General features: G+C 71.8%; 54 protein-coding genes, 2 pseudogenes and 1 riboswitch (2 of these 57 running past the window's edge). Of the genes and pseudogenes, 26 read left to right on the forward strand and 30 right to left on the reverse strand.

All coding sequences use genetic code 11. The features are described from left to right. The 6 genes from ACZ3I3_RS28655 to ACZ3I3_RS28680 form a co-directional block, all read right to left on the reverse strand. Nucleotides 1-886, reverse strand: partial view of a putative cobaltochelatase gene (locus ACZ3I3_RS28655; RefSeq protein WP_467369801.1) — the start only. It extends 1,139 nt beyond the left edge of the window; only the first 886 of its 2,025 coding nucleotides appear in the window; the start codon lies at nt 884-886; the stop codon falls past the left edge of the window. Further along, nucleotides 883-4,539, reverse strand: a complete 3,657-nt coding sequence (gene cobN, locus ACZ3I3_RS28660; RefSeq protein WP_467369803.1) for a cobaltochelatase subunit CobN — start codon at nt 4,537-4,539, stop codon at nt 883-885. Before cobN ends, ACZ3I3_RS28655 begins: the two co-directional genes overlap by 4 nt. After that, a complete protein-coding gene (locus ACZ3I3_RS28665; protein WP_467369804.1) occupies nt 4,536-6,047 on the reverse strand; it encodes a cobyric acid synthase in 1,512 nt (503 codons plus the stop codon). The genes cobN and ACZ3I3_RS28665 overlap by 4 nt, the downstream gene beginning before the upstream one ends. Further along, on the reverse strand, nt 6,044-6,985 hold the full coding sequence (locus tag ACZ3I3_RS28670) for a cobalamin biosynthesis protein (RefSeq protein WP_467369806.1): 942 nt from the start codon (nt 6,983-6,985) through the stop codon (nt 6,044-6,046). The genes ACZ3I3_RS28665 and ACZ3I3_RS28670 overlap by 4 nt, the downstream gene beginning before the upstream one ends. Before the next feature lie 101 nt (nt 6,986-7,086). Beyond that, nucleotides 7,087-7,226: riboswitch (cobalamin riboswitch) on the reverse strand. 141 nt (nt 7,227-7,367) lie between these two features. After that, nucleotides 7,368-7,589, reverse strand: a complete 222-nt coding sequence (locus ACZ3I3_RS28675; protein WP_033310903.1) for a hypothetical protein — start codon at nt 7,587-7,589, stop codon at nt 7,368-7,370. A 34-nt stretch (nt 7,590-7,623) separates the two neighbouring features. Then, complete coding sequence (locus ACZ3I3_RS28680) at nt 7,624-8,868, reverse strand: inorganic phosphate transporter (protein ID WP_467369808.1); 1,245 nt, start codon at nt 8,866-8,868, stop codon at nt 7,624-7,626. Between the two features lie 213 nt (nt 8,869-9,081). Here ACZ3I3_RS28680 and ACZ3I3_RS28685 point away from each other — a divergent pair, with 213 nt between their 5' ends. The 3 genes from ACZ3I3_RS28685 to ACZ3I3_RS28695 all read left to right on the forward strand — a co-directional run bounded on the left by ACZ3I3_RS28685 (nt 9,082) and on the right by ACZ3I3_RS28695 (nt 12,715). After that, nucleotides 9,082-9,792: a class II aldolase/adducin family protein gene (locus ACZ3I3_RS28685; RefSeq protein WP_467369810.1), complete on the forward strand. Its 711-nt coding sequence runs from the start codon at nt 9,082-9,084 to the stop codon at nt 9,790-9,792. A 148-nt stretch (nt 9,793-9,940) separates the two neighbouring features. Then, on the forward strand, nt 9,941-11,068 hold the full coding sequence (locus ACZ3I3_RS28690; protein WP_467369812.1) for an alpha/beta hydrolase: 1,128 nt from the start codon (nt 9,941-9,943) through the stop codon (nt 11,066-11,068). A gap of 246 nt (nt 11,069-11,314) precedes the next feature. After that, nucleotides 11,315-12,715, forward strand: a complete 1,401-nt coding sequence (locus tag ACZ3I3_RS28695) for a hypothetical protein (RefSeq protein WP_467369814.1) — start codon at nt 11,315-11,317, stop codon at nt 12,713-12,715. 22 nt (nt 12,716-12,737) lie between these two features. On the opposite strand, the gene ACZ3I3_RS28700 is transcribed toward ACZ3I3_RS28695, so the two are convergent. Next, nucleotides 12,738-13,151, reverse strand: coding sequence for a VOC family protein (locus ACZ3I3_RS28700; RefSeq protein ID WP_467369816.1), 414 nt, complete (start codon nt 13,149-13,151; stop codon nt 12,738-12,740). Nucleotides 13,152-13,398: 247 nt separating this feature from the next. Between ACZ3I3_RS28700 and ACZ3I3_RS28705 the strand changes: the two genes are divergently transcribed. From ACZ3I3_RS28705 to ACZ3I3_RS28715, 3 genes are all read left to right on the forward strand, one after another. Continuing rightward, on the forward strand, nt 13,399-14,997 hold the full coding sequence (locus tag ACZ3I3_RS28705) for an ABC-F family ATP-binding cassette domain-containing protein (RefSeq protein WP_467369818.1): 1,599 nt from the start codon (nt 13,399-13,401) through the stop codon (nt 14,995-14,997). Nucleotides 14,998-15,349: 352 nt separating this feature from the next. Next, nucleotides 15,350-15,568: a helix-turn-helix domain-containing protein gene (locus ACZ3I3_RS28710; RefSeq protein WP_010037790.1), complete on the forward strand. Its 219-nt coding sequence runs from the start codon at nt 15,350-15,352 to the stop codon at nt 15,566-15,568. A gap of 107 nt (nt 15,569-15,675) precedes the next feature. Next, nucleotides 15,676-16,479 (forward strand): enoyl-CoA hydratase/isomerase family protein, encoded by an 804-nt coding sequence (locus tag ACZ3I3_RS28715; protein ID WP_467369820.1) that lies wholly within the window; start codon nt 15,676-15,678, stop codon nt 16,477-16,479. Nucleotides 16,480-16,542: 63 nt separating this feature from the next. Here ACZ3I3_RS28715 and ACZ3I3_RS28720 read toward each other — a convergent pair whose 3' ends face one another. After that, complete coding sequence (locus ACZ3I3_RS28720; RefSeq protein ID WP_467369821.1) at nt 16,543-17,259, reverse strand: nucleopolyhedrovirus P10 family protein; 717 nt, start codon at nt 17,257-17,259, stop codon at nt 16,543-16,545. Nucleotides 17,260-17,346: 87 nt separating this feature from the next. Here ACZ3I3_RS28720 and ACZ3I3_RS28725 point away from each other — a divergent pair, with 87 nt between their 5' ends. Genes ACZ3I3_RS28725 through amaP form a run of 5 tightly spaced genes read left to right on the forward strand, consistent with a single transcriptional unit; the run spans nt 17,347 to nt 19,713 of the window. After that, nucleotides 17,347-17,820, forward strand: a complete 474-nt coding sequence (locus ACZ3I3_RS28725) for an Asp23/Gls24 family envelope stress response protein (RefSeq protein ID WP_467369823.1) — start codon at nt 17,347-17,349, stop codon at nt 17,818-17,820. Between the two features lie 48 nt (nt 17,821-17,868). Further along, entirely contained in the window at nt 17,869-18,051 is a 183-nt protein-coding gene (locus tag ACZ3I3_RS28730; RefSeq protein ID WP_467369825.1) for a hypothetical protein, read from the forward strand. Beyond that, nucleotides 18,048-18,431, forward strand: coding sequence for a hypothetical protein (locus ACZ3I3_RS28735; RefSeq protein WP_467369827.1), 384 nt, complete (start codon nt 18,048-18,050; stop codon nt 18,429-18,431). The genes ACZ3I3_RS28730 and ACZ3I3_RS28735 overlap by 4 nt, the downstream gene beginning before the upstream one ends. After that, on the forward strand, nt 18,428-19,129 hold the full coding sequence (locus ACZ3I3_RS28740; protein WP_467369829.1) for a DUF6286 domain-containing protein: 702 nt from the start codon (nt 18,428-18,430) through the stop codon (nt 19,127-19,129). Before ACZ3I3_RS28735 ends, ACZ3I3_RS28740 begins: the two co-directional genes overlap by 4 nt. Nucleotides 19,130-19,134: 5 nt before the next feature. Further along, nucleotides 19,135-19,713, forward strand: coding sequence for an alkaline shock response membrane anchor protein AmaP (gene amaP, locus ACZ3I3_RS28745; RefSeq protein WP_467369831.1), 579 nt, complete (start codon nt 19,135-19,137; stop codon nt 19,711-19,713). Between the two features lie 63 nt (nt 19,714-19,776). Here amaP and ACZ3I3_RS28750 read toward each other — a convergent pair whose 3' ends face one another. The 4 genes and pseudogenes from ACZ3I3_RS28750 to ACZ3I3_RS28765 form a co-directional block, all read right to left on the reverse strand. Next, a complete protein-coding gene (locus ACZ3I3_RS28750) occupies nt 19,777-20,532 on the reverse strand; it encodes an SDR family oxidoreductase (protein ID WP_467369833.1) in 756 nt (251 codons plus the stop codon). 5 nt (nt 20,533-20,537) lie between these two features. After that, entirely contained in the window at nt 20,538-22,331 is a 1,794-nt protein-coding gene (locus ACZ3I3_RS28755; RefSeq protein ID WP_467369835.1) for a glycoside hydrolase family 15 protein, read from the reverse strand. 33 nt (nt 22,332-22,364) lie between these two features. Then, nucleotides 22,365-22,600, reverse strand: a pseudogene (locus ACZ3I3_RS28760) (hypothetical protein). A gap of 28 nt (nt 22,601-22,628) precedes the next feature. Next, a pseudogene (locus ACZ3I3_RS28765) lies at nt 22,629-22,760 on the reverse strand (sigma factor-like helix-turn-helix DNA-binding protein); the annotation flags it as partial. 66 nt (nt 22,761-22,826) lie between these two features. Here ACZ3I3_RS28765 and ACZ3I3_RS28770 point away from each other — a divergent pair. Next, entirely contained in the window at nt 22,827-22,952 is a 126-nt protein-coding gene (locus ACZ3I3_RS28770; RefSeq protein WP_467369913.1) for a hypothetical protein, read from the forward strand. A 25-nt stretch (nt 22,953-22,977) separates the two neighbouring features. On the opposite strand, the gene ACZ3I3_RS28775 is transcribed toward ACZ3I3_RS28770, so the two are convergent. From ACZ3I3_RS28775 to ACZ3I3_RS28785, 3 genes are all read right to left on the reverse strand, one after another. Next, on the reverse strand, nt 22,978-23,775 hold the full coding sequence (locus ACZ3I3_RS28775; protein WP_467369837.1) for an SURF1 family cytochrome oxidase biogenesis protein: 798 nt from the start codon (nt 23,773-23,775) through the stop codon (nt 22,978-22,980). 49 nt (nt 23,776-23,824) lie between these two features. Next, entirely contained in the window at nt 23,825-24,058 is a 234-nt protein-coding gene (locus ACZ3I3_RS28780; RefSeq protein WP_082319948.1) for a hypothetical protein, read from the reverse strand. A 136-nt stretch (nt 24,059-24,194) separates the two neighbouring features. After that, the gene (locus tag ACZ3I3_RS28785; protein WP_467369839.1) at nt 24,195-25,193 is read right to left on the reverse strand and encodes a DEDDh family exonuclease; all 999 of its coding nucleotides are present in this window, start codon (nt 25,191-25,193) and stop codon (nt 24,195-24,197) included. A 246-nt stretch (nt 25,194-25,439) separates the two neighbouring features. On the opposite strand from ACZ3I3_RS28785, the gene ACZ3I3_RS28790 reads away from it, so the two are divergent. Both ACZ3I3_RS28790 and ACZ3I3_RS28795 read left to right on the forward strand, forming a co-directional pair. Beyond that, nucleotides 25,440-26,339: a sterol desaturase family protein gene (locus tag ACZ3I3_RS28790; RefSeq protein WP_467369841.1), complete on the forward strand. Its 900-nt coding sequence runs from the start codon at nt 25,440-25,442 to the stop codon at nt 26,337-26,339. Then, a complete protein-coding gene (locus ACZ3I3_RS28795) occupies nt 26,336-27,016 on the forward strand; it encodes a lysoplasmalogenase (RefSeq protein WP_467369843.1) in 681 nt (226 codons plus the stop codon). The genes ACZ3I3_RS28790 and ACZ3I3_RS28795 overlap by 4 nt, the downstream gene beginning before the upstream one ends. Before the next feature lie 23 nt (nt 27,017-27,039). On the opposite strand, the gene ACZ3I3_RS28800 is transcribed toward ACZ3I3_RS28795, so the two are convergent. The 4 genes from ACZ3I3_RS28800 to ACZ3I3_RS28815 form a co-directional block, all read right to left on the reverse strand. Beyond that, entirely contained in the window at nt 27,040-28,086 is a 1,047-nt protein-coding gene (locus ACZ3I3_RS28800) for a CopD family protein (RefSeq protein WP_467369845.1), read from the reverse strand. Between the two features lie 52 nt (nt 28,087-28,138). After that, complete coding sequence (locus tag ACZ3I3_RS28805) at nt 28,139-28,669, reverse strand: hypothetical protein (RefSeq protein ID WP_467369847.1); 531 nt, start codon at nt 28,667-28,669, stop codon at nt 28,139-28,141. 77 nt (nt 28,670-28,746) lie between these two features. Beyond that, complete coding sequence (locus ACZ3I3_RS28810; RefSeq protein WP_467369849.1) at nt 28,747-30,267, reverse strand: S8 family peptidase; 1,521 nt, start codon at nt 30,265-30,267, stop codon at nt 28,747-28,749. Nucleotides 30,268-30,325: 58 nt separating this feature from the next. Then, the gene (locus ACZ3I3_RS28815; RefSeq protein ID WP_467369851.1) at nt 30,326-31,855 is read right to left on the reverse strand and encodes a S8 family serine peptidase; all 1,530 of its coding nucleotides are present in this window, start codon (nt 31,853-31,855) and stop codon (nt 30,326-30,328) included. Nucleotides 31,856-32,111: 256 nt separating this feature from the next. On the opposite strand from ACZ3I3_RS28815, the gene ACZ3I3_RS28820 reads away from it, so the two are divergent. The 3 genes from ACZ3I3_RS28820 (at nt 32,112) to moaA (ending at nt 35,251) form a co-directional block, all read left to right on the forward strand. Continuing rightward, the gene (locus ACZ3I3_RS28820) at nt 32,112-32,468 is read left to right on the forward strand and encodes a DUF485 domain-containing protein (protein ID WP_467369853.1); all 357 of its coding nucleotides are present in this window, start codon (nt 32,112-32,114) and stop codon (nt 32,466-32,468) included. Continuing rightward, the gene (locus tag ACZ3I3_RS28825) at nt 32,465-34,090 is read left to right on the forward strand and encodes a solute symporter family protein (RefSeq protein WP_467369855.1); all 1,626 of its coding nucleotides are present in this window, start codon (nt 32,465-32,467) and stop codon (nt 34,088-34,090) included. The genes ACZ3I3_RS28820 and ACZ3I3_RS28825 overlap by 4 nt, the downstream gene beginning before the upstream one ends. Before the next feature lie 171 nt (nt 34,091-34,261). Beyond that, complete coding sequence (gene moaA / locus ACZ3I3_RS28830) at nt 34,262-35,251, forward strand: GTP 3',8-cyclase MoaA (RefSeq protein ID WP_467369857.1); 990 nt, start codon at nt 34,262-34,264, stop codon at nt 35,249-35,251. Nucleotides 35,252-35,263: 12 nt separating this feature from the next. On the opposite strand, the gene ACZ3I3_RS28835 is transcribed toward moaA, so the two are convergent. Further along, a complete protein-coding gene (locus tag ACZ3I3_RS28835) occupies nt 35,264-35,482 on the reverse strand; it encodes a hypothetical protein (RefSeq protein WP_467369859.1) in 219 nt (72 codons plus the stop codon). A gap of 226 nt (nt 35,483-35,708) precedes the next feature. Then, nucleotides 35,709-36,104: a DUF3099 domain-containing protein gene (locus ACZ3I3_RS28840; RefSeq protein ID WP_467369861.1), complete on the reverse strand. Its 396-nt coding sequence runs from the start codon at nt 36,102-36,104 to the stop codon at nt 35,709-35,711. Between the two features lie 243 nt (nt 36,105-36,347). Here ACZ3I3_RS28840 and ACZ3I3_RS28845 point away from each other — a divergent pair, with 243 nt between their 5' ends. After that, nucleotides 36,348-36,623: a GlsB/YeaQ/YmgE family stress response membrane protein gene (locus ACZ3I3_RS28845; RefSeq protein WP_388056424.1), complete on the forward strand. Its 276-nt coding sequence runs from the start codon at nt 36,348-36,350 to the stop codon at nt 36,621-36,623. 96 nt (nt 36,624-36,719) lie between these two features. Here ACZ3I3_RS28845 and tyrS read toward each other — a convergent pair whose 3' ends face one another. From tyrS to ACZ3I3_RS28860, 3 genes are read right to left on the reverse strand one after another with little or no spacing between them, the layout of a single operon-like run. After that, a complete protein-coding gene (tyrS, locus tag ACZ3I3_RS28850; RefSeq protein WP_467369863.1) occupies nt 36,720-37,988 on the reverse strand; it encodes a tyrosine--tRNA ligase in 1,269 nt (422 codons plus the stop codon). 56 nt (nt 37,989-38,044) lie between these two features. After that, complete coding sequence (locus ACZ3I3_RS28855) at nt 38,045-39,439, reverse strand: metallopeptidase TldD-related protein (protein WP_467369865.1); 1,395 nt, start codon at nt 39,437-39,439, stop codon at nt 38,045-38,047. Continuing rightward, nucleotides 39,436-40,959: a TldD/PmbA family protein gene (locus tag ACZ3I3_RS28860; RefSeq protein WP_467369867.1), complete on the reverse strand. Its 1,524-nt coding sequence runs from the start codon at nt 40,957-40,959 to the stop codon at nt 39,436-39,438. Before ACZ3I3_RS28860 ends, ACZ3I3_RS28855 begins: the two co-directional genes overlap by 4 nt. A 272-nt stretch (nt 40,960-41,231) precedes the next feature. Between ACZ3I3_RS28860 and fabG the strand changes: the two genes are divergently transcribed. From fabG to ACZ3I3_RS28875, 3 genes are all read left to right on the forward strand, one after another. Further along, nucleotides 41,232-41,936, forward strand: coding sequence for a 3-oxoacyl-[acyl-carrier-protein] reductase (gene fabG / locus ACZ3I3_RS28865; RefSeq protein WP_467369869.1), 705 nt, complete (start codon nt 41,232-41,234; stop codon nt 41,934-41,936). A 5-nt stretch (nt 41,937-41,941) separates the two neighbouring features. Continuing rightward, nucleotides 41,942-42,709 (forward strand): enoyl-ACP reductase FabI, encoded by a 768-nt coding sequence (gene fabI / locus ACZ3I3_RS28870; protein WP_403846481.1) that lies wholly within the window; start codon nt 41,942-41,944, stop codon nt 42,707-42,709. Between the two features lie 199 nt (nt 42,710-42,908). Further along, a complete protein-coding gene (locus ACZ3I3_RS28875; RefSeq protein ID WP_399410523.1) occupies nt 42,909-43,259 on the forward strand; it encodes a hypothetical protein in 351 nt (116 codons plus the stop codon). Here the strand turns inward: ACZ3I3_RS28875 and ACZ3I3_RS28880 are convergent. Then, complete coding sequence (locus ACZ3I3_RS28880; RefSeq protein WP_467369872.1) at nt 43,237-43,929, reverse strand: FadR/GntR family transcriptional regulator; 693 nt, start codon at nt 43,927-43,929, stop codon at nt 43,237-43,239. The genes ACZ3I3_RS28875 and ACZ3I3_RS28880 overlap by 23 nt on opposite strands. Nucleotides 43,930-44,008: 79 nt before the next feature. On the opposite strand from ACZ3I3_RS28880, the gene ACZ3I3_RS28885 reads away from it, so the two are divergent. The 4 genes from ACZ3I3_RS28885 (at nt 44,009) to ACZ3I3_RS28900 (ending at nt 46,652) form a co-directional block, all read left to right on the forward strand. Then, complete coding sequence (locus tag ACZ3I3_RS28885) at nt 44,009-45,508, forward strand: MFS transporter (RefSeq protein ID WP_467369874.1); 1,500 nt, start codon at nt 44,009-44,011, stop codon at nt 45,506-45,508. Between the two features lie 69 nt (nt 45,509-45,577). Continuing rightward, nucleotides 45,578-45,694: an SGM_5486 family transporter-associated protein gene (locus ACZ3I3_RS28890; protein ID WP_086012488.1), complete on the forward strand. Its 117-nt coding sequence runs from the start codon at nt 45,578-45,580 to the stop codon at nt 45,692-45,694. Between the two features lie 167 nt (nt 45,695-45,861). Then, on the forward strand, nt 45,862-46,068 hold the full coding sequence (locus ACZ3I3_RS28895) for a hypothetical protein (RefSeq protein ID WP_467369876.1): 207 nt from the start codon (nt 45,862-45,864) through the stop codon (nt 46,066-46,068). Nucleotides 46,069-46,133: 65 nt separating this feature from the next. Next, nucleotides 46,134-46,652, forward strand: coding sequence for a SixA phosphatase family protein (locus ACZ3I3_RS28900; RefSeq protein ID WP_467369878.1), 519 nt, complete (start codon nt 46,134-46,136; stop codon nt 46,650-46,652). 91 nt (nt 46,653-46,743) lie between these two features. On the opposite strand, the gene serB is transcribed toward ACZ3I3_RS28900, so the two are convergent. Further along, the gene (gene serB, locus ACZ3I3_RS28905) at nt 46,744-47,958 is read right to left on the reverse strand and encodes a phosphoserine phosphatase SerB (RefSeq protein ID WP_356923302.1); all 1,215 of its coding nucleotides are present in this window, start codon (nt 47,956-47,958) and stop codon (nt 46,744-46,746) included. A gap of 129 nt (nt 47,959-48,087) precedes the next feature. After that, nucleotides 48,088-50,175 carry a streptophobe family protein gene (locus tag ACZ3I3_RS28910; protein ID WP_467369880.1) on the reverse strand — a complete coding sequence of 696 codons (2,088 nt, stop codon included), beginning with the start codon at nt 50,173-50,175 and terminating at the stop codon, nt 48,088-48,090. A gap of 241 nt (nt 50,176-50,416) precedes the next feature. Between ACZ3I3_RS28910 and ACZ3I3_RS28915 the strand changes: the two genes are divergently transcribed. Then, the gene (locus ACZ3I3_RS28915; protein ID WP_467369882.1) at nt 50,417-52,978 is read left to right on the forward strand and encodes an ABC transporter ATP-binding protein/permease; all 2,562 of its coding nucleotides are present in this window, start codon (nt 50,417-50,419) and stop codon (nt 52,976-52,978) included. A 93-nt stretch (nt 52,979-53,071) separates the two neighbouring features. Here the strand turns inward: ACZ3I3_RS28915 and ACZ3I3_RS28920 are convergent, their stop codons facing one another. The 3 genes from ACZ3I3_RS28920 to ACZ3I3_RS28930 all read right to left on the reverse strand — a co-directional run. Beyond that, entirely contained in the window at nt 53,072-53,800 is a 729-nt protein-coding gene (locus ACZ3I3_RS28920; RefSeq protein ID WP_467369884.1) for a transglycosylase SLT domain-containing protein, read from the reverse strand. Nucleotides 53,801-54,177: 377 nt separating this feature from the next. After that, nucleotides 54,178-55,221, reverse strand: coding sequence for an S-adenosylmethionine:tRNA ribosyltransferase-isomerase (locus ACZ3I3_RS28925; protein WP_467369886.1), 1,044 nt, complete (start codon nt 55,219-55,221; stop codon nt 54,178-54,180). Next, nucleotides 55,218-55,248, reverse strand: partial view of an SDR family NAD(P)-dependent oxidoreductase gene (locus ACZ3I3_RS28930; protein ID WP_467369888.1) — the end only. Its footprint extends 668 nt past the window's final position; 31 of the gene's 699 nt are visible here — the last part of the coding sequence; the start codon falls outside the window, past its right edge — the gene reads right to left on this strand; its stop codon occupies nt 55,218-55,220. Before ACZ3I3_RS28930 ends, ACZ3I3_RS28925 begins: the two co-directional genes overlap by 4 nt.

Raw genomic sequence — 55,248 nt, forward strand, 5'->3', positions numbered from 1 at the left:
CCGTACGCCCCGCCCAGGCGGCCAGCGCCGTCGCCGTGCGCGCCATCACGATGTCGGCGCGCATGCCGTCGACCTCGAAGGCCGCGCAGGTCGCCGCGATCTGCCGCAGCGCCCCGTCGCCCAGCCGCACGGACGGCAGCAGCTCCCGTGCCGCGATGATCCGCGCCCGTACGTCGGCCTCTTCGTCCGCCCACCGGGCCGCGAAGCCGTCCGGATCGGCGTCGTAGGCGAGCCGCCGCCGGACGACCTCGACCCGCTGGTCGGGCTCCCGCGAGGCCGCGACCTCGACGGTCAGCCCGAACCGGTCGAGCAACTGCGGCCGCAGCTCTCCCTCCTCGGGATTCATGGTGCCGACGAGCAGGAAGCGGGCCGCGTGCCGTACGGAGACGCCCTCGCGCTCCACGTACGAGGCGCCCATCGCGGCCGCGTCCAGCAGCAGGTCGACCAAGTGGTCGTGGAGGAGGTTGACCTCGTCGACGTAGAGGATGCCGCGGTGCGCGGCGGCGAGCAGGCCCGGTTCGAAGGCCTTCACACCCTCCGACAGCGCCCGCTCGATGTCCAGCGCGCCCACCAGCCGGTCCTCCGAGGCGCCGACGGGCAGTTCGACCATCCGGGCCGGACGGGCCTGGCCGGCGGTGCCCGGCGCGTGCGGCCCGTCGGGGCAGGCGGGGTCGGGGGAGGCGGGGTCGCAGGAGAAGCGGCAGCCGGGGACGACGGCGACCTCCGGCATGAGCGCGGACAGCGCCCGCACGGCCGTCGACTTGGCGGTGCCCTTCTCACCGCGCACCAGCACACCGCCGACCGCCGGCGACACGGCGTTCAGCAGCAGCGCTAGCCGCAGGTCGTCCTGGCCCACCACGGCCGTGAACGGGAACGGGGTGCTCACTTGTCGTCACCTTCCAAGTCGCCTTCGAGCTCCAGGTACGTGGCACGCAGCCGCTCCAGCGTCTGAGCGTCCGGCTCCGCCCACAGTCCGCGGTCGGCGGCCTCCAGCAGCCGCTCGGTGATGCCGCGCAGCGCCCACGGGTTGGACGTCTTCATGAACTCCCGGTTCTCCGGGTCGAAGACGTACTCGGCGCTGAGTTTCTCGTACATCCAGTCGTCCACGACCCCGGCCGTGGCGTCGTACCCGAACAGGTAGTCCACGGTCGCGGCCATCTCGAAGGCGCCCTTGTAGCCGTGCCGCCGCATGGCCGCCATCCAGCGCGGGTTGACCACCCGGGCCCGGAACACCCGGTGCGTCTCCTCGCCCAGCGTGCGGGTCTTCACCTGGTCCGGGGTGGCCGAGTCGCCGACGTACGCCTCGGGGCTGGCGCCCGTCAGATGGCGGACCATGGCGACCATGCCGCCGTGGTACTGGAAGTAGTCGTCGGCGTCGACGAGGTCGTGCTCACGCGTGTCGACGTTCTTCGCGGCGACCGCGATCCGCCGGAACGCCGTCTCCATGTCCCCGCGCGCGGCCCGCCCGTTCAGCCCCCGCCCGTAGGCGTAGCCGCCCCACACCGCGTACACCTCGGCGAGGTCCGCGTCGGAGCGCCAGTTGCGGGCGTCGATCAGCGGCAGCAGACCGGCCCCGTACGCCCCCGGCTTGGAGCCGAAGATCCGGGCGGTCGCCCGGCGCCGGTCGCCGTGCTCGGCGGTGTCCTCGTCGGCGTGCGCCCGGACGTAGTTCTGCTCGGCGGGCTCGTCCAGCTCGGCGACCTTGCGGACGGCGTCGTCGATCAGCCCCACCACGTGCGGGAACGCGTCCCTGAAGAAGCCCGAGATACGGACCGTCACGTCGATGCGGGGCCGGCCGAGCTCCTCCGGGGGGATCACCTCGAACCCGGTCACCCGGCGCGAGGCGTCGTCCCACACCGGCCGGCAGCCCAGCAGCGCCAGGATCTCGGCGATGTCGTCGCCCTGGGTGCGCATCGCCGAGGTGCCCCACACCGTCAGGCCGACGGACTTCGGGTACTCACCGGTGTCGGTCAGATACCGCTGCACCAGCGAGTCCGCGAGCGACTGCCCGACCTCCCAGCTCAGCCGGGACGGAATCGCCTTGGGGTCGACGGAGTAGAAGTTGCGCCCCGTCGGCAGGACGTTGACCAGACCGCGGGTCGGCGAACCGGAGGGACCGGCAGGGACGTAACCGCCGTCCAGCGCCCGCAGGATGTGCCCGATCTCGTCCGTGGTCCTCGCCAGGCGCGGCACGACCTCCGTGCAGGCGAACTCCAGCACCGCCACCGCGTCGGGGACTTCCCCGCCGAGCACCTCCCGGACCTGCGCCGGGACCTCGGCGACCGCCCAGCCGCGCTCCTCCATGCCCTCCGCGATCCGCCGGCACAGCTGCTCCAGCAGGTCGATCGCGTCGGCGGCGGTGCGTGCAGGCCCCGCCACCAGGCCCGTCAGCTCCGCCGGCACCTTCACGGCGGCGCCGGGCTCGGCCAGCAGCTCCTTCTCCACCAGCCCGAAGTGCTCCGCCAGCGCCGCCCTGAGCCCGGGCAGCGCGTCCGCCTGACCGCCCCACACCTGCGAGGCGCGCAGCACCGCCAGCACGAGGTTGACGCGCGGCTCGCCGACCGGGCCGCCGCCCAGGATGTGCAGGCCGTCGCGGATCTGCACGTCCTTGATCTCGCACAGATAGCCGTCGATGTGCATGACGAACTCGTCGAACGCCTCGTCGTCCGGCTGCTCGTCGACATGCAGGTCGTGGTGCAGCTCGGCGGCCTTGACCAGGGTCCAGATCTGCGCGCGCACGGCCGGGGCCTTCGCCGGGTCCAGGTCGGAGACGAGCGCGTACTCGTCCAGGAGCTGCTCCAGCTTGGCCAGGTCGCCGTAGGTGTCGGCACGGGCCATCGGCGGCACCAGGTGGTCGACGACCGTGGCGTGCCCGCGCCGCTTGGCCTGGGTGCCCTCGCCCGGGTCGTTGACGATGAACGGGTAGATCAGGGGCAGCTCGCCGAGCACGGCGTCCGGAGCGCAGCCGGCGCTGAGTCCGAGGCCCTTGCCGGGCAGCCACTCCAGCGTGCCGTGCTTGCCCATGTGCACGATCGCGTCGGCGCCGAAACTGTTCTCCAGCCAGCGGTAGGCCGCCAGGTAGTGGTGGGACGGCGGCATGTCCGGGTCGTGGTAGATCGCGATCGGGTTCTCGCCGAAGCCGCGCGGCGGCTGGATCATCACCACGACGTTCCCGAACTGGAGCGACGCCAGCACGATGTCGTCCCCGTCGACGTAGAGGCTGCCCGGCGGCTCGCCCCACGCCTCGGTCATGGCGTCCCTCAGCTCCGGGTCGAGCTGGTCGAACCAGGCCCGGTAGTCCGCCAGCGGCACCCGCGTGGGCGCGGCGGCCAACTGCTCGTCCGTCAGCCACTCCACGTCGTGCCCGCCGGCCGCGATGAGCCGGTGGATCAGCTCGTCACCGCCCGCGGGGTACTCGGTGAGGCCGTACCCGGCGTCCCGGAGGGCGTCCAGCACCCGCACCGCCGAGGCCGGGGTGTCCAGCCCGACGGCGTTGCCGACCCGAGAGTGCTTGGTCGGATACGCGGTGAAGACGAGCGCGAGCTTCTTCTCGGCGTTCGCCTTGTGCTTCAACCGCGCGTGCCGTACGGCGATCCCGGCGACCCGCGCGGCCCGCTCCGGGTCGGCGACGTACACGGGCACGTCGTCCGCGCCCTGCTCCTTGAAGGAGAACGGCACGGTGATCAGCCGCCCGTCGAACTCCGGGATCGCCACCTGCATCGCGGCGTCCATGGGGGACAGGGCGGCGTCGGACGCCTCCCAGGCGCTCCGCGAGGACGTCAGGCACAGCCCTTGCAGCACGGGGATGTTCAGCTCGGCGAGGGCGCCGATGTCCCAGGCCTCCTCGTCACCGCCCGCCGAGGCCTGCGAGGCGTGGGCGCCGCCGGCGGCGAGGACGGTGGCGACGAGGGCGTCCGCCCGCCCGAGGATCTCGTACAGCCCCGCGTCGGCCCCGCGCAGCGAACCGCAGTACACGGGGAGCGCGTTGGCGCCCCGCGCCTCGATCGCGTCGCACAGGGTGTCCACGAAGGCGGTGTTGCCGCTCAGCTCGTGCGCCCGGTAGAAGAGCACGCCGACGGTCGGCCGGCCCTCGACCTGTGCGCGCTCGCCCCGGACGCCGTACTCCGGCATCCGCTGCGGCGCGGCGAACCCCTCGCCCGTGAGCAGCACGGTGTCGGACAGGAACCGCGCCAGCTCGGTGAGGTTGGCCGGCCCGCCCTCCACGAGGTACTTGAGCGCCTCCGCCACGACACCGGCCGGCACCGACGACTCGGCCATCAGCTCCGCGTCGGGAACGGCCTCGCCACCCAGCAGCACGGTCGGGACGCCGGACGCCTTCAGCGCGGCGAGCCCGTCCTCCCAGGCCCGCTTGCCGCCGAGCAGCCGCACGACGGCGATGTCCGCGCCGTCGAGCAGGGCCGGAAGCTCCTCCCCGACGTCCACGCGAGTCGGGTTGCCGATCCGGTACGAGGCTCCGGCGGCGGCCCGGGCCGCCAGCAGGTCCGTGTCGGCGGTCGACAACAACAACACAGTGCTCATGCGGGCGCTCCCGGTGGAATGAAGGGCAGTCCTCGCGGCGCGCCCGACTCGATGAGCCGCCACAGCGCGTCCGTGTCCGCGTGCTGTTCGATCAGGTCGCCGAGCCGGTCGAGCTGCTCCTCGCGCAGCGCGGCGAACGAGGTGTCCGGCGCCGGTACGAAGCGGCGCCCCGCGGCGGCCGCCACCTCGCGCAGGAAGGCCCGCCGGAACCCGTCCGACTCCAGCGAGCCGTGCCAGTGCGTGCCCCAGGTCTGGCCGACCCGGCAGCCGTCGAGGAAGGCCGCGCCCCCTTGGACGTCGGCGACCCCGTGATGGATCTCGTAGCCCTCCACGCGCTCCCCGAGGGCCTCGCTAGCCGGCCGCGTGAGGGTCTTCTCGCGGGCGAACCGCACCCGCACGGGCAGGACCCCGAGCCCCTCGACATGCCCCCGGCGGCTCTCGACGTCGTCCTCGATGTGCTCGCCGAGGATCTGGAAGCCGCCGCAGATCCCGAGGACGGGCCGCTGCTCGGCTGCCCTGCGGACCAGGGCCTCGGCGAGCCCCCGCTCCCGCAGCCACTCCAGGGCGCGGACGGTCCCCCGGGTCCCGGGCACGATGACGAGGTCCGCGTCGGCGAGTTCCTCAGGCCGGTCCACGAACCGCACCACGACACCCGGTTCGGCGGCCAGCGCGTCGACGTCCGTGAAGTTGGACATGAGCGGAACGGCACAGACGGCGACGCGCAGCACGTCCTCGCCGACCGGCGGGGCGACGACGGACTCCCGGACCGTCCCGCGCAGGGAGACGCGCAGCCCGTCCTCCTCGTCGATGCCCAGTCCGTGCCGGAAGGGCAGGACGCCGTACGTATGCCGCCCGGTGAGCCCCTGGAGCATGTCGAGGCCCGGCTCCAGCAGGGAGACGTCCCCCCGGAACTTGTTGACGAGGAACCCGGCGACGCACTCCTGGTCCTCGCGCGACAGCAGCGCGACCGTCCCGAAGAACGAGGCGAAGACACCGCCCCGGTCGATGTCGCCGACGACGAGCACGGGGAGCCCGGCGTTGCGGGCGATCCCCATGTTGACGATGTCGGTCCGCCGCAGATTGATCTCGGCGGGACTGCCGGCCCCCTCACAGATCACCGCGTCATACGTGCCCCGCAACTGCTCAAGGCAGTCCAGTACGGTCCCGAGCAGCTTCTGCTGCCGTCCGCCGTGGTACCCGCGTGCGCTGAGCTCCCCGACCGGCTTGCCCAGCAGCACGACCTGGCTGCTGCTCTCGCCGCCGGGCTTGAGCAGCACCGGGTTCATCAGCGCGGTCGGCTCGACGCGGCAGGCCTGCGCCTGCATGGCCTGCGCCCGCCCGATCTCGGCCCCCTCCTTCGTTACAAACGAATTGAGGGACATGTTCTGCGCCTTGAACGGCGCGACCTTGACGCCCTGCCGCACCAGCCACCGGCAGATCCCGGCGGTCACGACGCTCTTGCCCGCGTCGGAGGTGGTACCGGCGACCAGAAGCCCACCGCCCGTCATGACGTACGCCCTTTCGCGATGCGGCGCGCGGCGACACAGACGCCGAGCGCGAGCCAGCCGACACGCCTGGACAGCCGTACGGCCCGTTCGATGTCCCGGGTGGCGACGGCGTGCCCCGCCCCGTTGAGCACCGGCCGGTGCTCGACGCGCCCGCCGTACGACAGGGTTCCGCCCAGCCGCACCCCGAGCGCCCCCGCGAACGAGGCCTCCACGGGCCCGGCGTTGGGGCTCGGATGCTTGGCGGCGTCGGCACGCCAGGCGCGCACCGCTCCTCGGGGATCGTCTCCTGCCAGGGTCGCGAGCACGGCGGTCAGCCGGGCCCCCGGCCATCCCGCGAGATCGTCCAGCCGCGCGGAGGCCCACCCGTAGCGCCGGTACCGGGCCGACTTGTGCCCGACCATGGCGTCGAGGGTGTTGACGGCGCGGAACCCGAGGAGCCCCGGCACACCGCCGACGGCCCCCCACACGAGCGCCCCCACGACCGCGTCGGAGGTGTTCTCGGCGACGGACTCGACCACGGCCCGGGCGATCCCGTCGGCGTCGAGCGCCTGCGGATCCCGCCCGCACAGATGCGGTAGCCGCGCCCGGGCGCCGTCGACGTCCCCCGCCTCCAGGGCACGCCCGATGGCCCGCGCCTCCCGGGCCAGCGAAGTCCCCCCGACCACGGCCCAGGTGGCGGCACCGGTCAGCGCGACGGAGGCGACGGCGGAGTCCCGCAGGGCACGCGCGGCGACGCCCCCGAGCGCGACGGCTCCTCCCGCGCACACCGCGGTGTGCAGCGCGCCCCACGCTCGGTGGTCCCGCCACAACACCCGTTCCACGGCGCCCGCGGCCCGCCCGAACACGGCGACCGGATGCCCCCGGCGGGGATCGCCGAGCAGCAGGTCACCGATCAGACCGGCGGCGGCGCCGTACGCGAAGACGCGACCGGCACCCATGGGCTCAGCCGGCCGCAGGGGCGGGCAGGGGTGGGGTACTGAACCTCGATCGGCAGCCGCGCATGGCGATATGTCCTCACTCAGGGTGTCCACGCCCTGGTTCGACTAGACCGGCGGTGAGAGTTCCTGGCTCCCGGGGGTTGCTACCCCGGTGACAGTGGCGGGACCGCGCCGGACTTCCACCGGCTTCCTCTCCTGCCGCCGTTAATGGCCCCGGCAGTCCACCACGGCCGGGTTCAGCCGTCAACTTGCCGTTGACCTGCGAGGGGAGAGTGTGCAGAAGCCCACACCGGCGCTCCGACGCCGGGTTGGCGCCCCCACCACACGGCAACCGGGCGGTACAGGACCGAAGTCCCGTACCGCCCGGTGGAAGTGACCGTGATCAGGCCACGATCAGATAGATCCCGTATCCCACGGCCGCCGCGCACGCCGCGAAGCACGCGTACGCGCCGGTGACCGCGAGGCCCGCGGATCCGCCCTGGGCCACCGCCCGTTCGCGGCGGGACAGGCCGGTGATGCCGAGGGTGAACAGGGCCACCAGGGCCACGGTGACCACGAGGCTGACGCCGAAGACGGAGCCGAGGGCCGCCCAGTCGATCTTCATATCGGAGACTCTTCCTTGTTACCGGTCGGCGGGGTCAGACGGTGGTGGTCGTCGAGGGCGTCCGCTCGGCGGCGGCCTGGGCCGGGAACGACGGCACCGGGTCCTCCGTCGCCGTGCCGGCCGGCGGCGGCGTCACCGCGGCCATCGCCGTGGTCACCACACCGGCCGGCTCCGCCTCGTCGGCGTCGTTGACGTTGGTGTGGTCGACGACCTCACGCCGCGAGAGCTTCCAGATCGCCGCGCTGGAGGCGACGAGGAAGACGGCCACCACCGCGGTGCCCCAGCTGCCGAAGCCGGTGACGTACTCGGCGAGCGCGGCCACCAGGGCCGCCGCCGGCAGCGTCAGGCCCCACGCGACGAACATCCGCGTCGCCGTCGACCAGCGGACGACACCGCCCTTGCGGCCGAGCCCCGCGCCCATCACCGAGCCGGAGACGGAGTGGGTGGTGGAGAGGGAGAAGCCGATGTGCGAGGAGGCCAGGATGACCGTGGCCGCGCTGGTCTGGGCGGCGAAGCCCTGCTGCGGCTGGAGGTCGGTCAGGCCCTTGCCCATGGTGCGGATGATGCGCCAGCCGCCGAGGTACGTGCCGAGCGCGATGGCGATGCCCGCCGACAGGATGACCCACATGGGCGGGTCGGAGTCGGGGGCGACGGCGCCGCCGGCGACCAGGGCGAGGGTGATGACACCCATCGTCTTCTGGGCGTCGTTGGTGCCGTGGGCCAGGGAGACCAGGCCCGCGGAGGCGATCTGGCCGGCGCGGTAGCCCTTCTCGGAGGCCTTGCCGTCGGCCTTCTTGCCGAGGGTGTACGTCAGCCGGGTCGCGATCATCGCCGCGATGCCCGCGACCAGCGGGGCGGCGATCGCCGGGATCAGGACCTTGGTGACCAGCACGTCGCCGTGGACCGCGCCGACGCCCGCCGAGGCGATCGTGGCGCCGATCAGGCCGCCCATAAGGGCGTGCGAGGAGCTCGACGGCAGGCCGACCAGCCACGTCAGCAGGTTCCAGAGGATCGCGCCGACCAGGGCGGCGAAGATGACCTCGGGACGGATGCCGGTCTCGTCGACGAGACCCTTGGAGATCGTGTTGGCGACTTCCACCGACAGGAAGGCGCCGACCAGGTTGAGGACGGCGGACATGGCGACGGCGACCTTGGGCCTCATGGCGCCCGTGGAAATGGTCGTGGCCATCGCGTTCGCGGTGTCGTGGAAACCGTTCGTGAAATCGAACGCGAGTGCGGTTACCACCACAATCGCGAGGATCAGCGAGAAGCTTTCCATTTACCCAGGCAATCGTTCGAGGTCGTTGGCTCGTCGAACGTAGGTAACCCGAGTGAACGGAAGATGAACTGAGAGGGGCGCAGGGGTGTCCGCAATCGATGCTCGGGGTTCCGCCCTGGGGTGGGACGGTAGGCACCTTTCGTATACGCGGCTTCCGGCCTGAAGAGGACCCGCCCGGCGACGCGTTGAGGGCCCGCCTGGCAGGATCGCCGCATGGCTGAGCAGCGAGGAGACGGGCGGGACACGCGAGGCGTGGGGGACTCGGGGCTGAGGGGCGTGCGCCCCGAGGAGGAGCGCGCCTGGGAGGAACTCGTCACGACCGCCCGCCGGACCGTCTCCGACGGGCTCGTCGTCGGCACCTCCGGGAACGTCTCGGTGCGCGTCGGGGACACGGTCCTGGTCACGCCCTCGGGCGTCCCCTACGACCGGCTGCAGCCGGACGACGTGACGGGCGTCGGCCTCGACGGCCGGCAGGTACTCGGCACGCTCGTCCCGACCAGCGAGCTGCCCATGCACCTCGCGGTCTACCGCACGACCGGCGCCCGTGCCGTCGTCCACACGCACGCCGTGCACGCGACGGCCGTCTCGACGCTCGTGAGCGAGCTGCCGCTGATCCACTACATGGCCGCCGCGCTCGGCGGACCCGTCCGGGTCGCCCCGTACGCCACGTACGGCACCGCCGAGCTGGCCGAGAACATGCTCCGCGCCCTCGCCGACCGCTCCGGCTGCCTCCTCCAGAACCACGGCACGGTCACCCACGGCGCGTCCCTGGACCAGGCCTACGACCGCACGGCCCAGCTGGAATGGATGTGCCGCCTGTGGCTGACCGCCACATCGGTCCCGGGCCTGTCCCCGAGCCTGTTGTCGGAGGAGCAGCTGGCGGAGGTCCAGGAACAACTGCGGGGCTACGGGCAACGCGGCTGACGTCCCGGGGCGGGCCGGCTGCCTCGGCACACCGGCCGCGGATGCCACGGATTCGCACCCTGCGCGCCGCTCTCCTGGCCCGCTTCGACCATCACCCCGCCGCTGCCGCCCACTGGTCCGTCGCCCGGTCCGCCAGGACACTGGAGCCGTGCGCACTGCCAGAGCGACGGCCGCTGCCGTCACCGCCGTGATCGGAGTCGGTGCGGCCGCCGTGGCCGCAGGACGGTTCGCCAGCGACGCCGCGCTCAAGGCGCCTCCCGGCAGGCCCCTGCCCACCGAGCCCCGGCTCACCGTGCACGGCACCGCCGCGGGGCAGATCAGCCTCACCCGGGACCTGGCCGCCCTGCGGCCCGGCCGCTACGGCCTGTCCGGCGACGGTTCCCACGCGGTCGTCGGGCCCGTCCTGGCCGGAGCCTCGGACACCGCCGACACCGTCGTGCGCCGCCTGGAGAGCGTCACGCACGGCACCCTGAAACCCGGCGACAAGGCCTGGCTCACCCCGAACGTGTACGTCGGCAACCCGGGCGCCGCCCTCGGCATCGAACACGCCGACGTCGACATCCCCGGCGAACTGGGCCCCCTGCCCGCCTGGTTCGTGCCCGGCGCCCGGGACACCTGGGTGATCGCCGTGCACGGTCTCGGCACCACCCGGGAACTCGCCATGAACGTCATGGGGTTCCTGCACCGCAACCACTTCCCCGTGCTCGCCCTCGCCTACCGCGGCGACCTGGGCGCACCCCGCCCGCCCGACGGCCTGAACCACCTCGGCGAGACCGAGTGGCGCGACCTCGACGCGGCGCTCCGCTACGCCGTGCGCTCCGGCGCCCGCCAGGTCGTCCTGCACGGCTGGTCCACCGGCGCCACCATGGCCCTGCACGCCGCAGCGCGCTCGGGGCTGAGCGACCGCGTCTCCGGACTCGTCCTGGACTCCCCGGTGCTCAGCTGGGAGGCCACCCTGCGCGCCCTCGCCGCGGCCCGCCGCACGCCGGGCGCGCTGCTGCCCCTGGCGGTCCGCGCCGCACAGGGCCGCACCGGCCAGTACGGCGACCGCGCCCTGGGCGCGTCCCCCGCCGCCGGGCTCCGGGTCCCGGCGCTCGTCCTCCACGGACCGGACGACAGGGTGGCCCCCTGGCAGCTCTCCCGCCGGCTCGCGGACGCCCGCCCCGACCTGGTCGCCTTCCGCGCGGTCGGCGACGCGCCCCACTCGGCGATGTGGAACGCCGACCCGGAAGGCTACGAGGAAGCCTTGCGACGCTTCCTGACACCTCTCATCTGACCACTGGCCCCGCACACCGGCCTCGCGCACCGGCCTCCACACCCCCCGTTCACGCCCCCTTCGCCCCGTCGCAACCACGTTCCGTCCGGCTCCCCGCAGACCGGTCGGGAAGATTCCGTTTAGCGTCGTACCACTGGCCTGTTTGCGGCCCTCGACCACTCACGGGACCCCGTGCGTTGGCCATCCCCGTCGCCCGCCGTGACATTCCGTTTGGGTTTTCGGACCGTCAACCGGAAGACTGCCCCCGTGACGTCCCGTATCCCGCGCGACTCCAGGCTTCGACTCGTCCGCCCGCGACCCCTGGCCGCCGCCCCCAGAGCGATGAACCAGCGGCGCTCGCGCCGCCCCGCACCGCGCCCCCCGGAGGGCACCCCGGCACCGGCGGAGCTGGCCGGAATGGCACGCTCAGGTCTTGCCGACGCGGCCCGCGTCGCCCGCTGGGCCGACACCGAGCTCGGCCCCGGCCGGGGCAGCGCCACCGCCGACGGCAAGGCCACTCTCTCCGCCGCGACCGCCGAACGGGCCGCCCAGGAGCTGGGTCTGACTCCGGATCAGGTCAGAGCCGACTGGGACACCGCCCGGCTCGCCGGTCTCATCGAGGTGCACGGCGACAGCGCGCGCCCCGGATGGCGGCTGCGCGCCTGGGACCGCGACGACAGTGCCGTCCTGCGGGGCTGGGTCGCCCTCTTCGACGCCTGGTCGCTGGCCTGTCCGGAACCCGAGGACCACGAGCCCGCCGCCGTCGCCGAGGTCGTCTCGGCCATGCCGCAGGTGCTCTCCTTCCTCCAGCTGTCCGCCGGGCCGGTCCCCGTGGAGCAGCTCCTCGACCTCCTGGAGCAGCGCGTCACCGAGCTGCGCACCGCACGCTGCGAGATCCCCTACGGCCCGCAGCCCGAGACGCCGGCCGAACCGGCGCCCACCGACGCCCCCCTCGACCCGCTCCTGGACTGGGCCCTGCGCGCCCTCGCCTCCGTCGGGGCCCTCACCTACGGCGACGGCCAGGCCACGCTCACCCCGCTCGGCAGCTGGGCCGTCTGGGTCAAGCTGGAGCAGATCTGCGTCGCCGCGCAGAGCCCCGCCGGGAACATCGAGCAGGCGGCCGAGGACATGCTCCGCGGCTGCGCCCAGCTGCGCCCGAACGCGGCCCGCGCCGAGTACCGGGCCTGGCTCGCCGCCCGCACCGTCGGCAGCGCCGTCACCGAGCTCCTGGCCGCGGCCCGCGGCGAGGACGCCCTGCTGCGCGGCCTCGCCTTCGAGGCGCTGCGCGTGGTCGGCGCCCCCGCCGAGCCGGACGTCCGCGCCGTGCTGGACGAGCCGACGCTCAGGCCGTACGCGCTGCTGTGGCTGGCCGAGCACGACGGGACCGACCCCGAGGACGCCCACGAGGTCCTCACCCGGGAGGAGGCGACCTGGCTGTGGGTGGACACCGCGGCCGCCGTCGCCGACCACGGTGAGGCGCCGCTGCTCGTGCGCCACCTGGAGTCCGCCGTGCAGCCGACCGTCCCGATGCTGCTGGACGAGGTGCGCGCCGTCGGGCACCCGCGGACCGTGCAGGTCCTGGTCGCCCTCGCCGCGGCACACCCCGACCCGGCCCTGGCCAAGGCCGTACGCCGGGCCGCCTTCCAGGTGCACACCGGAGGCAGTTAGCCGGACGCCCCGGAGTGGGCCGTCAGCCCGGTATCTCCGGTGCGTACGTCCCGAAACTCCACACGTTGCCCTCGAGGTCCCGGGCCATGTAGTCCCGCGAGCCGTAGTCCTGGTCCGTCGGGGGCATCAGGATCTCCGCGCCGTGATCCACGGCGCGGCGGTGGTGCGCGTCCACGTCGTCCACGACGACGTACACCCCGGTCGTGCCCGTGTCCTTCATCGCCTTGTCGAAGACGCTGCCGGTGCCCTTGCTGCCGATCATCACCGCGCCGTTGCCCTGCACCAGCTCGGCGTGCATCACCGCGCCGTCCTCGCCCTCGAACACGGACAGCTCCGTGAAACCGAAGGCCTCCGTGAGCTGCCGGACGGCCGCCTTCGCGTCGGCGTACAGCAGCGTGGGGTAGATGCTCGGACGCCCGCCGGACGTGCCTGCCATACCGATCACTCCCTTGTGCTCGGTCGCCGGAAATCCGATGATCCGGTTCTGCTGCCCAGTCTGGCACCCACCACTGACAACGACCCGGCGGGACGAGCCCGGCGAGACCAACCGAACACCCGCACGCAGAAAAAGTGGTTGCATCGCCCCGTTAGACTGTCCCCCATGGCCTTTCTCCTCGCGCATTAGACGGCGGGAACGTCCTCAGCCGCCCATCCCGCCCCCGTATCCGCCCTGGAGTCTGTCCGTGATCTCCGCCTCCGGTATCGAGCTGCGCGCCGGTGCCCGCGTCCTCATCGAAAACGCCACCTTCCGCGTCGCCAAGGGCGACCGCATCGGCCTGGTCGGCCGCAACGGCGCGGGGAAGACCACTCTCACCAAGTGCCTGGCGGGGGAAGGCGTGCCCGCCGGCGGCACCATCACCCGCTCCGGCGAGGTCGGCTACCTCCCGCAGGACCCCCGCACCGGCGACCTCGACATCCTGGCCCGCGACCGCATCCTCTCCGCGCGCGGCCTCGACGTACTGATCCGCAAGATGCGCGACAACGAACAGCGCATCGCCAACGGCCAGGGGTCCACCCGCGAGAAGGCCCTCAAGCAGTACGAGCGCCAGGAGACGGAGTTCCTCACCAAGGGCGGGTACGCCGCCGAGGCCGAGGCCGCCACCATCGCCGCCGCGCTCAACCTGCCCGACCGGGTGCTCGGCCAGCCCCTGCACACGCTCTCCGGCGGTCAGCGCCGCCGTATCGAGCTGGCCCGGATCCTGTTCTCCGACGCGGACACGCTGCTGCTCGACGAGCCCACGAACCACCTCGACGCCGACTCGATCATCTGGCTGCGCGACTACCTCAAGACCTACCGCGGCGGCTTCATCGTGATCTCCCACGACGTCGACCTGGTGGAGACGGTCGTCAACAAGGTGTTCTATCTGGACGCCAACCGCGCCCAGATCGACGTCTACAACATGGGCTGGAGGCTCTACCAGCAGCAGCGCGAGGCCGACGAGAAGCGCCGCAAGCGCGAGCGGCAGAACGCCGAGAAGAAGGCCTCCGCGCTGCATTCGCAGGCCGACAAGATGCGGGCCAAGGCCACCAAGACCGTCGCGGCGCAGAACATGGCCCGCCGGGCGGACAAGCTGCTGGCCGGGCTGGAGGCCGAGCGGAAGTCCGACAAGGTCGCCAAGCTGCGCTTCCCGGAGCCCGCGCCCTGCGGCAAGACCCCGCTGATGGCCGAGGGCCTGTCGAAGTCGTACGGCTCGCTGGAGATCTTCACCGACGTCGACCTGGCCATCGACAAGGGCAGCCGCGTCGTCATCCTGGGCCTCAACGGCGCCGGCAAGACCACCCTGCTGCGGCTGCTGGGCGGCGTCGAGCAGCCCGACACGGGCGCCGTCGTCCCCGGCCACGGCCTGAAGCTCGGCTACTACGCGCAGGAGCACGAAACCCTCGACCCGGAGCGCACGGTCCTGGAGAACATGCGCTCCGCCGCCCCCGACCTGGACCTGGTGGAGGTCCGCAAGACGCTCGGCTCGTTCCTCTTCTCCGGCGACGACGTCGACAAGCCCGCCGGTGTCCTCTCCGGCGGCGAGAAGACCCGCCTGGCGCTCGCCACCCTGGTCGTGTCCTCGGCGAACGTGCTGCTCCTCGACGAGCCGACCAACAACCTCGACCCGGCCAGCCGCGAGGAGATCCTCGGCGCGCTGCGCACGTACAAGGGCGCGGTCGTCCTCGTCACGCACGACGAGGGCGCCGTCGAGGCGCTCCAGCCCGAGCGGATCATCCTGCTGCCCGACGGCGTCGAGGACCTGTGGGGTGCCGACTACGCGGACCTCGTCGCCCTGGCCTGAGAGTCAGTGCGGTTTGATCGAATGCGTGATCAACGGCGTATGGATCATTCGGCCTAGCGGTGATCCATCATCTGTGTGAGATCTCCTCGTACCGAGGTGTGTCCTACATCGATTTCGCGGCCGAGCCCCCGATTCTTCCGGGCTCGGCCGCGACGCCTTTCTGACCTGGCCTTTCCCGTGGGAATCCGTTCGGGCGTACGGACACCACTCTTCGGAATTCCGCATTCCGTTTGTGGGGATGCGCTCCCGTCGTCACAACCTTGTCTCACGGACCTTGCCGAATGGGTGGCCATCGGGGCCCGGAGGGGTGATCATGAGGAGACCAGAGCGCACTTCCCATGAGGAGGCACGGGTGGCCGAGACTCTGAAGAAGGGCAGCCGGGTGACCGGCGCCGCGCGCGACAAGCTCGCGGCAGACCTGAAGAAGAAGTACGACGCCGGTGCGAGCATCCGGGCGTTGGCCGAGGAGACCGGCCGCTCGTATGGCTTCGTGCACCGCATGCTCAGTGAGTCGGGCGTCACGCTGCGAGGGCGTGGCGGGGCGACACGGGGTAAAAAGGCCACGGCCTGACCCCGGGTGGCCCCTTCGGCTTCGATGGTGGCCACCCGGTCGGTCGACTGATCGGCCGGGTGGTTACTGTGCAGTCACTTAGCTGACCGCACACCTCGGAGGCGTCCATGGCTTCGCCCGACAAGGACCTCGTTCCCGTACTCGACAAGGACGGCGTACGGCTCACCGTCGACGACGCGATCGCCACGGTGACGCTGACCAATCCGGCCAAGCGCAACGCGCAGAGCCCCGCTCTGTGGCGGGCGCTGACCGAGGCCGGGCGGCAGCTGCCGGGCTCCGTCCGCGTCGTGGTGCTGCGGGCCGAGGGCAAGTCCTTCTCGGCCGGTCTCGACCGGCAGGCGTTCACGCCCGAGGGCTTCGACGGGGAACCGTCGTTCATCGACCTCGCGCGTGGCAGTGACGCCGAGCTGGACGCGACCATCGCCGAGTACCAGGAGGCGTTCACCTGGTGGCGGCGCAGCGACATCGTCTCTGTCGCCGCCGTCCAGGGGCATGCCATCGGGGCGGGCTTCCAGCTCGCCCTCGCCTGCGATCTGCGCGTCGTCGCCGACGACGTGCAGTTCGCCATGCGCGAGACCAGCCTCGGGCTCGTGCCCGACCTGACGGGCACGCACCCGCTGGTGGGACTCGTCGGATACGCCCGCGCGCTGGAGATCTGCGTGACCGGGCGCTTCGTGACGGCCGACGAGGCCGTGAGCACCGGGCTGGCCAACGTGGCCGTGCCCGTCGGCCAACTCGACGACACGGTCCGCGACCTCGTGTCGGCCGTGCTCGGCGCGCCCCGTGACGCGGTCGTCGAGACCAAGGCACTGCTGCGCGGCGCCCAGGACCGCACCTACGAGGACCAGCGCACCGCGGAACGCCAGTCCCAGGCCCGCCGCCTCCGGGACCTCGCGGGCATCGGGGACTGAGCCGGCCGGATCACGCCGGATCACGGGCGTCCCCCGGGGGAGTTGCCGCCGGGTGACGCTCGCTCAGCCGATCCCGCTCACCAGGACCGCCACCGTCGGGTGGTCCTGCAGTGTCGCCCGTACCGCCGTGCGGACCTCGCGGGCCACGTCCCGGGCACGATGGTCCTCCCGCACCGCGAGTTCCAGTCGGACGTGGCGGTGCGGCAGGGCGGTGTCGCCCGGGAGTTCCTCGATGTGCACGGGGTGACCCAGCGCGCCGGTCAGCCGGAGTACGCCCGGGACCTTGAGCGCGGCGGCGGCGACACGTCTCTCGTCGTCGCCCCCGGCCTCGGCGGCGTGCGGCGGCTCGGGGAGCGGCGCGGCGGGTCCGGCCGGCTCCGTCTCCTCGCTCAGCAGGCCCGTCACGCGCAGATCCACCTCCGTCACCGTCAGACCGAGCCGCTGTGTCGCGGCCGTCGCCAGCGTCGCCCGCAGCAGGGACGCCGTCGTCGGCAGCGGCTGCGAGGCCGTGGCCGCGAACTCCGCCGTCACCCGCAGCGGCCCGGGCGGCAGACCGCTCGGCGGGGCCGGCACGGCAGAACTCCCGGTCTCCGCCGGATCGGCGAGCGCGACGCGGAGCGTGTCGAGGCGCACGCCCGGAGCGTCCCCCGCCGCGCGCCGCAACACCGCCTCGGCCGCCCGCTCGGCGATCCACGCGCCATCGCGCGCATCACCCAGCGGCAGCAGCCTGCCGAGGCCCAGCTGATGTCTCACTGCCTGCGTCCACCGGTCGGCCGTCATTCCTCCAGCCTGCCGCATCAAAGGCGCGTATCCACGCAACCGTGCTTACGGTGGTCGAAGGACGACAACCGAAAAGGACATACGGCGATGACTGACATGACCGAGAACCGGGGCGGGGAGACCGAGACATCGACGGGGCGCAGGAGTCCGCTGACCAAGCGCGGCGGAGGAGACCCCGGATCCCGGGGGCGGACGACCATCGCGGACGGCGTCGTGGAGAAGATCGCCGGACTGGCCGCACGCGATGTCGACGGCGTGCACGCCATGGGCAGCGGCCTGTCCCGCACCTTCGGAGCCGTGCGCGACCGCGTGCCGGGCGGCGCGAAGTCGGTGACGCGCGGAGTGAAGGCCGAGGTCGGCGAGGTGCAGGCCGCCCTCGACCTGGAGATCGTGGTCGTCTACGGCGTGGCGATCGCCGATGTGGCCCGGGACGTACGGGAGAACGTCATCACCGCCGTCGAGCGGATGACGGGCCTCGAGGTCGTCGAGGTCAACATCGCGGTGAGCGACGTGAAGCTGCCGGACGAGGAGGAAGAGGAACCGGAGCGCCGGATCCAGTGAGCCACCCGCCCCGCAGAGCGCAGCGACCGAGGAGCTGAGGAGCGCAGCATGAACATGGCCGTCGTCGGCATGATCGCCGGCATGGCACTGGCATTCGCCGGTTATTTCGGCGGGTTCGGTGCCTTCCTGCTGGTGGCGGCGCTGGGCGCCGTCGGCTTCGTCGTCGGCCGGTTCCTGGAGGGGGACATGGACTTCGGCGACTTCTTCCGTCCCCGTGAACGGCGGCGGTGACGGCCGTGAGCGCGGGGGCCGGTGAGCTCGAAAGACCCCTGACCGTCGTCCCGCCGGGGGAGCGGGGCGCCACCCGGATCGCCGACCGGGTCGTCGCGAAGATCGCCTCGCAGGCGGCCCTCGAAGCCGTCGGAACGCTGCCCCCCGACGCCGACCGTCCGTCCGCCACCGTCGTCGTCCGCCACGAGGTCGCGCATGTCCGGGTCCACGTCGAACTCGACTACCCCTGCGACGTCGGCGCGCGCTGCGGCCAGGTGCGTCGCCGGGTCGTCGAACGGGTAGGCGCCCTGGTGGGAATGCAGGTGCCGGAGGTCGTCGTCCAGGTGGAGCGGCTGCACCTGGCCGCCGGGCCCGGCGCGGTACAGGGGAGGACGCGATGAGCGAACCCCGGGGCACCGAACCGCCCGAGCCCGAGGGCACCACCCAGCGGCTGCCCGTCCTCCAGAAGCCGGAGACCGGCACCGGACCCGACCGGTCCGCACAGGCGGCCGGGGACGGAACGCCGCCCGTACCCGAGAGCGAGAGCGAGGGCGGCCGCGAAGGCCGCTTCTGGTCGGCACGCCGCGTCCCGGCGGGCATCGTCGCGCTGCTGCTCCTGGGACTCGCCGGACTGTTCCTCTACGACATCGCCTCCGTGCGCGCCGACCGGCCCGTGATGAGCTGGCGCCGGGAGCTGGCCCGCCAGCTCGCCGAACGGCCGCTCGACGACACCTGGGTGCTCGTCGGGGCCGGGGTCGCCGCCGTTCTCGGGCTCTGGCTGCTGGCCCTGGCCGCCACGCCCGGCCTGCGGCACGTGCTCCCGATGCGGCGGACGCACCCCGACGTACGCGCCGGACTGGACCGGGACGCCGCCGCGAGCGCGTTGCGCGACCGGGCCATGGAGGTGGCCGGCGTGCAGTCGGCACACGTGCGGGTGCGCCGCAGGCGGGCGAAGGCCCGCGCCGTGTCCCACTTCCGTGAACTGGACGAGGTACGAACCGACTTGGACGCCGTGCTCACCGAAGCGATCCGCGGACTGGGACTCTCCCGGCCGCCCGCGCTGTCGGTGCGCGTCCGGCGGCCCGGCCGGAAGGAGTGACCGCGATGCTCAGGGTCGTCAACCGCGTGTTCCTGGGGCTCGTCGGCCTCGTCCTGCTGGTGCTGGGCGGCTCCGTGCTGGCCGTCGGCCTCGGCGCTCCGGCACCCTCCTGGTGGATCCACCACAGCCGTCACGACGTGCTGCTGAGCGACGCCGAACGCACCCGCTGGCGGGACGACGGCTGGTGGTGGCCGGTCGTCATCGCCGTCCTCGCCGTGCTGATGCTGCTCGCCCTGTGGTGGCTGGTCGCGGTACTGCGCCGGCGCCGCCTCGCCGAGGTCCTCGTGGACACCGGCGACGGCGAGGGCGCCCTGCTGCGCGGCCGGGCCCTGGAGAACGCCCTCACCGAGGAGGCGACCCGGATCGACGGCGTCGACCGGGCCCACGCCCACCTGAGGGGCCGCCGCAGCGCTCCCGAGGCCCGCGTACGGCTCGCCCTGGAACCGAACGTGGACCCGGGCACGGCCCTGCACGACCTGACGACCGGAGCCCTGACCCACGCCAGAACATCGACGGGCCTCGCGTCACTGCCGGCGGAGGTGCGGCTGAGAGGCGTCCGGCACCGTGCAGAGAGAGTGAGTTGACGTACTCAGGGGCGCGGGGAACCGCGCGCCGAGCCCTCACGAAGCCGCAGACGAGAACGGCGCTCAGAACCCGTGCCGCGCTCCGCCATCCACCGGCACCATGACCCCGGTCAGATAGGAAGCAGCCGGCGACAACAAGAACGCGGCTGCGCGCCCGAACTCTTCGGGCTTCCCGTACCGCCGCAACGGAATACGCGACTCCGCCGCCGCCCTGGTCGCTTCGGGATCCGCCGACAACGCGTCCAGCTCACGCACGCGGTCCGTGTCGATGCGCCCGGGCAGCACACCGACCACGCGAATCCCCCGCGGCCCCAGTTCGTCGGACAGCGACTTGGCGAACCCGGCCAGCCCCGGCCGCAGCCCGTTCGAGATCGTCAGCCCGGGAATCGGCTCGTACACCGACCCGGACAGCACGAACCCGATGACACCCCCGGCCTCCAACTCGGCCGACGCGGCGCGCGCCAGTCGCACCGCACCCAGGAACACCGACTCGAACGCCGCCTGCCACTGCTCGTCCGTGTTGTCGGAGACGAACCCGGCCGGCGGCCCGCCCACGCTGACGAGGACACCGTTGAAGCGGCCGAAGTGCTCCCGCGCGGCCCCGATCAGCATGGCCGGCGCGTCGGGGTCGGCGTTGTCGACGGCCACCCCGACCGCGTTCGGGCCCAGCGCGGCCGCCGCGTCGGCGACGCTCTTCTCGTCCCGCCCCGAGACGACCACCTTCGCCCCGTCCGCGACGAGCTCGCGCGCGGTGGCGTTGCCAAGGCCGCGCGTGGCCCCGGTGACGACGTACACCCGGTCCTTCAGTCCAAGATCCATGGTCCCTATCCTGCCCCCTCCGCCCCGAACAGGGCGAGGGCGGTGTTCACCAGGCCGATGTGGCTGAACGCCTGCGGGACGTTGCCGAGCTGCCGGCCGGTCACCGGGTCGAACTCCTCGGACAGCAGGCCTACGTCGTTGGCGAGTCCCGCCAGCCGCTCGAACAGTTCCCGGGCCTCCTTCGTACGGCCCGTCATGTGCAGGGCGTCCGCGAGCCAGAACGAGCACACCAGGAAGGTGCCCTCGGAGCCGGGCAGTCCGTCGATCTCCGTCTGGTCCGAGTCGGTGGTGCTGTAGCGGCGCAGGAAGCCGCCGTGGTCCAGCTCCTTGCGCACCGCGTCGATGGTGCCGATCACCCGGGGATCGTCGGGCGGCAGGAAGCCGACGCGCGGGATGAGCAGCAGAGCGGCGTCCAGTTCGCGCGAGCCGTACGACTGCGTGAAGGTGTTGCGTCCGGGGTCGTAGCCCTTCTCGCACACCTCGCGGTGCACCTCCTCGCGCAGCGCGCGCCAGCCGTCCAGGTCGCCGTCCAGTTCCGGATGGCGCTCCAGGGTGCGTACGGCACGGTCGGCGGCGACCCACACCATCACCTTCGAGTGCACGAACTGGCGGCGGCCGCCGCGCACCTCCCACAGCCCCTCGTCCGGCTGCCGCCAGTGGACGCGCAGGAAGTCCATCATCGCCGTCTGCAGCGCCCACACGTCCGGCTGGGCGGACAGGCCCGATTCACGGGCCAGCGACAGGGAGTCCATGACCTCGCCGTAGACGTCCAGCTGGAGCTGTTTCACGGCGTCGTTGCCGACGCGTACGGGCGCGGACCCGGCGAAGCCGGAAAGCCACGGCAGTTCGAACTCGGGCAGTCGTCGCTCGCCCGCCACGCCGTACATGATCTGGAGGTCCGCCGGGTCACCGGCGACCGCGCGCAGCAGCCAGTTCCGCCAGGCCTCCGCCTCCTCCTGGTAGCCCGCCGCCAGCAGCGCGCCCAGGGTGAGGGTGGAGTCGCGCAGCCAGCAGTAGCGGTAGTCCCAGTTGCGCACCCCGCCCGGTTCCTCGGGCAGTGAGGTCGTGGCGGCGGCGACGATGCCGCCGGTGGGGGCGTAGGTGAGCGCCTTGAGGGTGATCAGGGAGCGGACGACGGCGTCCCGGTACGGTCCGTCGTAGCGGCAGCGCGCCGCCCAGGCCTGCCAGTCCTCGACGCTGTGGCGCAGCGACTCGTACGGGTCGACGAGCGGGGGGCGTTCCTCGTGGGAGGGGTGCCAGGTGAGGACGAACGCGACCTTCTCGCCCTTGCGGACCGTGAACTCCGCGTGCGTTCCGAAGTCCTCGCCCCAGCTGCGCACCTCCGGTTCGCTGCGAAGCCAGGTCGAGTCGGGTCCGGCGACGGCGACGCGGTGGCCGTCGGACCGGCGTACCCAGGGGATGATCGAGCCGTAGTCGAAGCGCAGCTTGAGGACGCTGTGCAGCGTCACCTCGCCGTCCAGGCACTCGACGACGCGTACGAGGTCGGGGGCCTGGTCGCGCTGCGGCATCAGGTCGGTGACGCGGACCGTCCCCCGCTCGGTCTCCCACTCGGTGTCCAGGACGAGGGTGTCGCGGCGGTAGGCGCGCCGGGTGCACCGGTCAGCCCCCACGGGGGCGATGCGCCAGTAGCCGTTGTCCTCGTCGCCGAGCAGCTTGGCGAAGCAGGCGGCCGAGTCGAAGCGGGGCAGGCAGAGCCAGTCCACGGATCCGTCCGTGCCGACCAGTGCGGCGGTCTGTTCATCGCCGATGAGGGCGTAGTCCTCGATGCTCGGGTCCACGGAGTGCGGGTTCCCGGCAAGTCGGCGCGGCAATCAGGGCGAGGGCCGGGGGAGTGACGTGCCGTCGGCGACGGGGGCGCCCGTGCCCGAGAAGATCACCCCGGGTCCGACGGGGCCTGGCTGAGCACCCACAGGCCGATCAGGGTGGCCGGCGTGAAGACGACGGCGATCAGCACGGCGAGCACGAGCCGCCGCCGGCGCTCGCGCCGCAGCCATTCACCGCGTGCCGTGCGGTACGCGTCGGGGTCGGGGAGCACTCCGCCCGCCAGGACCCGAAGCGCCTCGCGGAGTTCCTCCTGCCTCCATCGCCTGGGTCAGGGCGGCGATGCCGCGCGCCGTGTGCGTCTTGACCGAACCGCCGGATATGCCCATGGCGGCTATCTCGCTCTCCTTGAGACCGAGCCAGTGCCGCAGCACCAGCGCCTGGCGGGCGGCAGGACCTGACCGGCGTCGAGGGCGTCGGCGTACCGCGCGCGCTGCTGGCGGAGCCCGGACGTGAGGGCGGTGCGCTGGGCACAGGCGGTGCGCTGGGCACGGGCGGTGCTCTGGTACGTGCGGGAACTGATGGAGGAACTGAACCGGTCGCACCGGGAGGAGTGCTGGCAGGGGCGCTGCTGCTGACGCGGCCGGGGGAGGCCGGCGGAGGTCACACCGCCGCCGGCTCCGTCTCACTCGCGTCGGCTTCCCGGGCGGCCGCCTGCGCCCGGTCACGGGCCTCGCGGCGGGCCAGGACCACCCAGCCCACCGGGACGGCGGCGGAGAACAGCCACCACTGGATGGCGTACGCGTAGTTCAGCGCCGCGTCCTCCTTGCCGGGGTCGCCGAGCAGCTCGGGGGTGTCGCCCTTGGGCTCGGGCGCCGTCTGCGCGATGTAGCCGCCGAGCACCTGCGCGTCCAGGCGCCGGGCCTCCTGCTCGCTGTTGATCAGCATGATCTGCCGGTCCGGCAGGCCCTTGAGGTCCTTGATCCCGCTCGCCGCGGTCGTCTCACTCGGCATCAGCCGCCCCTTGACGGTCACCTCGCCGCCCGGCGGTGCGGGGACCTTCGGGAACGTGGTCTGGCTCGGGCCGTCCGAGGGGATCCAGCCCCGGTTGACCAGCAGGACCTTGCCGTCGTCGAGGACGAACGGGGTCAGCACGTGGTAGCCGACCTCGTCGTCGGAGTTGGTGCGGCGGCGGACGACGACCTCGTCCTCCGTGTCGAAGCGGCCCTTCGCGGTCACGGTCCGGTACCGCTCGGTGCTGGTGACGGTGTGCCCGGGCGCGGTGAGCTTCTCCACGGGCACCGGCTCGGCCGCCAGCGCGTCGGTGACCAGCTGGTTCCGGGCGGTGCGCTCCTCGTAGCGATGCATCTGCCAGATGCCCAGCCTGATCATCGTGGGGATGAGAAGCAGGGCGATCAGCGTCAGGATCACCCACTGCCGGGACATCAGGAAGCGGTACACCCCACGACCGTACAACTCGGTCGTGGGGTGTTCTCAGGCGGGTACGGGTTCAGACCTTGTCGACAATTCCCACCTTTCCCTCCGCGCGGGCGCAGTGGGCTCCGCAGAACCAGTGGCCCTCGACCTCGACGCCCTGGCCGATGATCTGTACCCTGCAGTGCTCGCAGATGGGGGCCATGCGGTGGATCGCGCAGGCGAAGCAGTCGAAGACGTGCACCGCCCCCTGTGCGTGCACCTCGAAGGTCATTCCGTACTGATTGCCACATACCTCACAGGTCGCCATGCGCCACAGGGTGAGCCGTCGCCCCGGCCGGGGCGAGCGGCCGCCGGGCGAGTCGCCCGCCAATCACCCGTCCGTACGGTCGCCCTGCGACACCGCTCCGCCTACGGTCGCCCCGGCGGCACCGCTCCGCGTAAGGTCACCCCTCCGCCGGCTCCACATCCGCGAGGAGTTGCCCGAACGCCGCCTCGTCCACGATCGGCGTGCCGAACTGCCGGGCCTTGACCACCTTGGACGTGCCCGAGTCCGGGTCGTTCGTGACGAGCAGGCTGGTCAGCCGGGACAGACTGGTGGCCACATGCAGCCCGGCCTCGGTCGCCCGGTCCTCCAGCAGCTCCCGCTCGGTCGAGGTGTCGCCAGAGAAGGCGACCCGCATGCCCTGCTTGAGCCGCCCGCCCGCCTCGTAGCGCCCCGGGTTGGGGTACGGGCAGGCGGGGCGCTTCCGGGAGGGGCGCCAACTGCTCTGGCGGTAGCCGCCGTAGCCGCGCGGTCCCGCCTGCTGCCCGATGCGGGGTGTGGCGGGGCGGTCCGACCACTCCGTCAGCGGCCGGCACTCGTGCAGCGGCAGCCGTACGCCGCTCGCCGCCGCGGCCCTGAGGCTGGGGCGGAACGCCTCCGCCAGCACGCGCGCGTCGTCCAGCGCGTGGTGCGCCTGCCGCTGGACGACGCCGAAGTGCGCGGCGAGCGACTCCAGCTTGTGGTTGGGCAAGGGAAGCCCCAGTTCCTTGGAGAGCGCGATGGTGCACAGCCGCTGCCGCACCGGCGCCTCGCACTTCGCGCGCGCGTACTCCCGGGCGATCATCTGCCAGTCGAAGACGGCGTTGTGCGCGACGAGCACCCGCCCCTCGAGCCGGGCCGTGAACTCCTCGGCGATGTCGTGGAAGAGGGGCGCGCCCTCGAGCGCCTCGCTCGTCAGTCCGTGGATCCACACGGGGCCCGGGTCGCGCTCCGGGTTGACCGTCGTGTACCAGTGGTCCTCGACCTCGCCGCGCGCGTCCAGCCGGTAGACGGCCGCCGAGATGATGCGGTCGTCCCGGGCGAGGCCCGTGGTCTCCACGTCAACGACCGCGTACCCCTTGGGATACGCGGCCGGCCACGCCGTGGGAGAGAACGCTGCGGTCGTCAGGTCTTCCAGCATGGTCACTGAGGATACGGGCCGCGACTGACACCGCCGTCCGCCAGGTGCGCGAGCTCCGCCCGTCCGATACCCCCTCAGGCGCCTTGTCCGGTCTGTCCGTTCGTGAGGCGTACGTCTGACCGAGGCTCAGGAGCCGTCGTTCCGCATCCTTTGGTGGAGATCGCCAAGAAGCAAGCGCGTACCGTCGGTAATACTTGTCGGTAACAACGTCTGGCCGGGACGGGACGGCCGCCCTACGGTTCAGGCATGCCGAACCTGCCCGATGTCGTGCTGTGGTCGATACCCGCATTTGTGCTGCTCACCGTGGTCGAGGTGGTCAGCTACCGCCTCCACCCCGACGAGGACGCGGCGGGCTACGAGGCGAAGGACGCCGCGACGAGCGTCGGCATGGGGCTCGGCAGCCTCGTCTTCGACTTCGTCTGGAAGATCCCGATCGTCGCCGTCTACACGGCCCTCTACGAACTCACGCCCCTGCGCGTGCCCGTCCTGTGGTGGACCGTCCCGCTGATGCTGCTCGCGCAGGACTTCTTCTACTACTGGTCCCACCGCGGCCACCACGTCATCCGCATCCTGTGGGCCTGCCACGTCGTCCACCACTCCAGCCGGAAGTTCAACCTCACCACCGCGCTGCGCCAGCCCTGGACGTCCCTGACGGTGTGGCCGTTCTACGTCCCTCTCATCGCCGCCGGAGTCCACCCGGCCGCGCTGGCGTTCTGCTCCTCCGCGAACCTCGTGTACCAGTTCTGGATCCACACCGAGCGGATCGACAAGATGCCCCGCTGGTTCGAGTTCGTCTTCAACACCCCGTCGCACCACCGGGTCCACCACGCCTCCCAGGGCGGTTACCTCGACCGCAACTTCGGCGGCATCCTCATCGTCTGGGACCGGCTGTTCGGATCCTTCGTCGCCGAGACCGTGCGGCCCGTGTACGGACTGACCAAGAACATCGACACGTACAACCCGCTGAAGGTGGCGACCCACGAGTACGTGTCCATCGCGAAGGACCTGAAGGCGGCGCGCGACTGGCGTGAGCGCGCGGGGCGCGTGTTCCGGGGGCCGGGGTGGGGCCCCGCGCCGGCCGCGGCGCCGGTGTCCACAACCAGTACGACTGCCGAGAGTACGACTACCGAGAGCGCCTCGGCGTGAGCCACTCCCGCCTCCTCCTCGGCGCCTTCGGTCTCGCCGCCGTCGTCGACCTCGCCTGTCTCGCGGCCGGCTTCGACGCCGGGCACGCCGTCGCCAAGCCGCTGCTGATGCCGCTCCTGGCGCTCTGGGCCGTCCTGCGCCGGGCGCCCCGGCCGCTCGTGGCCGCCCTGCTGTTCGGCTGGGGCGGGGACGTGCTGCTGCTGTCCGACGCCGAGCCGGCCTTCCTCGCCGGCATGGGCTGCTTCGCGGCGGGGCACGTCTGCTACCTCGTCCTCTTCGCACGGCACGGCAGCCGGTACGCGGTCCCACGCGCGCGTGCGGCCCTCCTCGCCCTGGGCTACGCCACCGCCCTCGTCACGACGCTCGCGCTGCTGTGGCCGGACCTGCCCGCGCATCTGCGCCTGCCCGTCGCCGGGTACAGCCTCCTGCTCACGGCCATGGCGTACCGCGCCGCCCTCCGGCTCGGCCTCTTCACCGGACTCGGAGGCGCGCTCTTCCTGCTGTCCGACACGCTCATCGCGACCGGCGTCGCCGACTGGCCGCAGCCGCCCGGACCGGACTTCTGGATCATGCTCACGTACGTCGCCGCCCAGGCCCTGCTGACCGGCGGCACGCTCGAAGCACTCAACGCGCGCAGGGCACCGGCCGCGACGTACGGAGAGATGCGCGCCGTCTGAGGCTCAGCGGCCGAGGCGGAGCTTCACCAGCGGATCGGGAGCGGAAGGGCCGTCAGCAGTCCGGACACGGCGACCACCAGGCCCAGCGCGACCACCTCCGCCCGCGCCGGCGCACAGGCGGTCAGCGGGTCGGCCGCCCGGCGCAGCCGCCGCCGGGCCCACAGGGCGAGGGCGGCGACGGCGGCCACGAGGAGCACCTTGGCGAGCAGGGTCCGTCCGTACGCCGTCGTCGTCAGCTGCTCCAGGACCGTCTCCGGCGGCATCCTGCGCAGCGAACTCCACACGCCCGTCGCGGTGATGGCGGCGAGCAGAACGGTCGCCACGCGCGCGTAGAGACCCAGCAGGGCTGCGCCCGCCTCCGTGCCGTACCGACCGTGCCACAGCCGCAGGGTCCGCAGCGCGTGCAGCAGACCGCCCGTCCACAGTGCCGCACAGGCCAGGTGGACGAGCGTCAGCCCGGAGCCGGTCAGCGGGGTGTGCTCGGTCGCGGGGTGCGCGCGCAGGGCCTCGGCGACGACCACGGCGCCCAACGGCCACAGCTGTGTGGCCGGCCGGCGCGAGACGGCACACAGCCCGGCGACGAGGAACGCGTTGACTTCCAGCAGGGCCAGCTTGCCGTCCCGGGACGCGTAGAGCCCGCCGACGTCGATGTCCGACGGGCTGTCGGGGACGAGATAGCCCGTCGCCACGACCGAGGCGAGCCCGAGGGCGGCGACGAGGCCCGTGACGGCCGCGAACGGTGACCAACTGCGCGGCACGACCGGCCGGCCGGCGGCTTCCTCCGTATCCGGCACGGAACGCTCCGGCCCGTCCACGAACGCACCCGGCACGGAACGCCCAGGCCGGTCCACGAACGCACCCGGCACGGAACGCGCCAGCCGATTCACGAACAGCTCGCCGATCGGTACGCACAGGGCCGCGAACAGCGCCGTGCGCAGCAGGGCCATGCCACCGGTGCCGGGCGCCGCGGCCTCCCCGGTGCCGTGCAGCGCGGTGGACGGGCCCAGCAGCGGGATCAGCGCGGCCAGTGCCGCCAGCACCAGGACGGCGACGGGTCTTGTCAAGGTCACCCCGAGATCTTCACCAGCCTTCACACGGCTGGGCAAGTCCTCGAGGACGGACTCAGGCGGCCTCCGACGCGGCCGACCACCACAACCGGACTTCCCTGCGCACGTCCGTCGGCCGCAGCTCCCATCCCTGTGCGAGCGCGACCTCGGCGACGTACCAGCCGCCGACGCCCCGGTAGGCCCGCAGCGGTATCGCGCACTCGACCGGTGGCCGCGGCTTGTTCGGCTCGACCGGAGCCGAGGCCAGGGCGGTCCGCTTCGCGACCGCCTTGTCCACGCGTGCCTTGTAGTAGTCGGTGTCGCCCTCGTGGCGCAGCTCCGGCCAGGTCACACACCCGGAGGCCAGGCGTGCGACGCGACTCAGCGTCGCGTCGAAGAAGCGCATGTAGGCGCGCTCGAAGCGGTCGCTGGCGGCCGCGATTCCGTCGGCGAACATGCCGATGACGAACAGCGGGATCATGACCGCCACCCACAGCACACACACCAGCGGGAACCAGATCACGCTCCCGGCGAACCGCAGGGCCAGCTGCCACCGCGGCCGCACGGGTTCGGCCGTCCAGGTCGAGGGATCCACGTACACGTCCATGACAAGGAATCCTGCCCCGGACAGGAAGCGGGCCGGGCGGGTGCCCCCGCCCGGCCCGGACTATCTCCACACGAGCTCTACTTGGTCACCGCGTCCAGCGCGTCCGCGATGCCCCAGCCGTAGAAGCCGTTGCGGTTCTTCGAGCCCTCGCACACCGCGTCGATCTTGCCGTCGGCGTCGATGTCGTACGGGTCCGTGCACGGCGTGGCGTCGGCCTCGGCGTACAGGAGGGCCTTCACCAGGGCCGGAGAGGCGTACGGGTGCGTCGACTTGATGAGGGCGGCGACGCCCGCGACGTGCGGGGACGCCATCGACGTACCGGCCATGTAACCCCACTTGCCGCCCGGCAGCGTGCCCAGGATGAGGCCGCTCGTGGCCGGCGCCTCCGGCTTCTGGTAGGCGGTCGAGTCGCCGCCCGGGGCGGCTATGTCGGCGACGCCGAGACCGTAGTTGGAGAAGGACGACTTGATGCCCTTCGCGCCCGTCGAGGCGACCGTGACGACGCCCGGCAGCTGGGTCGGGATGTCGAGGCACTTCGAGGGATCGACGACCCGGTCGCCCGGCGTGGAGTCGTTCGGGGACGACGGGTCGGTGATCTCGTCGGAGGCCAGGTCGTAGTTCTCGTTGCCGGCCGCGGCGACGTTGACCGCGCCCTTCTTCTCCGCGTACCGCGACGCCCGGCCGACCGCGTCCAGCAGCGCCTTCTGGTCGGGGTCGTTCTTGCAGTTGAAGTACCAGGGGTCGGTGTAATAGCTGTTGTTCGTCACGTCGACCCCGTGCTCGGCCGCCCACACGAAGCCGCACACCACGGCCTCCGTGTAGAAGAAGCCGTCCGGGTTGGACACCTTGATGCCGGAGACCTTCACCCCGGGCGCGACACCGGTCATGCCGACGCCGTTCTTCGCGGCGGCGATCTCACCCGCCACGTGCGTCCCGTGCGGGCTCTCCGCCGCGCCCGGCCGCCAGGCACCTTCGGACGTGTCCGGCTTGCCCGAGACACAGTTGACCGACGCGCCCCGGTCGAAGTTGGGCGCGATGTCGGGGTGGGTGTCGTCGACACCGGTGTCGATCACGGCGACCGTGACCTTCTTGCTGCCCAGCGACTTCTCGTGAGCCTTGTCCGCCTTGATGGCGGGCAGGTCCCACTGCTGAGGCTGGAGCGGGTCCTGGCCGGCGGGGGCCTCCGCCTTGGCGACCTCGGCCGCGCTCAGCGCCTTCGGCGTGCCCAGGTCACCCGTCGACGCCGACGGCAGCGGCTTGGTGCGGGTGGCACCGGCCGACTGCACCCCGCGCACCTTGCGGATGCTCTTGGCGAAGTCGGGGTTCGAGGAGTGGACGACGATGACGCCGATCTGGTCGTACGACGTCACGATCGTGCCCCCGGCCTTGCCGACGGCCTTCTTCACGTACGCCGAAGTGCCGTGGCCCGGCTTGACGTTGACGACGTAGCTGAGCGAGGTCGCGTCGGCCGAGACCGGCGCGGGCGCCTCGTCGGCGGCCGAGGCCGTGGTGTTCGGCAGGAACGCGAGGGCCGTGGCCACCGCCATCCCGGCCGGGATCGCGACGGCGCGGCGGTAGCGCGCGTGCGGCGCAGTCATGGTGTCTCCAGTTCGTTCGCGGTAGAGCGGGCTGTGCGGAAAGTCCGGGAAACGCGCGTCACTTGACGGCGCGCAGCGCGTTGACGATGCCGTACCCGTAGAAGCCGTTGACGCGCTTGCCGCCCTCGCACACCGCGTCCTGCGTGCCGTCACCGTCCTGGTCGTACGACTCGGGGCAGGCCGTCCGGTCGGCCTGGGCCTTCATCAGGGCCTGGAGCTGGGCCGGGGACGCCCACGGGTGCTTGGACTTCAGCAGCGCGGCGACGCCGGAGGCGTGCGGGGAGGCCATCGAGGTGCCCTGGAGGAAGCCGTACGCGCCGTTCGGCAGCGTGGACAGGATGCGGCCGTCCTTCGAGGGCGTGTCGGGTATCTGGTAGCGCCGGTCGCCACCCGGCGCCGCGACGTCGACGACGCCCTTGCCGTACGTCGAGAAGTACGACTTCTCGTTGTCGACGCCCGTCGAGCTCACCGTGACGACACCCGGCAGCTGGTTCGGCACGTCGAAGCACTCGTGCGGGTCGATGGTGCGCTCGACGGGGGTGGAGTCGTCCGGGCTGGAGTCGTCGACGATCGCGTCCGCGTCCAGGTCGTGGTTGGAGTTGCCCGCCGCGGCGACGTTGAGCGTGCCCTTCTTCTGCGCGTACAGCTGCGCCCGGTTGACCGCGTCGACGATGGCCCGCTGGTCGGGGTCGTCCATGCAGTTGTAGAGCCACGGGTCGACGTAGTAGCTGTTGTTCGTGATCTCGACGCCGTGGTCGGCGGCGAACACGAAGGCGCACACCACGCTCTCCGGGTAGAAGAGACCGTTCGCCCGGTCGGTCACGTTGATGCTGGAGACCTTCACACCAGGTGCGACGCCGGCCACGCCGATTCCGTTGCGCGCGGCGGCGATCTCACCGGCCACGTGCGTGCCGTGGTAGTCCTCCGGCGTGTACGGCCGCCAGGCGCCCTCGCTGGTGTCGGGCTTGCCGCCGGCGCAGTTCGCGGACTGGGACGCGGAGAAGTTCGGGGCGATGTCGGGGTGGGTGTCGTCCACGCCGGTGTCGATCACGGCGACGGTCACCTTGCTGCTGCCCGGGTTGATCTTCGCGGCCTTGTCGGCGCCGATCGCGCGCAGGTCCCACTGGTCGGCCTCGAGGGGCTCGCTCTCGGGCGTCTTCGCCGAGGCGGCCTCGGTGCGCTTCTCCTGAGCGGCCGTCAGGTACTCGACCGCGCCCTCCTCCTTGGTCCCCGCGGCCGTCAGGGGCGTCGTACGCGTGGCACCCGCGGACTGGACACCGCGGGCCTCGCGCACGGTCTTGGCGAAGTCGGCGTTCGAGGAGTGGACGACGATCACGCCGATCCGCTCGTACGTCGCCACGACCGAGCCGCCGGCCTTCCCGATCGCCTTCTTCACCGACGCGATCGTGTGCCGGTCCGTCTTGGTGTTGACGACGTACGCCAGTGTCGGCGCGTCCGCCGTCCGGGTGGTCGGCTCCGCCTGCGGGGCCGCCGAGGCGGCGGCGGGCAGGAAGCCCAGCGAGGCGGTCAGAGACAGCACGACGGGCACGGCGAGGGCGAGCCGGCGTCTGGAACGCAAGTGAGACATGGGGTCTCCACATCCTCCGGAAACGAAACCGGCCCGAGGCACAGGTGGTGCTCGGGCAGGTACATGACGAGGTGGTGCAGGGCGAAGCTATCCCGCGCTCTCGCTGGCCAGCAACGTTTTGTCGAAACGACTTCGGAAAGAACGCCGCGCGGTTGAACCGGTCCTCGCGTGCCGCCGTGACGTTGAACAAGGAGCGCGAGGACACTCGCCTCCGTCCCTGTTCACAACCGCTTCCGTCATCGCGAGGAGACTCTCCGTGGCCACCGACGCACCGCCCCCCTCGAAAGATCAACACAAACTCCCCTCACCCGAGGAGTTCAGCGAGGTGCAGGAGAGCGCGGAGTTCGGTGAACTGCGCCGCTCCTACCGCTCCTTCGCCTTCCCGCTGACCGTCGCCTTCATCGCCTGGTACCTGCTGTACGTCCTGCTGTCGAACTACGCGGGCGGCTTCATGGGCACCAAGCTGTTCGGCAACATCAACGTCGCCCTCGTCTTCGGCGTCGCCCAGTTCGTCACCACATTCCTCATCGCCTGGTGGTACTCCAAGCACGCCGCCGCGAACCTCGACCCCAAGGCCGAGGCCATCAAGTCCCGGATGGAGGGCGGCGCATGAGCACCGCACAGCAGACCCTTCTCGCCGCGAACGAGGCCAGCGAGCACCGCCCGCTGATCATCACCCTGTTCGCGCTGTTCGTCCTGGCCACCCTCGGCATCACCATCTGGGCTGGCCGCCAGACCAAGGACGCCGCCGACTTCTACGCGGGCGGGCGCCAGTTCAGCGCCTTCCAGAACGGCCTCGCCGTCTCCGGCGACTACATGTCGGCCGCGTCGTTCCTCGGCATCGCCGGCGCGATCGCCATCTTCGGCTACGACGGTTTCCTCTACTCCATCGGCTTCCTGGTCGCCTGGCTGGTCGCCCTGCTCCTGGTGGCCGAGCCGCTGCGCAACTCCGGCCGCTACACCATGGGCGACGTGCTCGCGTACCGCATGCGCCAGCGCCCGGTGCGCACCGCGGCCGGCACGTCGACGATCGTCGTGTCGATCTTCTACCTGCTGGCCCAGATGGCCGGCGCGGGCGTCCTCGTCTCGCTGCTGCTCGGCATCACCTCCGACGCCGGCAAGATCCTCATCGTCGCCCTCGTCGGCGTCCTGATGATCGTCTACGTCTCCATCGGCGGCATGAAGGGCACCACCTGGGTCCAGATGATCAAGGCCGTGCTGCTCATCGGCGGCACCATCCTGATCACCTTCCTGGTGCTGCTGAAGTTCAACTTCAACATCTCCGACCTGCTCGGCACGGCCGCCGAGAAGAGCGGCAAGGGCGCCGCCTTCCTGGAGCCCGGCCTCCAGTACGGCGCGACCGGCACCTCCAAGCTGGACTTCGTCTCCCTCGGCATCGCCCTGGTGCTTGGCACCGCCGGCCTGCCGCACATCCTGATCCGCTTCTACACGGTGCCGGACGCCAAGGCCGCCCGGAAGTCCGTGAACTGGGCCATCGGCATCATCGGCGGCTTCTACCTGATGACGATCGCGCTCGGCTTCGGCGCCGCCGCGCTCATCTCACAGGAAGAGATCATCGCCTCCAACCCGTCCGGCAACACGGCGGCACCCCTGCTCGCCCTGCACCTGGGCGGCGTCGACTCGACCTGGGGCGCGATCCTGCTCGCCACGATCTCGGCCGTGGCCTTCGCCACGATCCTCGCCGTCGTCGCCGGCCTCACCCTGGCCTCGTCGTCGTCCTTCGCGCACGACATCTACGCCAACGTCATCCGCAAGGGGAAGGCCTCCGGCGCCGAGGAGGTCCGCGCGGCCCGCTGGGCGACCGTCTTCATCGGCGTCGTCTCCATCGGCCTGGGCGCCCTCGCCCGCGACCTGAACGTGGCCGGCCTGGTCGCGCTCGCCTTCGCCGTCGCGGCCTCCGCCAACCTGCCGACGATCCTCTACAGCCTGTTCTGGAAGCGGTTCACCACCCAGGGCGCCCTGTGGTCGATCTACGGCGGTCTGATCGTCGCCGTCGGCCTGGTGCTGTTCTCGCCCGTCGTCTCCGGCGACCCCAAGGCGATGTTCCCCGAGGTCGACTTCGCCTGGTTCCCGCTGAAGAACCCGGGCATCATCTCCATCCCGTTCGGCTTCCTCATGGGCTGGCTCGGCACGGTCCTGTCCAAGGAAGAGCCGGACGTCAAGAAGTTCGCCGAGCTGGAGGTCCGGTCCCTGACCGGCACCGGCGCCCACTGAGCACGAACCCCCTCACGCGGCCGCGTCGTAGGAACCTCCAGGTCCCTGTGGCGCGGTCGCGTCCCGCGTCGTGGGATCGGGCCTGTGGTGATGTCAGTGGTGTCACGTAGGCTCTCAGGTGTCGGAGAAGAAGTGCTCCGGGCACGATCCGCGTCGAGGGAGGGGGCCCACGTGCTCATCGACACCTACGGCCGAGTGGCCACCGACCTGAGGGTCTCGCTGACCGACCGGTGCAACCTGCGCTGCACGTACTGCATGCCCGAGGAGGGCTTGCAGTGGCTGGCCAAGCCGGACCTGCTCACGGACGACGAGATCGTCCGCCTGATCGACATCGCGGTCACCTCCCTCGGTATCGAGGAGGTCCGCTTCACCGGCGGCGAACCCCTGCTGCGCCCCGGCCTGGTCGGCATCGTCGAGCGCGTCGCGGCCCTGGAGCCGCGCCCCCAGATGTCCCTCACGACCAACGGCATCGGCCTCAAGCGCACCGCGGCGGCCCTGAAGGCGGCGGGCCTGGACCGGGTCAACGTCTCCCTCGACACGCTCCGCCCGGACGTCTTCAAGACCCTCACCCGCCGCGACCGCCACAAGGACGTCATCGAGGGCCTGAACGCCGCGCGCGACGCCGGCCTGACCCCGGTCAAGGTCAACTCGGTCCTGATGCCCGGCCTCAACGACGACGAGGCCCCGGACCTCCTTGCCTGGGCCGTGGAACACGACTACGAGCTGCGCTTCATCGAGCAGATGCCCCTGGACGCCCAGCACGGCTGGAAGCGCGACGGCATGATCACGGCAGGTGACATCCTGACCTCCCTGCGCACGCGCTTCGAGCTGACCCCCGAGGGCGACGAGGCACGCGGCTCGGCACCGGCGGAGCGCTGGGTGGTCGACGGCGGCCCGCATGTCGTCGGTGTGATCGCCTCCGTCACCCGCCCCTTCTGCGCGGCCTGCGACCGCACCCGCCTCACCGCCGACGGACAGATACGCACGTGCCTGTTCGCCCAGGAGGAGACGGACCTGCGCGCCGCCCTCCGCTCGGACGCCCCGGACGAGGAGATCGCCCGCATCTGGCGCCTGGCGATGTGGGGCAAGAAGGCGGGAGCGGGCCTGGACGACCCGACCTTCGTGCAGCCGGACCGGCCCATGTCGGCGATCGGTGGCTAGCCAGGACACGCCCTAGGGGTTCTGCGAGGACTCCCATTCCTTCAGGAGCACCACGTCCTTCAAGAACCCCCGCACGCCGAGGAACTGCGACAGATGCTCGCGATGCTCCTCGCACGCGAGCCACGTCTTGCGCCGCTCCGGCGTATGGATCTTCGGGTTGTTCCACGCCAGCACCCACACGGCAGCCGCACGGCAGCCCTTCGCGGAACAGATGGGCGTCTCGTCACTCACAGCTTCGTCTCACCACTGCACACAGAAAAGGCGACGCCGAGCAGCCACGGGGGGAGCTGCCCGGCGTCGGTCCGTCGCTCCGACGGGGGATGCGGAGCGCGTACGAAGTATGTCACGGGTAACCCCGCGCCCGGCACCTGAACAGCATGATTGATCTGAGCTTTTCTTGAGCTTGGCGGGAAGATGACTTCCGCTTGTGAGCGCCCCCGAGTGCCCCCGAGCGCACCTACCGCTCCTGCGGCTCGGTCCGCGCCCCCGGCACCGTCCCGGACACGGCGTCTTCCGCGCCGGATTCCGCGGGGCCGTCCTGCGTGCCCGGCGGCGCGATCATCGGCCGCTCCGGCGGCACCACGAACGTCGACGGCAGAGACGGCGCGTTTTCACGCCCGGCGTTCGCGATCACCACCGCGATGTACGGGAGCACCAGCCCGAGCACCAACGCCACGACGGCGACGTGCCGTTCGACGTTCCACAGTGTGGCCGCGAGGATGACGGAGATCGTGCGGACCGTCATCGAGATCACGTACCGGCGCTGCCGCCCGCGGACGTCCTCCTGAAGTCCGGCCCGGGCGCCGGTGATCCGGAACACCTCGGCGTGTCCGCCGCCATGCTGCTTGCGCATCGCATCCCACCATCCGCCCGTATCGGATCTCCCCGCCCCGTAGCCGCCCTCGGCCGGTCGGGGACCCTGCCCAGAGCAGCTTCCACGTTACGCCGCGCCTGCGTCGGTCACGAGACCGGGGCCGGTCCAGTCGGGGCGAACGGCCTGAGCCGTGATACGTACGGCCATCCCCGGCATGCGGCGTAGGGCACCTGGGCGGACACTGGGCGTAGTGCTCACGTCGAGCCGTACGAGGAGGCAGCGATGGGCTGGTTGTGGGCGATCATCTTGGGACTGGTACTCGGTCTGCTCGCCAAGGCGATCATTCCGGGCAAGCAGCATGTCCCCCTGTGGCTGACCGTCATCCTGGGCATGATCGGCGCCATCGCCGGCAACGCCATCGCCCGGGCGGCCGGTGTCGACGCCACATCGGGCATCGACTGGTGGCGGCATGTCTTCCAGCTGGTGATGGCGGTCATCCTCGTCGGTCTCGGCGACCGGGCCTGGACGGCGGCCAGGGGAAGCAGACGAAGGGCCTAGAAGGGCACAACGCCTGGAAGGGCACAACGGGGCACACGGCGAAGGGGGCGGCCTCCGGCACCGGAGACCGCCCCCTTCGCTCGCCTTCTCGCGCGCTCAGGCGCCGGTGACCTCCACCGCCGCCAGGTTCTTCTTGCCCCGGCGCAGCACCAGCCAGCGGCCGTGCAGCAGGTCCTCCTTGGCCGGGACCGCGTCCTCGCCGGCGACCTTGGCGTTGTTCACGTAGGCGCCGCCCTCCTTGACCGTACGCCGCGCGGCCGACTTGCTGGCCACCAGGCCGACCTCGGCGAACAGGTCGACGACCGGACCGAGCTCGGCGACCTGGATGTGCGGCACCTCCGACAGGGCCGCGGCCAGCGTCCGCTCGTCGAGCTCGGCCAGCTCGCCCTGCCCGAAGAGAGCCTTGGACGCGGCGATCACGGCGGCCGTCTGGTGGGCGCCGTGCACCAGCGTCGTCAGCTCCTCGGCCAGCGCACGCTGCGCGGCACGGGCCTGCGGACGCTCCTCGGTCTGCTTCTCCAGCTCCTCCAGCTCCTCGCGGGAGCGGAAGGACAGGATGCGCATGTACGTGGAGATGTCCCGGTCGTCCACGTTCAGCCAGAACTGGTAGAACGCGTACGGCGTCGTCATCTCCGGGTCGAGCCAGACGGCGCCGCCCTCGGTCTTGCCGAACTTGGTGCCGTCCGCCTTGGTCATCAGCGGCGTCGCCATGGCGTGCACCGTGGCGTCCGGCTCCAGCCGGTGGATCAGGTCCAGGCCCGCCGTGAGGTTGCCCCACTGGTCGCTGCCGCCCTGCTGGAGCGTGCAGCCGTACCTCCGGTAGAGCTGGAGGAAGTCCATGCCCTGCAGGAGCTGGTAGCTGAACTCCGTGTAGCTGATGCCCTCGGAGGACTCCAGGCGCCGGGCGACGGAGTCCTTCGTCAGCATCTTGTTGACGCGGAAGTGCTTGCCGATGTCCCGGAGGAACTCGATCGCGGAGAGGTTCTCCGTCCAGTCGAGGTTGTTGACCATCACGGCGGCGTTCTCACCCTCGAAGGAGAGGAACGGCTCGATCTGGCCGCGCAGCTTGTCGACCCAGCCGCGGACCGTCTCCGGGGCGTTCAACGTGCGCTCCGCGGTCGGACGCGGGTCGCCGATCAGGCCCGTGGCACCGCCGACCAGCGCCAGCGGCCGGTGACCGGCCTGCTGGAGCCGGCGCACGGTCAGCACCTGCACCAGGTGCCCCACGTGCAGCGACGGCGCCGTCGGGTCGAAGCCGCAATAGAACGTGACGGGACCGTCCGCGAGCGCCTTGCGCAAAGCGTCCTCGTCAGTGGACAGGGCGAACAGCCCGCGCCACTTCAGCTCGTCGACGATGTCCGTCACGGTTCTCGTGTCTCCTCGATGATCTTCGGGCAGTCGGGTGACAGCCGACTACGAGGTTATACGCCCTGACTGACAGAGCTCATATTGAAATCGGGGACGCGCAGCGCGGGCATCGCGGCCCTGGTGAACCAGTCGCTCCACTCCCTGGGCAGCGTCTTCTCGGTGCGCCCGGCCTCCGTGGCCCGGCCGAGGACACCGACCGGTGACTCGTTGAAGCGGAAGTTGTTCACCTCGCCGGTCACCTCGCCGTTCTCGACCAGGTAGACGCCGTCCCGCGTCAGGCCGGTGAGCAGCAGCGTCGCCGGGTCGACCTCCCGGATGTACCACAGGCACGTCAGCAGCAGCCCGCGCTCGGTGTTCGCGACCATCTCCTCCAGGGAGCGGTCCTCACCCCCGTCCAGGATCACGTTCTCGATGGTCGGCGCCACAGGCAGCCCGGTCAGGCCGGCACTGTGGCGGCTGGTCGTCAGGTGCCGCAGCTCGCCCCGGCTCATCCACTCGGTGGCCGTGAGCGGCAGCCCGTTGTCGAACACCGACTGATCGCCCCCGGAGGAGTGCGCGATCACGAAGGGCGCCGACTCCAGACCGGGCTCGTTCGGGTCGCTGCGCAGCGTCAGCGGCAGGTCGGTCAGTTTCTCGCCGACCCGCGTACCGCCGCCCGGCTTGGAGAACACCGTGCGACCCTCCACCGCGTCCCGGCCCGACGCCGACCACATCTGGTAGATCAGCAGGTCCGCGACGGCCGTCGGCGGCAGCAGCGTCTCGTACCGGCCCGCGGGCAGCTCCACACGCCGCTCGGCCCACCCGAGGCGCACGGCCAGCTCCGCGTCCAGCGCCGCCGGGTCGACGTCCTTGAAGTCCCGCGTGGAGCGACCGGCCCAGGCGGACCGGGTCCGGTCCGGCGACTTGGCGTTCACCTCCAGCGTCCCGTTCGGCTGGTCGTGCCGCAGCCGCAGCCCCGTGGACGTCCCCACGTACGTCGACACCAGTTCGTGGTTGGCGAAGCCGTACAGCTCCCGGCCGCCCGCACGCGCGCGTGCGAAGGCCTCGCCGAGCGCCGGAGCGAAGTCGGCGAACACGGCGGAGGAGGTCTCGGCCGGCGCCTCCGTGAACTCCGGCGCCTGCGCGACACCCGTGACCAGCGGCTGCGCGTCCTCGGCGGGTCCGGCGCCGCGCGCGGCGGCCTCGGCGGCCCGCACCAGGGGCTCCAGCTCGTCGGCCGCCACGGCGGACCGTGACACGACCCCCGAGGCCGTGCCCTCCTTGCCGTCGACCGTCGCGATGACGGTGAGCGTGCGTCCGCGCGTGACACCGTTCGTGGTCAGCGCGTTGCCCGCCCAGCGCAGGTTGGCGGTGGACTGCTCGTCGGCGATGACGACACAGCCGTCCGCCCGGGACAGTTCGAGGGCCCGCTCGACGATCTCGTGCGGCTTGCTGGTGCGCCCGCTCATCGACCGGCCTCCTGCGTGGTGTTGAGGATGTTGACGCCCTTGAAGAGGGCCGACGGGCAGCCGTGCGACACGGCCGCGACCTGGCCCGGCTGGGCCTTTCCGCAGTTGAAGGCGCCGCCCAGGACGTAGGTCTGCGGACCGCCGACGGCGGCCATCGAGCCCCAGAAGTCGGTCGTCGTCGCCTGGTAGGCCACGTCCCGCAGCTGCCCGGCGAGCCGCCCGTTCTCGATCCGGTAGAAGCGCTGCCCGGTGAACTGGAAGTTGTACCTCTGCATGTCGATCGACCAGGACCGGTCGCCGACGACGTAGATGCCCCGCTCCACGCCCCCGATCAGGTCCTCGGTGGACATCCCGGCCGGGTCCGGCCGCAGCGACACGTTGGCCATGCGCTGCACCGGCACGTGCCCGGGGGAGTCGGCGTAGGCGCAGCCGTTGGACCGCTCGAAGCCGGTCAGTCTCGCGATCCGCCGGTCCAGCTGGTAGCCGACGAGCGTGCCGTCCTTCACCAGGTCCCAGGACTGCGCCTGGACGCCCTCGTCGTCGTACCCGATGGTGGCGAGCCCGTGCTCGGCGGTGCGGTCGCCGGTGACGTTCATCAGCTCCGAGCCGTAGCGCAGCTTGTTCAGCTGGTCGAAGGTGGCGAAGGAGGTGCCCGCGTAGGCGGCCTCGTAACCGAGCGCCCGGTCCAGCTCGGTGGCGTGCCCGATGGACTCGTGGATGGTCAGCCACAGGTTGGACGGGTCGACGACCAGGTCGTACAGGCCCGCCTCGACGCTCGGTGCCCGCATCTTCTCGGCGAGCAGTTCCGGGATCTGCTCCAGCTCGCCCTCCCAGTCCCAGCCGGTGCCCCGCAGATACTCCCAGCCGCGTCCCACGGGCGGCGCGAGGGTGCGCATCGAGTCGAACTCGCCGCTCGACTCGTCCACCGACACGGCGTTGAACACCGGGTGCAGCCGCACCCGCTGCTGCGTGGTCACGGTCCCGGCCGTGTCGGCGTAGAACTTGTTCTCGTGGACGGTGAGCAGCGAGGCGTCGACATGGTCCACCCCCCGCGCCGCCAGCAGCCGCGCGCTCCACTCCGCGATCAGCCCGGCCTTCTCCTCGTCGGGCACGGTGAACGGATCGATCTCGTACGACGAGACCCATGTCCTGTCGGCGTGCACGGGCTCGTCGGCCAGCTCCACGCGCTCGTCGGACCCCGCCGCCTTGATCACTTGCGCCGAGAGCTTCGCCATGGCCACCGCCTGGGAGGCCACCTTGGCGGCGGCGTCCAGAGTGAGGTCCACCCCCGAGGCGAAACCCCACGTGCCGCCGTGCACGACGCGCACCGCGTACCCGAGGTCGGTGGTGTCCGAGGATCCGGCGGGCTTGGCGTCCCGGAACCGCCAGGAAGCGCCCCGCACCCGCTCGAACCGGAAGTCCGCGTGCTCGGCGCCCAGCGCACGCGCGCGTGCGAGGGCCGCGTCCGCGAGGGCGCGTAGGGGGAGGGCCGTGAAGGCCTCGTCGATGGTATGAGGCACCGCCGTCTCTTTCTGTCGAGGTGAGGGTGGTCGCCGTACTTCGTGACTGCTCCGATCATGTCGTCTCGGCCCGCGCGCGGGCCACGAGTTTCATGACCCGGCTGCGCGGGTTTCTGTAGGGACCCGACAGTGAGTCCCGTACGCCACTGTCGGTGCCCGATTGTCCGCGGGCCTGCCCGGACCGATAGGTTTCGAAGGAAGCCGCCTGTCATCGCCGCCTGTCGTCCAGGCGCCCGGGCGGGGTATCAGACCGCTACCGAAAGGGTGATCCGTTGAGCCGCTCGGTTCTCGTCACCGGAGGCAACCGGGGCATCGGCCTCGCCATCGCCCGTGCTTTCGCCGATGCCGGCGACAAGGTCGCCATCACGTACCGCTCGGGTGAGCCGCCGGCCGGATTCCTGGCCGTCAAGTGCGACATCACCGACGCCGAGCAGGTGGAGCAGGCCTACAAGGAGATCGAGGAGACCCACGGCCCCGTCGAGGTCCTCGTCGCCAACGCCGGCGTCACCAAGGACCAGCTCCTGATGCGCATGTCCGAGGAGGATTTCACCTCGGTCCTCGACACCAACCTCACCGGCACCTTCCGCGTGGTCAAGCGCGCCAACCGTGGCATGCTGCGCGCCAAGAAGGGCCGCGTCGTCCTGATCTCCTCGGTCGTCGGGCTGCTCGGCTCCGCGGGGCAGGCCAACTACGCCGCCTCCAAGGCCGGCCTCGTCGGCTTCGCGCGCTCCCTCGCCCGTGAGCTGGGCTCGCGCAACATCACCTTCAACGTCGTCGCGCCCGGCTTCGTCGAGACCGACATGACCGCGGTGCTCTCCGACGAGCAGCGCGCCGGCATCGTGAAGCAGGTCCCGCTCGGCCGGTACGCGCAGCCGGAGGAGATCGCCGCGACGGTGCGGTTCCTCGCCTCGGACGACGCCTCGTACATCACTGGAGCCGTCATCCCCGTTGACGGCGGACTGGGAATGGGTCACTGATCACCATGAGCGGAATTCTCGAGGGCAAGCGCGTCCTGATCACCGGTGTGCTGACGGAGGCCTCCATCGCCTTCCACACCGCCAAGCTGGCCCAGGAGCAGGGCGCCGAGGTCATCCTCACGGCGTTCCCGCGGCCCACGCTGACCGAGCGCATCGCCAAGAAGCTCCCCAAGCCCGTCAAGGTCATCGAGCTCGACGTGACCAACGACGAGCACCTCGGGCGCCTGGCCGACATCGTCGGCGAGGAGCTCGGCGGCCTCGACGGCGTCGTCCACTCCATCGGCTTCGCCCCGCAGGACGCCCTCGGCGGCAACTTCCTGAACACGCCGTTCGAGTCGGTCGCCACCGCCATGCACGTCTCGGCGTACTCCCTGAAGTCGCTGACCATGGCCTGCCTGCCGCTGATGCAGAACGGCGGCTCCGTCGTGGGTCTGACCTTCGACGCGCAGTTCGCCTGGCCGCAGTACGACTGGATGGGCCCGGCCAAGGCCGCCCTGGAGGCCACCAGCCGCTACATGGCCCGTGACCTGGGCAAGCAGAACATCCGCTGCAACCTGATCTCGGCCGGCCCGCTCGGCTCCATGGCCGCCAAGTCCATCCCGGGCTTCGGCGAGCTGGCCTCCGTGTGGGACTCCCGCTCCCCGCTGGAGTGGGACCTGAAGGACCCCGAGCCGGCCGGCCGCGGCGTCGTCGCGCTGCTGAGCGACTGGTTCCCGAAGACCACCGGCGAGATCATCCACGTGGACGGCGGTCTGCACGCCATCGGAGCCTGATCTCTCGTACGGAGCCTGACCTCTCGTACGGAGCCTGATCTCCCGTACGCCGTAGGCGCCCCGTTTCCCGCAGTGCGCGGGGAGCGGGGCGTCACCCGTTCGGCTCATCCGGCCGGGCGGGGGAGGCACACAACTGGGCACCCTGGAGTACGCGTTCACCACGCGGTCCCCTCCCCAGCACGGCCGAGGAGGTCCCCTTGTGCGCTTGTCCCGCCGAACGGCCTCACTGTCCCTCGCCGTCGCCCTCGTGATGACCCTGGCGTACGAGGCGGTGCCCCACGCGCGCGTGCCCGCCGACGAGCACGAGTCGGCCGGCCCCTTCGGCGCCGCGTGCCGGGTCCGAGTCACCGGCTCCAAGGTGACCGTGTACTGCCACAACCCGTACCCCGAGGCCGACCGTGTGAGCCTGCACGTCGAGTGCGCCCGCTGGTGGGACATCGACACCGACAGCACCCCGGTGGAGGCCGGGCCCGCGCAGACCGTACGGCTGACGGGGCGCTGCTGGAAGGAAGTCGGCGACGTGTGGATCAGCCACCGGCGGGCGAGCTGATCCCGCCCAGGCGGCACAGGAACGGATAGCGGGCGGCCTCCGCCGCCGCCTGCGCCGCGTCGCCCGCGCGGATCGCGTCGAGCAGCCGCCCGTGCTCCAGGTACGTCTCCGGCGTCAGCTCCTCGCCGACGTCCTCGCGCAACCAGTCCCGCAGGACCTCGCCCAGGTCCGCGTACATGGCCGTCATCACGTCGTTGTGGGAGGCGGAGACCACGGCCAGGTGGAAGGTCGCGTCCGCCGTCACGAACGCCTCCGTGTCCCCCGACTCCCAGGCCTCCTCACGCCGCAGCAGCAGCGCGTCGAGCTGCTTGAGGTCCTTCTCCGTACGCCGCTCGGCGGCCAGCCGGGCGGCCGCCGACTCCAGCGTGGAGCGCAGCTCCGCGATGTGCCGGGGGTCGGCACCGGCGAACCGCCGCTGCATCACCCCCGCCAGCTCGCTCGTCGCCACGACGTACGTGCCGGAGCCCTGGCGGATGTCCAGCAGGCCGTTGTGCGACAGGGCGCGGACGGCCTCGCGGACCGTGTTGCGGGCGACCCCCAGCTGCTCGACGAGCTCGGGCTCGGTCGGAATGCGGGAGCCGACCGGCCACTCGCCGGAGGTGATCTGGGCCCGCAGGGCGGCGATGACCTGCTCGGAGAGGGCCGAACGTCGGGGATGGCTTAGGGGCATGGCACACCTTCGCACGACCGGGGCGCCGGAGCGCGGCCTGGGCGGGAGCTGAGTGGACAGTCAATCATCCTATGATTCTATGATGAGCCGCATGGCTAGTGAGGAAACCCGGACGAAGACGCCCCCGACCGTACGCAGCCCGGCCGCGCACGATGCCCGGGAACCCGGCGGCTCCGCCACGCGCGCGTGGACGATGCGCCTGCTCGTCCTCGGCATCGTGCTGTCCGCGCTGAACCTCCGCCCCGCCATCACCAGCCTCGGCGCCCTCCTGGAGGAGGTCCGCGACGGGCTTGGCATGAGCGGCAGCGTGGCCGGGCTGCTCACCTCCGTGCCGCCGCTGTGCTTCGCCGTCTTCGGCGTCATGGCCCCGCGGCTCGCCCGCCGCTTCGGCGCCGGCGCCGTGGTGTGCGCCGGCATGGCCGCCATCGCCACCGGCCTGGCGATCCGGCCGTACGCCGGCGGCACGGCCGGCTTCCTGGCCGCCAGCGCCCTCGCCCTCATGGGCATCGCGGTCAGCAACGTCCTGATGCCGGTCATCGTCAAGCACTGGTTCCCCGACCGCGTGGGCTCCATGACCGGCCTGTACTCCATGGCCCTCGCCCTGGGCACGGCCCTCGCGGCCGCGGTCACGGTGCCCCTGACCGACGCCCTGGGCGGCAGCTGGCAGTCGGGCCTAGCCCTGTGGGCGGGACTGGCCGTGGCGGCTGTGCTGCCGTGGCTGCCGTTCGTGCGGGGGCGTGGGGCGGACACGGCGGCGTCCGGGCCGGGGGAGCGGGCCGGAGTCGCGACGGGGCCGGGGGATCGGGCCGGAGTCGCGTCCGGGCCCGGGGAGCGGAGCTGGGGCGCGGAGACCGGGCCGGAGCGGACCGGGGGCCCGGAGACACGGTCCGGGGAGCGGGCCGTGGGCCCGGAGCCCGACGGCGACCGGTCGGCGCGGGACCGGGGGACGCCCGGCTCGGCTCCCGCCGGATCCGCCGCCGGGGAGGCGCCGCGGCTGCGGATCACCAGGAGCCGCACCGCCTGGGCCCTGGCCGTCTTCTTCGGGCTCCAGGCGACCGCCGCCTACATCACCATGGGCTGGATGGCGCAGATCTTCCGGGACGCCGGTGTGCCCGCGGGCACCGCGGGGCTGCTGCTCGCCCTCACCATGGTGATGGGCGTGCCCCTGGCCTTCGTCATACCGCGCCTGGCCACACGGCTGCCGCACCAGGGCCCGATCGTGCTCGCCCTGGGCGTCTGCGGCCTCGCCGGCTACGCCGGGCTGTACCTCGCGCCGGCCGCCGGCGCCTGGGCCTGGGCGCTGCTGCTCGGCGTCGCCAACTGTGCCTTCCCGCTCGCCCTGACCATGGTCGGCATGCGGGCCAGGACCGGCCCGGGCGTGGCCCAGCTGTCGGCGTTCGCGCAGAGCACCGGCTATCTGATCTCCATCCCGGGGCCGCTCCTGGTGGGCGTCCTCTACCAGCACAGCGGGGGCTGGGGCCTGCCGATCGCGCTGATGAGCGCTCTGATGATCCCGCAGATGGCGATCGGCTTCCTGGCGGGCCGGGACCGTACGGTGGAGGACGAGGCGGGCCGCTGAGCCGCTCCTCGGAGGGCTCGGGGACACCCCCGGGCGTCAGGCGCCCGGGGCGGGTGCGAGACTTGCCCCATGCCAGTGCTCGATCCGAATCCCCAGCACGGTCAGAAGAAGATGCTGCTCGTGTTCGGCGCCTTCTTCGCGATCTTCATCATCATCGGCGTCATCGCGACCATCGCCTCGCCATGACCGGGCCCCGCCCCGCCCATGGTGGGGTTAGCCCCCCTGTCCCCTAGGGGGTGAGGGTCAGGGTCAAGTGGGTGGATCACCGGATGGGTTGGCCGCCTCGGATTCCGTAGCTTCGACGTGTGACCGCGAGACGCGGGCCACGGACCATTCGAAGAGCGGAGGCACCCATGCCGGCTCCTACGCACACCCGGCCCCATCCGGCGACCCGGGTCGGCGTCGACAGCCGGCTGCCCTGGTGGGCCCTCGCCCTGCCCACGCTCGCCTTCGTCACGCTGCTCGTGCTGATCCTGAACCCGTCCGATGCCCAGGCGGCCGGCGGTGACCCCCTGATCACCCACCTCTTCGCATGGCTCCGGCAGCTGACAGCCCGCTGAGCACGGCAGAAACCCGCGGTCAACTCCCTGCGCCCCGTGGCCTGTTTCGTGCGAAGCTGGATCTTATGAGCGTCGCAGAACCCCGCAGGATTGTCCTCTTCCGCCATGCGAAAGCCGACTGGCCACAGGTGAGCGATCACGAGCGTCCGCTCGCTGACCGGGGCCGAAAAGAAGCGGCGGAGGCCGGGCGCAGGCTGGCCGACACCGGCATCGCCTTCGACCTGGCCCTGTGCTCCACCGCGGTCCGGACCCGGGAGACCTGGAAGCTCGCCGTCCAGGAGTTCCCGCAGCGGCCGAAAACCGTCTACGAAGAGCGGATCTACGAGGCCTCGCCCGGCGAACTGATCGCCCTGCTCAACGAGACCCCCGACGACGCGCAGAGCATCCTCGTGATCGGCCACAACCCGGCCATCCAGGGCCTCGCCGACATCCTGGCGGGCACGGCCGAGGGTGACGCCCGCGACCGCATGAGCCGCCGCGGGTTCCCGGCCGCCGCCTTCGCCCTCCTGTCCTTCACCGGCTCGTGGAAGGGCCTGGAGCCGGGCGCGGCCACGCTGCAGGACTACTGGGCGCCGACCGAGTGACCGACTCCCCGACCGACTCCGCGTGACCGGGGCCCGGCACCGTACCGGTGCCGGGCCCGCCTGGCCGGCTCAAACCATGTTCAGACCGTGTTCAGACCGTGTCGAGGGTGTCCGCCGCCTCGACCTCTTCGCGCGTGATGCCGAGCAGGTACAGCACGGTGTCCAGGAAGGGGAAGTTCACCGCGGTGTGCGCTGCCTGGCGCACCACCGGCTTGGCGTTGAAGGCGACGCCCAGACCGGCCGCGTTCAGCATGTCCAGGTCGTTGGCACCGTCACCGATCGCCACGGTCTGCGACAGCGGCACACCCGCCTCGGCGGCGAACCGGCGCAGCAGCCGGGCCTTGCCGGCACGGTCGACGATCTCGCCCGTGACCTTGCCCGTCAGCTTCCCGTCGACGATCTCCAGCGTGTTGGCCTGGGCGAAGTCCAGCCCGAGCCGCTCCTTCAGATCGTCGGTGACCTGGGTGAAACCGCCGGAGACGACGCCGACTTGGAAGCCGAGCCGCTTCAGCGTACGGATCAGGGTGCGAGCGCCCGGCGTCAGCCGCACCTCGCTGCGCACCTTGTCCACGACCGAGGCGTCCAGCCCCTCCAGCAGCGCCACGCGCGCGTGCAGGGACTGCTCGAAGTCCAGCTCGCCGCGCATCGCGGCCGCCGTCACCTCGGCGACCTGGTCCTCGCAGCCGGCGTGCGCGGCGAACAGCTCGATGACCTCGTCCTGGATGAGCGTCGAGTCGACGTCCATGACGACCAGACGCTGCGCGCGCCGGTACAGACCGGCGGCGACGACCGCCACGTCGATGCCGAGCTTCGCCGCGTCGGGTGCCAGGGCGGTGCGCAGCGGCTCGGTCTCCACGCCGGACACCGCGAACTCGACGGCGGTGACGGGGTACTTGGCGAGCCGGAAGATACGGTCGATGTTGCCGCCGGTCTTGGTGATCCGCGCGGCGATCGCCGCGGTCGCCTCGGCGGTGAGCGGATGCCCGAGCACGGTCACCAGGGACCGGCCCAGCCCGCGCGGGCGGTTGTCGCCGAGGCCGGAGATGATCTCCGCCTGCATCTTCATCGACTCGGCCCAGCTGTGGACGGTCGCCCGCAGGTCGCCCTCGAGCCCCTTGGGGGGCTCGGTCACGAGCGCGCACAGCACCATTCGGCCCCGGGTGACGACCTGCTCGATGTCGACGACGTCGACGGAGTAGGCGGCGAGGGTGTCGAAGAGGCCGGCCGTGATGCCCGGGCTGTCCTTGCCGAAGATTTTGACAAGGAGGGTGGGAACGTCGGAGGACGAGGTCTGCGAAGCGCTCATGGTGGTTCCACCGTATCCGGCGGGCAGGTCACACCGCCCGTGAGGTCCGCCTGGCGGACAGCGAACACTGGGTGACGCGTGGGTGGCGCGAACCTTGCGGCCCCTGTCTCCTTTGTCCTCCTGAGGGGCCTACTTCCCTCCCCGAGGTTTCCGCGGCGGCGGCGGTGGTGGGGGAGGAGGCGGCGGAGGCGGCGGCCCGTCGTCCGGCCGGGTCGGCGGCCGCTTCCCGCCCTTCGGCCCGAGCGGCTGCCGGGGCCCACGCGGCGGCGGACCGACCGGCCGCGCCACGGTGGGCGCACCGTTCACGTCCCCGCCCCGGTGAGCAGCGGGGTCACCGCCCGACGGCGGTTCGTGAGGTGACGGTCGTTCCTCGCCGTCAGGCCGCGCATCCTCCGGCTCGGGCAATTCGTCCGGCACCCGGAGGTACGGGTTGGTGGCCGGGTTCGGCGGCCGGTACGGCCTTCCCGGCGCGTACGGCCCGGCCTCCTCCCCGTACGACGACGCCCGCCCGGCACCGGTCCGGCCCGAGCCCCTGGACCGCCTGGCACTGGCGTCGTGCCCGGCCTGACCCGTGTCGGCCCACGGCCCTGCCGCATGCCCGGCACTGGCGTCGTCCCCGGCCTGCCTCTTCTCGGCCCCCTCCCCGTGCCCAGCCCACCCAACCTCCGACTGCCTCCCTGCTCCACCGACCCCAGACGCACCGACCCCAGGCCCACCGACCCCAGGCCCACCGGCCCCGGCCACACCAACCCCGGCCGCACCGACGACTCCCGCCATCCCAGCCCCGGCCACCCCCCGAGCCAAAGCCGAAGCCCGTCGCCCCGCGCCCCCGCTCGCCCACGCCAGCAACGCCCCCACCGCTCCGGCCCCCGCACCCCACACCGCGCCCAGCAGCAGGGCCATGCCGAGGTGGCCGTGCAGTTCGATGCCCGCGCCGAACGCGTCGAAGCCGAGGACGGACAGGGAGGCGGTCACGGACACGTCCGTCAGCCAGGCGAGCAGCGGCAGGGCCAGCGCGGTCGCGACCCCCAGCCGCAGCGCACACCGTGCCGCGAAACCGAGCGCACCCGGACCCCGTACGTCCCCAGGGTCAGGCACCGGCGTCCGCACTGCCGTCAACACTCCCGCCAGGAGCATCATCAGCGCCGCAGCCACCCCCAGCAGCCACACCCGCCCGTCCAGCTCGGCCAGCCGCCCCAGCGTCACCGGCTGGTCGGAGCGGACCGCGAGCAGGTCGTCCAGGGGGTCCGGCAGGAGGCGGGTCAGTTCACCCGTGGCCCGGCCGTCCCATGGCACGAGCAGGCCGATCGGGACGCCCAGCCACACCCCGTTCGGCGCCCCGAGCAGCGCCGCGCCGGCGATGCGCCGGGGATGGTCGTCGCCGGCCGCCGCGTACGCCGCCGCCGCGAGCCCCGCCGCCACCGCGACCAGCAGCACGGTCACCACAGCGGAGACGGCGGGCCGCACGACCCGGTGCACGGCTTCCCAGCCCCGCGGCAGCGGCGTACGGCGCGAGGCCAGCAGGGCGATGAGGAGGATCCCGGCCGACCAGCCGGCCCCGCCGAGCAGCGTGGGCGCGGTGTCGACCGTGAAACCGACCGCCGCCTGCGCGTCGACCAGATCGCCGATCCGGTCGGGCAGCAGCCCGCCGATGTCCCCGATGTCCCCGACGTCCCCGAGCCCGGGAATCTCCAGGCCGTCTCCGCCCCCGCCGCCCCCGCCCGTCAGGTCGTCCAGGCCCAGCGCGCCGCCGTCGATCGTGATGACGTCGTGCCCCGCCCACGCCAGCCCGCCCAGCATCGCCACGAACAGCGCGACCACCGCGCCCGCACGCGCGAGGAGTTCGGCCGGCGATATCACAACTCCCGCCGCCCGCAAGGACCGTAGGAAGAAGTACGACAGCAGCACCGCCCCGACCAGGCTCACCCCCAGTGGCGTGATCTCGATGGCCGTGTCCGCCTGCGCACCCGTGAGGCCGAACGCGGACACATCACCGGACGGCGTGACCGAACCACCCGCCCCGAGGGCCACCACCGCCGCGGTCATCGGCCCCAACGAGCCCGCCGCGTCCGCCTCCAGCAGCCGCAGACCCAGGGCCGCCGTACCCGCCATCCCGATCAACGCCCAGCTCACGGCGGCGACGGCGGACCTCAGCACGTCTCCCCACGGCACCCGCGTGCCGTCACTCACCGTCCCGACACCTGCACCGGCACCCATGGCAGACCCCCCGATCCGCTGTGCGGCGGGACCACCGCGCATGTCCCCCTCGCGTCGAAATACCACTCTCCGGCCCGTTTTCAACCCCGTCAACGGAAACGGCTGATGCGTCCGAACGCGGTCTTCACAAGGCCCGACTTTCGGTCAGGCGGCCGCTACTGAAATAGTTCCCCCCGATGTTCGACATCCCTAGACTCCCCATGTCGGGGGTAACTCGGGGGACAACTCAGTGGGGCATGGAGTGCCGGAACTCGTACTGGAATCAAACGGACGTACCTGGACGCTCGATCCGTCCAGGGCATACACCCTCGGACGTGATCCGCAGGGGGACGTCGTCTTCGACGACGCCAGGGTCTCCTGGCGTCACGCCACGGTCAGCTTCAACGGCCGCAGTTGGGTCATCGAGGACCATGGCAGCACCAACGGCACGTTCGTGCAGGGGCAGCGGATCCACCAGCTGGAACTCGGCCCGGGCTCGGCGGTCAACCTCGGCAACGCGACCGACGGCCCGCGCCTGGACTTCTCCGGTGCCGCCGCCTCCGTCGCCACGCCGCAGCCCCAGCCGCAGCAGCAGCCGTACGCCGCGCAGGGCGCGAACCCCGGCTGGGCCCAGCAGGCCCCTGGCCAGCAGGCGCCACACCAGCAGGCACCCCACCAGCAGCCCCAGGCCCCGCAGCAGCAGGCCCAGGCCGGCTGGCAGCAGCAGCCGCAGCAGCACGGGGCGCACATCCCGCAGCAGCAGGGCCCCGGCGGCGTCGCGGGGGCGCCGCCGGTCTACGGCGACCGCAGCCCGACCACGTTCCACCAGTTCTCCCTCGGCCGCGTGATGCGCATCGGCCGTGCCCTGGAGAACGAACTGGTCGTCTCCGACCTCCAGGTCTCCCGGAACCACGCCGAGTTCCACTCGACGCCCGACGGGCGCATGGAGATCCGCGACCTGGGCTCGCACAACGGCACGTACGTCAACGGCCAGCCGATCCCCAAGGGCGGCACGCAGCTGCTCGGCCCGGCCGACGTCGTCGGCGTCGGCCACTCGACGTTCCGGATCGTCGGCGACCGGCTCGAGGAGTTCGTCGACACCGGTGAGGTGTCCTTCTCCGCCCGCCACCTGACCGTCACGGTCGACGGCGGCAAGCAGATCCTCAAGGACGTCTCCTTCGGCGTCCCGGAGAAGTCGCTGATCGCGGTCATCGGCCCGTCCGGATCCGGCAAGTCCACCCTGCTCAAGGCGCTCACCGGCTACCGCCCGGCCGACCAGGGCGAGGTCCTCTACGACAACCGGGACCTCTACAAGCAGTTCGCCGAGCTGCGCCAGCGCATCGGTCTGGTCCCGCAGGACGACATCCTGCACAAGGAGCTGACCGTCAAGAAGGCCCTCAAGTACGCGGCCAAGCTCCGCTTCCCGGCCGACACCACGGCCGCCGAGCGCGACGCCCGTATCGACGAGGTGCTGCGCGAGCTGAAGCTGGACATCCACAAGGACAAGAAGGTCACGTCCCTGTCCGGCGGCCAGCGCAAGCGCGTCTCCGTGGCCCTGGAGCTGCTGACCAAGCCGTCGCTGATCTTCCTGGACGAGCCGACCTCCGGCCTCGACCCGGGCATGGACCGCGATGTCATGCAGCTGCTGCGCGGCCTGGCGGACGACGGCCGTACGGTCCTCGTCGTCACCCACTCGGTGGCCGAGCTGGCGATCTGCGACAAGCTGCTGGTGATGGCGCCGGGCGGCTCGGTCGCCTACTTCGGCCCGCCCGAGGAGGCGCTGAACTTCTTCGGCTACGACACCTGGGCCGATGTCTTCTCCGCCTTCGAGAACTACCGCGACTACGACTGGGCGGGCCGCTGGAAGGGCTCGCAGCACTACCAGATGTACGCCGCGGACATCGACGCCGTTGCGCCGCAGTCCGTACAGGTTGCGCCGATGCAGGCGATGAAGCCGCCGAAGCCGCAGGGCTGGATGTCCCAGTTCGTCACGCTCGTCCGGCGTTACGTCTCGGTGATCGCGTCCGACAAGGGCTTCCTGGCCCTGATGGTGATCCTGCCGGCCGTGCTCGGCGCGGTGAGCCTGCTCATCGACGCGGACAAGGGCCTGCTGCCCAACCCGGCCAACCCACAGACCGGCCGGATCATCCCGAACGGCACGGCCACCACGGTCCTGCTGATCCTCGCGGTCGGCGCCTGCTTCGCGGGCGCGGCGAACTCGGTCCGCGAGCTGATCAAGGAACGGGTCATCTACGAGCGGGAGCGGGCGACCGGCCTGTCGCGCTCGGCGTACCTGATGTCGAAGGTGTTCGTGCTCGGCATGATCACCGTCCTGCAGGGCCTGCTGGTCGGCGTCATCGGCTTCTCCAGCCGGGAGATCCCCGAGGAGGGCCTGGTCCTCGGCAGCGCGACCCTGGTTGAGCTCTCCATCCCGATCATGGCGCTGGGCTTCACCTCGATGATGTTCGGCCTGATCATCTCGTCGCTGGTCAAGACCGCCGAGAAGACCATGCCGCTGCTGGTGATGTTCGCCATCATCCAGGTCGTCTTCACGGGCTGCCTCTTCACGCTGCACGGCTCGATCGGCGTGAACCAGTTCTCGTTCCTGATGCCGTCGCGCTGGGCGGTCGCCGCCTCCGGGGCCACGCTGGACTTCAACAAGATCAGCCCGCCCGAGACGCCCGGCGACACCGACCCGCTGTGGGAGCACACGGTCGGGGCCTGGGCCATGGACATGGGCGCGCTCCTCGTCCTCGGCGTGATCTGCGGCTTCTTTGTGGCCCGCTTCCTGCGCCGCCACGAGCCGGAGGTCATGCGCAAGTAGTCACCGCTCCACCGCGCCCGAAGGGCGGCACCCCGTCAGGAGGGTGCCGCCCTTCGGCGTTCGTTCAGCGAAGCAGAGAGGTCCGCGCCAGCCTCAGTACGCGCTGTTGACGTTGTCCATCGAGCCGTACTTGTCAGCCGCGTAGTTGCAGGCGGCGGTGATGTTGGCGACCGGGTTGTAGATGTCCCAGGAGGTGCCGGGGACGTGCCAGTGCTTGAAGGTCGGCGGGATGACCTGCAGCAGGCCCTTCGACGGGATGCCGTTGATGGCGTTGATGTCCCAGTTGTTGATCGCCTTCGGGTTACCCGAGGACTCCCGGATGATGTTGCGCTTGATGCCGTCGTAGGAGCCCGGGATCCCGTGCTTCTTCATGACGTCGAGCGACTCGCGGATCCAGCCGTCGAGGTTGTTCGGGTAGCTCTTGACGGCGGCCTTCTTCGCCTGGGCGCGCTTGGCGTCGCGGCTCGCGGCCTCCTTGGCCTTGCGCGCGGCCTCGGCCTTCTTCTTCGCGGCCTCGGCGGCGGCCTTCTTCTTGGCGGCGGCCGCGGCGTCGGCCTTCTTCTTCGCCGCGATCTGCTCCGCCTTCAGGCTGGCACCGGCCATCTGGTCGGTGACGCTCGCCTTGACGTCCTTGATCTGCTCGGTGCTGAACGCCACCGCAGCCGGCTGAGCGGCCTCGGTCGTGGTCTTGGTCGACGCGCCGCTCGGCACCGCGGAGAAACCGATGGCGGCGGCGCCGAGGGTGGCGACACCCGCCATGGCGATCTTGTGGTGACGGGTCAGGGTGCGACTGCGGCCACGGCTGAAGATGTTCTTGGGCATGGTGGTGTGGACCTCTTCGAATAGCGCGGGAGTCGCTCGGCGTCCGGCGTTGGACTCGGTGTGTTTCCGACACGAACGCCGCGGAGGTGAACCCACGGCGCTGAGCGACGCCAGCAATTCTTAGCGGCCGCAAAATGGCGTGGCAAAGGTGTGACGTACGATGCCCGATAGTGGATCAGGGAGGGGCATATCGGGGCAGACTGGACTGTCTGCGCCGCTCAAAAGGTGGGGCTTTGTCTCCTACGCACTTTCGTACGTGACGTGGGTCCTATGCGCGGGCTCACACCGGGCGGGGCCCGGTCTCACCGCTGGTTGCACAAGCGATGCTCAGCGTGAGGGGTCTGCCACACCCGCTACGCCAGGACTGCCACACCCCGCTACGGCAGGACGAGGTGCACGTCCCCGAACTCGTGCCACAGGTAGCGGCCCCGCACCGCCGCCTCGTACCCGCGTCGGACCGCCTCCCGCCCGGCGACTGCCTCCAGCATCAGCAGATGCGAGGCCTCCGGCTCGTGCAGCCCGGTCAGCAGCCCGTCCACCCCACGCACCCCGCGCTCCGGCGTGACGACGAGATCCGTCCACCCCGCACGCGCGCGTACGCCCCCGTCGGCGCCCACCGCCGACTCCACGGCCCGCACCGCCGTCGTCCCGACCGCCACGACCCGGCCCCCACCGGCCTTCGCGGCGTTGATCAGCCGCGCCGACGCCTCGGGCACCGCGAAGCGCTCCGGATACGGCGGCTCGTGCGCCTCCGCCGACGCCACCCCCGTGTGCAGCGTGACCGGCGCGAACTGCACGCCCCGGCTCACCAGCTCCGCCACCAGCCGCCCCGTGAAGGGCCGCGCCGCACTCGGCATCTCCGCACTGCCCGCCCCGTCCGCGGACGGCAGCGCGAACACCGTCTGGTAGACGGACAACGGCTGGTCGCGCTCCGTGTACGCGTACCGGATGGGCCGCCCGTGCTCCCGTAGCAGCCCCGGCACCCCCGCCCCGGCGACCCGCGCCCACCACAGCCGCCCGCTCCGCCCGCTCAGCGGCTCCTCCAGAACCAGCCACCCACTCCCCGGCAGGCGTACCTCCGTCCCCGCGGGCCCACCCGCACGCGCGCGCGTGGTGCCCCGCCCGTCGGGCTCCCGCAGCTCCACCGCCCAGCGGCCGTCGTCCCCACGCGTGGAGAAATGCACCACCACGCGCGCGTGCCCGGTCCACCCGTCCACCGCCGCCGCCAGCGTGGCCGAGGTGTTGACCACGAGCAGATCCCCGGCCCGCAACAGCCGCGGCAGCTCCCTGAACGTGTGATGCGCCACCTCCACACCCCGGGACACCAGCATCCGCACGGCATCCCGGTCCAGCCCGGGCCCCCGCTGCTCGACCGGCACCCGGGCCGACAGTTCCTCCGGTACCCGTACGGCCGCCGTCATCGGACCCCGTCCACCAGCGCCGGGGCC

It is taken from the genome of Streptomyces sp. NPDC016851 (assembly GCF_055562795.1).

What these genes read in the sequence shown, in the direction of transcription:
- cobN (WP_467369803.1), bottom strand. Translation starts at nt 4,539, where the DNA reads ATGAGCACTGTGTTGTTGTTGTCGACCGCCGACACGGACCTGCTGGCG.
- ACZ3I3_RS28665 (WP_467369804.1), bottom strand. Translation starts at nt 6,047, where the DNA reads ATGACGGGCGGTGGGCTTCTGGTCGCCGGTACCACCTCCGACGCGGGC.
- ACZ3I3_RS28670 (WP_467369806.1), bottom strand. Translation starts at nt 6,985, where the DNA reads ATGGGTGCCGGTCGCGTCTTCGCGTACGGCGCCGCCGCCGGTCTGATC.
- ACZ3I3_RS28675 (WP_033310903.1), bottom strand. Translation starts at nt 7,589, where the DNA reads ATGAAGATCGACTGGGCGGCCCTCGGCTCCGTCTTCGGCGTCAGCCTC.
- ACZ3I3_RS28680 (WP_467369808.1), bottom strand. Translation starts at nt 8,868, where the DNA reads ATGGAAAGCTTCTCGCTGATCCTCGCGATTGTGGTGGTAACCGCACTC.
- ACZ3I3_RS28685 (WP_467369810.1), top strand. Translation starts at nt 9,082, where the DNA reads ATGGCTGAGCAGCGAGGAGACGGGCGGGACACGCGAGGCGTGGGGGAC.
- ACZ3I3_RS28700 (WP_467369816.1), bottom strand. Translation starts at nt 13,151, where the DNA reads ATGGCAGGCACGTCCGGCGGGCGTCCGAGCATCTACCCCACGCTGCTG.
- ACZ3I3_RS28715 (WP_467369820.1), top strand. Translation starts at nt 15,676, where the DNA reads ATGGCTTCGCCCGACAAGGACCTCGTTCCCGTACTCGACAAGGACGGC.
- ACZ3I3_RS28720 (WP_467369821.1), bottom strand. Translation starts at nt 17,259, where the DNA reads ATGACGGCCGACCGGTGGACGCAGGCAGTGAGACATCAGCTGGGCCTC.
- ACZ3I3_RS28725 (WP_467369823.1), top strand. Translation starts at nt 17,347, where the DNA reads ATGACTGACATGACCGAGAACCGGGGCGGGGAGACCGAGACATCGACG.
- ACZ3I3_RS28730 (WP_467369825.1), top strand. Translation starts at nt 17,869, where the DNA reads ATGAACATGGCCGTCGTCGGCATGATCGCCGGCATGGCACTGGCATTC.
- ACZ3I3_RS28740 (WP_467369829.1), top strand. Translation starts at nt 18,428, where the DNA reads ATGAGCGAACCCCGGGGCACCGAACCGCCCGAGCCCGAGGGCACCACC.
- amaP (WP_467369831.1), top strand. Translation starts at nt 19,135, where the DNA reads ATGCTCAGGGTCGTCAACCGCGTGTTCCTGGGGCTCGTCGGCCTCGTC.
- ACZ3I3_RS28750 (WP_467369833.1), bottom strand. Translation starts at nt 20,532, where the DNA reads ATGGATCTTGGACTGAAGGACCGGGTGTACGTCGTCACCGGGGCCACG.
- ACZ3I3_RS28780 (WP_082319948.1), bottom strand. Translation starts at nt 24,058, where the DNA reads ATGGCGACCTGTGAGGTATGTGGCAATCAGTACGGAATGACCTTCGAG.
- ACZ3I3_RS28785 (WP_467369839.1), bottom strand. Translation starts at nt 25,193, where the DNA reads ATGCTGGAAGACCTGACGACCGCAGCGTTCTCTCCCACGGCGTGGCCG.
- ACZ3I3_RS28790 (WP_467369841.1), top strand. Translation starts at nt 25,440, where the DNA reads ATGCCGAACCTGCCCGATGTCGTGCTGTGGTCGATACCCGCATTTGTG.
- ACZ3I3_RS28805 (WP_467369847.1), bottom strand. Translation starts at nt 28,669, where the DNA reads ATGGACGTGTACGTGGATCCCTCGACCTGGACGGCCGAACCCGTGCGG.
- ACZ3I3_RS28810 (WP_467369849.1), bottom strand. Translation starts at nt 30,267, where the DNA reads ATGACTGCGCCGCACGCGCGCTACCGCCGCGCCGTCGCGATCCCGGCC.
- ACZ3I3_RS28815 (WP_467369851.1), bottom strand. Translation starts at nt 31,855, where the DNA reads ATGTCTCACTTGCGTTCCAGACGCCGGCTCGCCCTCGCCGTGCCCGTC.
- ACZ3I3_RS28825 (WP_467369855.1), top strand. Translation starts at nt 32,465, where the DNA reads ATGAGCACCGCACAGCAGACCCTTCTCGCCGCGAACGAGGCCAGCGAG.
- ACZ3I3_RS28840 (WP_467369861.1), bottom strand. Translation starts at nt 36,104, where the DNA reads ATGCGCAAGCAGCATGGCGGCGGACACGCCGAGGTGTTCCGGATCACC.
- ACZ3I3_RS28845 (WP_388056424.1), top strand. Translation starts at nt 36,348, where the DNA reads ATGGGCTGGTTGTGGGCGATCATCTTGGGACTGGTACTCGGTCTGCTC.
- ACZ3I3_RS28855 (WP_467369865.1), bottom strand. Translation starts at nt 39,439, where the DNA reads ATGAGCGGGCGCACCAGCAAGCCGCACGAGATCGTCGAGCGGGCCCTC.
- fabI (WP_403846481.1), top strand. Translation starts at nt 41,942, where the DNA reads ATGAGCGGAATTCTCGAGGGCAAGCGCGTCCTGATCACCGGTGTGCTG.
- ACZ3I3_RS28880 (WP_467369872.1), bottom strand. Translation starts at nt 43,929, where the DNA reads ATGCCCCTAAGCCATCCCCGACGTTCGGCCCTCTCCGAGCAGGTCATC.
- ACZ3I3_RS28885 (WP_467369874.1), top strand. Translation starts at nt 44,009, where the DNA reads ATGATGAGCCGCATGGCTAGTGAGGAAACCCGGACGAAGACGCCCCCG.
- ACZ3I3_RS28890 (WP_086012488.1), top strand. Translation starts at nt 45,578, where the DNA reads ATGCCAGTGCTCGATCCGAATCCCCAGCACGGTCAGAAGAAGATGCTG.
- ACZ3I3_RS28895 (WP_467369876.1), top strand. Translation starts at nt 45,862, where the DNA reads ATGCCGGCTCCTACGCACACCCGGCCCCATCCGGCGACCCGGGTCGGC.
- ACZ3I3_RS28900 (WP_467369878.1), top strand. Translation starts at nt 46,134, where the DNA reads ATGAGCGTCGCAGAACCCCGCAGGATTGTCCTCTTCCGCCATGCGAAA.
- serB (WP_356923302.1), bottom strand. Translation starts at nt 47,958, where the DNA reads ATGAGCGCTTCGCAGACCTCGTCCTCCGACGTTCCCACCCTCCTTGTC.
- ACZ3I3_RS28910 (WP_467369880.1), bottom strand. Translation starts at nt 50,175, where the DNA reads ATGGGTGCCGGTGCAGGTGTCGGGACGGTGAGTGACGGCACGCGGGTG.
- ACZ3I3_RS28920 (WP_467369884.1), bottom strand. Translation starts at nt 53,800, where the DNA reads ATGCCCAAGAACATCTTCAGCCGTGGCCGCAGTCGCACCCTGACCCGT.
- ACZ3I3_RS28925 (WP_467369886.1), bottom strand. Translation starts at nt 55,221, where the DNA reads ATGACGGCGGCCGTACGGGTACCGGAGGAACTGTCGGCCCGGGTGCCG.